This window comes from Exiguobacterium sp. SH3S3, from assembly GCF_004337115.1.
Taxonomy (GTDB): domain Bacteria; phylum Bacillota; class Bacilli; order Exiguobacteriales; family Exiguobacteriaceae; genus Exiguobacterium; species Exiguobacterium aurantiacum_A.
The window spans coordinates 170460-227131 of sequence record NZ_SJUU01000001.1 but is presented as its reverse complement, the minus strand read 5'-3'; the positions used below and the strand labels follow the sequence as shown (position 1 = coordinate 227131).

Genomic DNA, 56672 nt, shown 5'->3' with positions numbered 1-56672 from the left:
AGGACGTTCTCCCCTTTCAACCCTTCGGTGTAACCGACCCGAAGCGCCACGTGAGGTGTCGGATAACGCTCTCTGAGCTCATCGATCGTCACTTCACTGACGACCGGGGTCGTGATTTCTACTTTTTGTTGCAGTAACGTCGACAGCGCCGTCGCGGAATTTCCGAACGAGATATTTCCAATCTCTCCAAGGGCGTCGCTTTCCATCGAGTCGAGATGTTCTTCGCTCTCGTCTACCGGTTTTGGCGAACTGTCGCTCGTTCCTCGTAATAACGCGTCAATTTCATCTTGTGACAACATCTCACTCATTGCTCTTCCTCCTTCACCCGGTGAAGCACTTGGACCGCCATCCGCTTCCCACTCACACCGACTTGCCCTCTGAACACTTTATTTTCCCCTACTAGGACGGATAGCGGGTCTTTCACTAGTTGATCGAGCGTCAAACAGTCACCGATTTCTAAATGCAACAAGTCACCGAACGTGATTGTCGTCTCCCCGAGTAGGGACACGACCTCTACCGTCGAATTCATCAATTGGGCTTTGAGCGGTTCTTGACTGTTCCCGCTCGCATTGCGGCGGTTCGCCTCCTGCATCCAATAATGACTCGATAGTTTCGATAGCACCGGCTCGATCGTCACGAACGGCAAGCAGACGTTAATCGTCCCGCTCACTTCTCCGATCGTGACCCCGATCGAAATGAGCACGACCGTCTCGTTTGGTGACACGAGTTGAAGGAACTGTGGGTTCACTTCAACGGCCGTCATTTCGGACTTGATCTCGGCAATCGACTCCCACGCTTCCCCGTAACCGGCAAAAGCTCGTTTATATAGCTGGGTCAAGATTCGCATCTCGATTTCAGTGAAGCTTTCGACTTTTTCAATCTCGACGCCAGGTCCCCCGAGCAGTCGATCCAACATCGCGTAAGAGATGTTCGGATTGACTTCGATGATGAACCGACCGTTAAGCGGGGGCGCCTCGATCAAGTTGATCATCGTCATACTCGGAATCGAATGAATGAACTCATCGTATGGAAGCTGTTCGACTGAATTGACCGTAAACTGGACATACGTCCGAAGTTGGGCCGAGAAAAATGTCGTCAGCATCCGTGTGAAATGTTCATGGATCCGGGTCAAGCTACGAATTTGATCTTTAGAGAAACGGACGGCCCGTTTAAAGTCATACTGCCGTACTTTTCGTTCTTCTTCTTGATTCAAAAAGGAATCGGCTTCGACATCTCCACTGCTTAGCGCTGATAACAGGGCATCAATTTCTTGTTGAGACAGTACTTCTCCCATGATGCCACCTCACTGTATAATTTTCTTCGTCATATAGACGCGCTGGACCTCACCTTTTTCCAGCAGTCCGTTTAATTGCGCTCGAAGGGATTGCTCGAACTTCTGCATATCTTCCTTCGTCGTGAGCTGTGCCTTCGTCATCCCGGCCAAATCGCCGAGAATGACGTTATGGACTTGGAACTTACGAAGTTCAAGATCTTCTTTCGTCTCAGGCGCATCGGTCACAATCGTGAATTGGACGTTGATGAACCGTTCGTCTTGAATATTCGTCGTCATATCCTCGGTCGTGAAGCTGCGCTCGGCGAGTTCTTCTGCCGTCACAGGTTTCGTTTTAGCCGTCACGTTGTCGCCGAATACATATTTATAAGTCATAAACCCAGCGCCCCCCATGACGAGCAGGACGACGAGCAGGATGAGCACCATTTTCATGGCGCCTCCTTTTGGTTTTTCTTCACTCATCTTCTTCACCTCTTGTGACTGTCGTTCCCATCAAACCGATCGAGCCGTAAAACGCCGTCGTCCGATCGATGATTTGATCTTTCGTCTCTGTGACGATATACGTCTTGCCGTTATACAAATGAATGATCGTGTCAGGTTCGGCCTTGACCGTCTCGATGAACAAGGCGTTCAAGACAAATTCCTCACCCCGCAATGTCGTGACGCGTATCATCAGCGTTTCAAGTTGACGAGTTCTTGTAAAATCTCGTCTGACGTTGTGATGATCCGTGTGTTCGCTTGGAATCCACGTTGCGCGATAATCATTTCGGTGAACTCTTCAGACAAGTCGACGTTCGACATCTCGAGGGCGCCTGAGACGAGTTCACCACGTCCGTTGTCACCTGAAGCACCAATCGTCGGATCTCCTGAGTTTTGCGATTGTAGGTAGTTATTTGCCCCAACTTTTGACAGCCCGGCGTTGTTCGGGAAGTTGGCGGTGACAATATATCCAGCAGTTTGTAAAGCGCCTGCCGCGTCGACGTAGCTGACTTGGCCGTCTTTTCCGATTGAAAGTGACCGAGCATCAGTCGGAACTTTGATTTTCCCGTAAGTTGCTGCACCTGGTGTGACATCAGGGATATTTCCAACAAGGTTAGGGGCTGCTAGATTCCCATTTGCTTTATCACCTGTCCCAAGCAAGTAAGTTCCGTCACCCGTTACCAAGTTTCCTTGGTTATCCGTGTAAAAGTTACCGGCGCGCGTATACTGCGCTTGTCCGTTGACCATCGTCACGAAGAATCCTTCACCGGAGATCCCGACGTCGAGCGCTCTCCCTGAGTTTTGCATCGCGCCTTGGTTATAGACGTTGTCGACGGTCGCCATCGTGCCCCCGAGTCCGATTTCTTTCGGGTTGATCCCGCCGGCCGTGTTGCCGTTCCCGCCTGCAGCACTACCGACTTGTTGGCTGACGAGGTCTTTGAACGTGACGCGGCCTTTTTTATACCCGAACGTGTTGACGTTGGCGATGTTGTTACCGACGACATCAAGCTTTGACTGGAAGTTCTTTAATCCACTGATTCCTGAGTACATTGCTCTTAACATGATGAATCCCCCTTATGCTTGTTTGATGGACGTAATATTGTAGACGCTTACCGAGCTACCGTCTTCGAGATCGGCCATGTACCCTGACTCATCCGTTCTTGAAATCGAGACGACACGTCCCGATCCTTTGATCGTCTCCGTTTCAGTCTCCGTTTTATGGTCGACCGTCTTGCCGATCATATTGCTGAACTCGGAAATTGAAGACATGTGGCGATCGACGAGTACTGAATCAAGTTGCTTTGAAATCGTCTGCATTTGTTCGAGTGATGAAAATTGAGCCATTTGTGAGATGAACTCACGATCTTCCATCGGTGACATCGGATCTTGGTTCGCGAGCTGGGCCATCAATAGCTTTAAGAACATGTCCTTATCGTATTGGTTCTTCGCTTTAGGCAGCGATTGATCGGGTAACGTATAATCATTCGTCTTCGGTTGGATGGTCGTCATCGTCGGGTTCCCCTTTCGGTTGTTCCTGTTGTTCTGGTTCAGGTTGGTCTGACTCGCTAAACGTCGATGATTTCGCTTCGAGCGCTTGTTGCGTCAAACTCACTTCGACCCGGATATGCTGCGACAACGGTTGGAGCGTCTGTTGCAGTTGTTGCATTTGTGACTGGAGCAACTGTTTCGCTTCTTGGTTGCTCGCGAACAGCTTGACGACGAGTTCACCGTTATGGCGCTCGAGTTTGACGACGAGTTCGCCTAGCTGTTCCGGGTATAGTCGAACGGTGAACACTTTCGATCCGTCGGCCCCGCTTCGGAACGGTGCTCTTTGAAGAGCAGCCTCGATCCGGGCTTGGAGGTTCTCCGGAAGCGACCCTTTAGACGCGTACATGACCGTTTCTGAGTCGATCTGTGGTCGTGACCACGTCATGCCTTTCGGCAACCAGTCGACGTTTTCTTTTCCAGCTTGTGGTAATACATTCGCCGGCGTTTCAGTTTGATAAGGGAGGGGAATATGTTTTGAAGTCTGGGTTAAACTCCCTTTAAATTGCGAAACGATTTGCTGGATAACTTGGACGTTCTCGTTTACGGTTGGCTGGTTTTGTTTTCCGGCCAACGCCTCGCGTTCCGTCTTTCCTAACATCATCGCGCCCGGTAAAATCGTTTGGGCGGCAGCTAACGTGGTTACGACGTCTGACGAGACCGTTTCCTCGATTGTTCCTGTGCCTGCACCTGCTTGGGCGATGATGCCGATATAGGCGTCCATGAACTTACGATAGGCGTCTTGTGGCAAAGACTTTAACCACTCTAAGCTATCGGGTTGTTGTAACCATTGTTCAAGCTGGCTCGACAAGTTCTCGAGCGGAAGGGCGCTATCTGTCAGAATTGCCGCGCTCGGTGCGAGTGTCGTCGGCGCAGCTTCCAACTCAGCCAACGCTTCCGTTGAGGCGCCAAGCATCGATGAAAGCAGGTCTAAAAACTGTCCGGTCGGGGTAGATCCTGTCTCCCCGCCTTTCGCTGTCGTTCCTTGGACCGCTTGAGCAAATAAGGCGATATTCATCATCTCTTCCTCCTTTCACGTTTCATTGGAGCAATTGCGTGACGACGGCAGCCTGTTGTGCATCCATCCGTCCCAATATGTCGGCCTGTTGTTTCGGCGACAGTTCTTTTAAGATCGTCGCCACTTGCGGGCTATCGAGTTCGTTCATGATCGCGGCCGCTTGTTTGGCGGACATTTCTTCATAGACGCGAGACACGTTCGACGTGTCTTCCTCCACTTCTGCTTCCGCAGTGGCTCCGAGTTCAGACACGAGTCGGTCCCGCTCTTTGATCAAGTCCGAGACTTCTTTTTGTCTCGCTTTCACTTCATTCGTCAATTCGACGTTTTCCGTGCGCAGTTTTTCAATCTCAGCGTTCGCGACTTTTAATCGATTCGTCGTGTCCGCGTCAATGCCGGTGACATTGACTTTTGTTTCAACTGTCTCATCTTTGTCTGCCTGTTCGCGCGTTTCTATGAACGGCACCGATAATAGCGGCCGGTCCATCGCATAGTTCATGACGACGATTCCGCCGACGAGTAAAAAGATTGCCGGGACGAGGACAAGAGCGACCAAGAGCTGTCTACCTCGCTTATTGTTCTCTTTTTCCATCAGCTTACTTCCCTTTCCCGTGATGAATCACTGCCAACTCATCGATAAAATGTTGTTCGGTGAGTTTCGAGACGGCCACTTCATTTTGGCTGACCTTCTCATGCAACGTTACATATTTTTTTTCTTCGACAACTTTTCCGAGCAAACGCTCTTGAGCCAAGTTGTAACGGTTCCGTGACTGTTGCACGACGAGTTGTTGCGTCTCAATTTGACGTTTCAACTGTTCCCTCGCCTTTTCACGATATTGGAACATGAGCAGATCAATCACACCAGATTGTTCATCTTGACTCTTCATGAGCGTCTCATACGTCACGACTAATCGATACAGCGTCTCCATCTCGGCTTCGAATCGCGCCTTATGACCTCTCATCTCTGTCGCCGATTCTTCTTTTGCATGCTCGGCAATCGGCATGATGCGTTCTAACAACAGCTTGTTCATGATTCACCTCTCGCAATTCCGACAAGACGATCGAGCGTCTGCTCGAGCGATGCCTCTTCTTCAATCGACTGTTTTAAAAATGTGAGCAGTCCCGGATATTCATCGATTGCTGTATCGATCGCAGGATTCGTGCCCTTTTTATAGGCTCCGATGTTAATCAAGTCTTCCGCGTCTAGATAAGTGGCGAGCCAACTCCGAAACGTCTGCGCGGCATCGCGATGTACAGGTGAAGCAATCTGGTTCATGACACGACTGATTGATTTTAGGACATGGACCGCCGGAAACTGCCCTCGGTTGGCGAGCGAACGGTCCATCACGAAGTGACCATCTAAAATCCCACGGACGGCATCTGCGATCGGTTCGTTCATATCGTCCCCGTCAACGAGGACGGTATAAAACGCCGTGATCGAACCGGTGACGGACGTCCCGCTCCGCTCTAGCAGTTGCGGCAGCATCGCGAACACGGAAGGCGTGTATCCTTTTGATGTCGGTGGTTCTCCGGTCGCTAGCCCGATCTCTCGTTGGGCCATCGCGAATCGGGTCACTGAGTCCATCATAAGGACGACCTCTTTGCCTTGGTCCCGGAAGTACTCGGCGATCGCCGTCGCCGTGTAAGCGCCTTTCAAACGCACGAGCGGGGGTTGATCGCTTGTCGCTACGATGACGACGGATCGAGCCATGCCTTCAGGGCCAAGTTCGTTTTCGATGAACTCTTTCACTTCTCGTCCCCGTTCGCCAATCAACGCGATCACGTTTATGTCTGCCGATGAGCGTTTAGCGATCATGCCAAGCAATGTCGACTTCCCGACGCCTGATCCCGCAAACAAACCGACACGTTGGCCTTTCCCGACCGTCAATAACCCGTCGATGATCCGGACCCCGGTCGACAAAACGTCTAAAATGCGTGGACGTTCTAACGGGTTCGGCGGTTTTCGAAGAACATCGTAGCGTTTGCCCGTCGGCATCGCTGCGCCCGATAAAGGGCGCCCGAGCCCGTCAAGGACTTGACCGATCAGTTCGAAGCCGACCGGTACTTGGAGCATGTGCCCCGTCCCTTTGACGATACAACCTGGGGCGATCTGTGTCGTTTCTCCGTAAGGCATGAGCAAGACGCGCTCTTCATTGAAGCCGACGACCTCGGTTTCAACCGTTTGGCCGGACGGTAACTCGATCAGGCAGCGCTCACCGATAAACGCACTCGGTCCGTTCGATTCGATCATCAGCCCGACGACGCGACAGACACGACCGACTTTACGCACATACTCATCTTCTGGAGAAGCGGTGATTGTGGCGACTACGCGGTCAATAAGCGCCATCGGATAGAACCTCCTCAATCTTGGAACGGATTCGTTCAAAACTGTACGATACGTCGAGCTCGTTGCCATGATGTGGCGTCTCGATCCGTACGCTCGTCTCTGTCAACGAGACATCAGCCCGATATTTCAACGGTGGCATCTGTTCGGATTGCCACGTCGACTCGAAACGTTGGATTGACGCAAGCCGCGTCGGGTGGACGAAGACGGTCAACGCTTCGGCATCGATTTGGCGAAGCAGTTGTTCGCGGATCATGTCGGCGAACAACGCCTCCTCGTTTCGGACGAGATCGGTCGTGACACGTGCACTGATCTCGACGGCCAAATCAACTAACTTCATTTCGGCATCTCGCCATTTCTGTTCGAACAAGTTCTCAAGTTCGGCGCTGACCATGTTCAGCCGGGCCGTCAGCTCATCGAACTCTGACTTCCCTTCTTGACGTCCTAGGTCAAAACCTGACCCGTACCCTTCCTGATAAGCGGCTTCAAGCGTTTGTTCTCGTAACAGTTCAAGCTCATGTTCGACTGTTTCACGGTGTAACTTGATCGCTTCTTCCTCCTGGCGGAGGGAGGCGTACCTCACTTCTAACTCTTGTTCATGATTACGTTCGACCACAACCTCTGAAACCGGTTCAAGGAATGGCCGCGAATCGATTCGTTGTGGTTCGAGCGGCATCGCTCGTTGACGTTTGATTACGTTAGACAACGATGTCATCTCCTCCACCACGGCTAATCACGATCTCTCCGACATCTTCTAGCCGGCGGATGATTCCGACGATGCGGCTTTGTGCTTCTTCGACGTCACGCAGTCTGACCGGTCCCATGAACTCCATATCTTCCTTGAACGTATCGACCATTCGTTGCGACATGTTTTTGAAGATGATCTGTTTGACCTCTTCGGAAGATACTTTGAGCGCGAGCAGAAGATCGTCGTTGGCGACTTCGCGAATAATCCGTTGAATCGCTCGTGAGTCGAGTGTGACGATATCTTCGAAGACGAACATCCGTTTTTTGATTTCTTCCGCGAGTTCCGGGTCTTCGATCTCGAGCGCGTCAAGAATCGTCCGCTCCGTCGTCCGATCGACACCGTTAAGCACTTCGACGACTGCCTCGATCCCGCCGGATTGCGCGTAATCTTGCATATCGGTTTGAGACAAGTTCTTTTCAAGAATCTGTTCGATTTCGTGAATGACGTCCGGATTGAGGCGATCCATCGTCGCGATTCGTTTCGCGACCTCCGACTGAATCTCTGGCGGAAGTTCCGACAAGATTTGCCCGGACTTGACCGGTTCAAGATGAGCCAAGATTAAGGCGATCGTCTGCGGATGCTCGTTTTGTATAAAGTTGAGCAACTGCTTCGGATCGGCTTTTCGGGCAAATTCAAACGGCCGGACTTGTAGCGTCGAAGTGAGACGATGAATCAACGCCATCGCCTTCTCTTCTCCAACTGCTTTCTCTAAAACCGTTTTCGCAAACCCGATGCCACCTTGGGTAATATAACTCTGTGCCATCGCCAGGTCATGAAATTCTCCTAAAATGGCTTCTTTTTGTTCAGACGACACTTTTCGGAGTGCCGATATTTGTAGCGTCAACTGCTCCATCTCTTCTTCAGACAGGTGTTTATATACACTCGCCGCCACTTCAGGTCCAAGCGAGATCATGAGCATGGCCGCTTTTTCTCGATTCGGTTGTTTTGCGTAGTTCACAGTACTCACTCCTCAGACATCCAAGTACGAAGAAGCTTGGCGAACTCTTCTGGATTACTCTCTGCCAATTTCTCCAACTGTTTCTTCTTGACGGCACCTTCGCCTCGCTCTTCCAAATCGAGATCGGGTACTTCGTCTTCATACGGTACTTCCCATTCATTCGTTCCCGAAACCGGTTGCTGATTCCGTCTTCGCATGGCGAAGAACAGAAGTGCGAGTAAGAGAACGGCACCAGCTGCGGCTGCATACATCCACCACGCTGTCGGCTGTTCTGCCACTACCATTTCTTCCGTTTCAGCGAACGGTCGTGACACGACGACGACTTTCTGTTCGAGTTCCGCTTCCGTCAACGCCTCGCCCGTTTTAGCGAGCGACGTCCGGATGATTGAATACATCATCGTCTCAAGGTCGCCCTCAAGTTGCGGGTCGATCGCTTGAGCGCCGTCTGGCGGCTCGACGATCAGTTGAACACCGAGGTCACGGATTGTGTAGGGGGCGTTCTGAATTTGTTTCGTGATGCGATTGACCTCATAGTTGATGATTTCATGGTTCTTTTCGCTTTCTTCTTCACCAGTTCCCATTGCGGCCGGGAAGTTGACGGTATCGTTTTCACCAGCTCCTGCCGCTGCTGCCGCACCGGCACCACCTGTATACGCTTCGGCGATCCGTTCAGCAGACGTCACAATCCCTTCCATCGTATCCTCGTTGACCGGGGTTACCAGGTTTTGTTCTTCTGCCGATTGGGTCGTGTCGATATCAGCCGTGACCGAGACGAGCACGCTGCGTTCTCCGAGTAAGACCGAGAGCATTTGTTGAATCTGTTGACGTACGTCTTTCTCGACTTGACGCTTCAGCGCTAACGGATCGGTCGAAGTCCCACCGGCCATCGTCGATTGATCCAAATCGTAATACGTGAAATATTGGTCCATGATCGAGATGTTCTCCGGTTTTAAGTTCGGGACACTCTTACTGATCAAATGATATAGTCCTTTGACCGTCGCCGGCTCAAGATTCGTACCTGCTCCTAAATTTAGGACGATCGAAGCTGTCGGCTCCCCTTGATCTTCGGCCAAGAACACCGATTTCTCCGGAAGCGAGATAATGACTTTTGCTTGGTTGATTCCTTCGATTTGTGTAATCAAACGTTCGAGTTCGGTTTGCATCGCGCTTCGTTCGATGACTGCCATTTCTCGGTCCGTCGTTCCAAATCCGGCGTTCTCACTGAAAAAGCTGTAATCGATCGCACCTGACTTTGGAATCCCGGCGGCTGCCAAGTTAACTTTCAATTGGTCGACTTGCTCACTCGGCACGTAGACGCTGACACCGTTCGATGTCGCTTTGATTTCTGACTTCACCCCATCAGCCGTCAGCTTTTCCGTCACTTCTCCAGCCTCTTGGGCCGAGAGGTTCGTGTAGAGAGGAGCCATGTTCGGGCGCGAGAGCCAAACCGTCAAGAGCACCGCGACGACAAGTACGCCGACGATGACGATGCCCCAAATGATTTTACGGTTTGTTTGCATCGCCTTCAGTGAGCCGGCCAGTGAGCTGAATTGTTCTTTTAACTTATCATTCATCGCAACTCGTCATCCTCTTCATTAAACTTGCATTCGCATCATTTCTTGATAGGCCTCAACCGCTTTATTTCGCACCTCAATGGCGAGTTGCATCGCAATCGACGACTCTTCGCTTTGGATCATGACTTGGTGAAGATCGGCTTTCCCGACGGCGAGGTCTTGACGCGCCGTACTCGTTGCCTGTTGAACTTTATTAAGCGACTGCATCGCTTCATTCAAATATGATCCAAACTGAGACGGTGTCTCTTTCACTGTCGGCAGAGCCGCGGTCTGGTTACCGATTAATTGAATTGGGTTAATTTGCATAGTCTGTCACTCCTTATCCTTTACCGATTTCGAGCGCTTTGACGAGCATTGCTTTTGACGCATTCATCGCGGCAATGTTCGCTTCATATGATCTTGTCGCACCTGTCAAATCAACCATTTCTTTTAACAGGTCAACGTTTGGCATCTGAACGTATCCCCGTTCATCCGCATCCGGGTGACTCGGGTCATATGTGAGTTTGTAAGGACTTTCGTCTTCGACGATGCCTGAAACTTCGACGCCTCCGCTCACTGCCGACAGTTGTTGACGAAACGGCGCTTCTTGGAGCACCGTCAGTTTCCGTGTATACGGCTGCCATTCTCCATCGACAAGTTTGCCACGAGTCGTCTGGGCGTTCGCGATGTTCGCCGATACTGTATCCATCCGAAGACGTTGAGACATGAGTGCCGAAGCGGATATATGAAAACTATCGAACATACCCATAATTAACGTCCTCCTCTAATAACGGTTTTAAGTCCACCGAGTCGACGGTTCAATTGTTCCATCATCGCCTCATACTGCAGTTGGTTACGGGCCAGTTCACTCATCTCATAATCGAGATCGACACTGTTCCCGTCACTTCGCATCGCCCCTCCGGCCCGGTCAACGATTTTCGTTGCACTACCGCGGTCACTCGGACGGCCACCAGCTAACTTTAGGCGCATTTCGTTGCTTAACGTCTGTTCGAACACAGCCTGTTTCGCTTTAAAGTTCGGCGTGTCGATGTTCGACAAGTTATGACTGATCACTTTTTGGTTAATGACCGAATGATTGATCGCTTGCTTCATTAATTGATAATCTGTGCCGATCCAATTCATGCGTCTCACTCACTTTCACTTAAAAGAATGCATGTATATACCTTATTTGGAAATTCCACTACTTCATTGAAACAAATCTGTAACAGTTCTGAAAGATATTTTTGTTAAAACAGGTAAATGGTATCGTCTGTTTTTGTCGAATTCACGACATATTCTGAAAATAATTACTTTTGTACTAAAAAAAGACGTTCCTTTTAACAAAGGAACGCCTTTTTGCAACTAAAGTCCTAATTGATAGGACTTTTAGCTATAATCTAACGGATATTCGCTCGATTTTAATTTGATTTCAGTTTCTGCAATTCAAACAAGAAGTTATCATTTAATATCTTGATATACGTTCCTTTCATTCCGAGCGAACGTGATTCGATGACGCCAGCGCTTTCAAGCTTGCGCAACGCGTTGACAATCACAGAGCGAGTAATTCCCACTCTATCGGCAATTTTGGAAGCAACTAACAGACCTTCGTTCCCCCCAAGTTCTTCAAATATATGCTCAATCGCTTCAAGCTCTGAATAAGACAACGAATTGATCGCCATTTGGACAACTGCTTTCTTGCGCGCCGACGCCTCTGCTTCCGCCGCCTTCTCACGGAGGATCTCCATCCCGACGACTGTCGCGCTATATTCTGCGAGAACGAGGTCGTCTTCAGTGAACTCGTTGTTCAGTCTGCCGAGAACGAGTGTGCCGAGTCGCTCCCCGCCACCGATGATCGGGACGATCGTCGTCATCGAATCAAGGAACAGCTCACGGTTCTCGACCGGGAACGCCGTATACTCGCTATCGATGCCGATATTTTCCGTCGTCTCTTTCACGTTGAACAAGTTCGATGCGTACGGTTCAGGGAACTGACGATCAACTAGGAACGCCTTCATCCGCTCGTTCTCAATCTGTTGTTTAATGGCGAAACCGAGCAAGCGACCGCGACGGCTCACGATGAACGTGTTCGCTTCGAGTACTTCACGCATCTTATCTGCCATCTCTTTAAAGTCGACGTGCGCGCTCGCCTCTTGTTGAAGCATCGTGTTCAATTGACGTGTTTTATCTAGTAAGTTCATAATTCTAATTTTCCTCCCTGTATGTGCATACAGAATTCTTATAATATAAATTGACTAAGGTCTCGATCTTCCGCGATCGATCCGACTTTTTCTTTCACATACGCTGGTGTGATCTCGACGTGTGTTTGTGGCATGTCGGCCGCCTCAAACGATAAGTCCTCGAGCACGCGCTCCATGATCGTATAGAGACGGCGCGCTCCGATATCATCAGTTTCTCGGTTGACGTGCGTTGCGATCTTCGCAATCTCTTCGATGGCCGAGTGGGTAAATTCGACGGTGATCTCCTCTGACTCGAGAAGGGCCTTATACTGCTTGATGAGCGCCTGTGACGGCTCCGTCAGAATTTTGACGAAATCTTCCTCGGTCAGGCTACTCAACTCGACACGGATCGGGAAACGACCTTGCAGTTCAGGAATCAGATCCGACGGCTTCGCCATATGGAAAGCACCTGCCGCGATGAATAACACGTGATCCGTTTTGACGGGTCCATATTTTGTGACGACGGTCGAACCCTCAACAATCGGTAAGATGTCTCGCTGCACACCTTCACGAGAGACGCCAGCATGGTCTTGTGACTTCGTCGCGATTTTATCGATTTCATCGACGAAGATGATGCCCATCTGTTCGCTGCGTCGTACCGCCTCGTCATGCACTTCATTCATGTCGAGCAAACTTTCCGCCTCTTCGGCAACGATGAGCGGGCGAGCCTCTCGAACCGGGAGCTTCCGCTTCTTCCGCTTTTTCGGGACGATTTGGCCGAGCATGTCCTGAAGATTCGATAAGCCTTCCATCCCTTGTCCTTGAAACAAATCAACTGTCTGTTTCTCTTCAAGGTTGACCTCGATCAATCGCTCTTCGAGTTCGCCAAGTTCAAGCAACTTCCGTAATTGAGACCGATCAGTCGATTGATCGTCCGTCGGTTCTTGCGTCTTCTGTCCTTGACCGCCAAACAGCGCTTCGAACGGGTTTGCGGCTGTCGGCTCAACTTTAGCCTTACCCTGAAGTGCATCGAGAATACGTTCGGTCGCAGCGGCTTCCGCTGGTTCCTTCACGTCTTCTTTCTTTTCTTCCTTCACGAGGCGAACCGAGTCTTCAACAAGGTCTCGGACCATCGATTCGACGTCCCGTCCGACGTATCCGACTTCGGTGAATTTTGTCGCTTCGACTTTCACGAACGGGGCACCGACGAGCTTGGCAAGACGTCTCGCGATTTCCGTCTTCCCGACACCGGTCGGACCGATCATCAAAATATTCTTCGGTGTGACCTCGTCGCGTAAGTCAGCGCTCAGCTTCTGACGACGGTAACGGTTGCGTAGTGCAATCGCGACCGCACGTTTGGCATCTTTTTGCCCGATGACGAACCGGTCTAACTCAGCTACGATTTGACGTGGTGTCAATTCACGTTTCATTCTGTATCGCCTCCGATCGTTTCTACGATAACTTGGTCGTTCGTATAGACGCATAATTCACCGGCAATCTCTAGGGCGGCGCGAGCAATCTCTTCTGCTGTTTTCTCCGGTGAGTGACGTACGAGAGCGCGTCCCGCTGCTAGCGCGTAATTCCCACCTGAACCGATCGCAAGGATGCCATCGTCCGGTTCGATCACTTCGCCGCTCCCGGACACGAGTAAGAGATGTTCCGCGTCCATGACGATAAGAAGCGCCTCGAGCTGACGAAGCATCTTGTCGCCGCGCCACTCTTTGGCGAGTTCGACTGCCGCTCGCGGTAAGTTCCCGTTATACATCTCGAGTTTTGATTCAAACTTTTCAAATAACGTGAACGCATCGGCCACGCTACCGGCAAAACCGGCCACGACTTTTCCGCCGTATAACCGCCTCACTTTTTTAGCCTTGTTTTTCATGATGACGGCGTTGCCAAACGTGACTTGCCCATCTCCGCTCATCGCACATTTTCCGTCGTGCCGGACTGCGAAAATAGTTGTTGCATGAAACATAGAATGACCCCCTACTTTCTCGGATGTGTGGCTTGATAGACCGCTCGCAAGCGTTCCGTCGATACGTGGGTGTAACGACCGGTCGTCGATAGTGACTCATGCCCGAGCAACTCTTGGACGGCACGTAAATCGGCCCCGCGTTCGAGCAGGTCGGTCGCAAAACTATGACGTAACGAATGCGGTGTTAACGGTTTTTGAAGTCCGCCGAGTTTCCGGAGCCGCTTCATCACGTAACGAATTTGGTCTGTTGTCACTCGATTCCCTTTTTGACTAACGAATAATGCCGTTTCGTGTGCCGCGGCGCAGTTTTGCCTTAACTCAAGGTAATGCTCCAACGCTTCGACGGCAAATTGCCCGAGCGGGATGTAACGTTCTTTCTTGCCTTTCCCGATGACATGAACGAATGAGAGCGCCGCATCATATGACGATATGTCCATGCCACAAAGTTCGGCGACACGCATCCCGGTCCCGTACAACACTTCGACAAGCGCGACATCACGTGCCCGCAGGAACGGGTCGTCTTGGCCGTTTGCCGTCATGAGCAAGTGTTCGACCTCGCTCGGTACGGCAAACGTCGGCAGTGTCTTGCGACGTTTCGGCGACGTCAAGTCATGAAACAGCGGTTCACTCCCGGTTTCTCGAGCCACAAATTTCCCGAACTGTTTGAGGCAGGAGATTTTTTGGGAAACGGTCGTCGTCGCCGCTTCATTCTCGTAAAGGACATATAAATAACGCCGCGCCGACTGCACATCAAATGGCTCTTGATGTGTCGATTGGCAATAAGCGGCGTACTGTTCGAGTGTTTGTTCGTAAGAGCGTTTCGTATGAGGCGACAGTCTTCGTTCGACTTGGCAATAGCGTAAAAATGATTGTTGATCCTCAGCGAATCCCATCCTCTCGCCCCCTTGCTTTCAGCTTAAAAACGCATGTTCCCGTCAAATCGAAATTAGCATAGCATACAGAATCAGAGGTGACAATAGAAACCCCTTCAATAATCTGAAAATTTTCAAAGTATTGTACAAATTACACAATTGAAATTTAAATTCACAAAAAAAGGAACCAAAAATTGGCTCCTTTCCCTTAAATCTCTTTATATTGCTGAATCGTCTCAAGGGCACGATTCGCATAGCGCTCATAGCGTTCTTGCTTTTTCATCTTCTTCGGCGCATCTTCGAGCGACGGCACGAGACCGAAGTTTGCATTCATCGGTTGGAAGTGCTTCCCGTCTGTCGTCGTGATGTAATGCGCCATCGAACCGAGCATCGTCTCGCGCGGGAGGACAAGCAGCTCTTCACCGGCAACCATCTTCGCCGCATTGATTCCGGCGAGTAGTCCTGACGCGGCTGACTCGACGTAGCCTTCGACACCGGTCATCTGACCGGCGAAAAATAGCGTATCGCGAGTACGGGCCTGATACGTCGGTTTCAACAGGCTCGGTGAATTGATGAACGTGTTCCGGTGCATGACACCGTAACGGACGATCTCCGCATTCTCGAGACCTGGGATCAATTGAATGATCCGTTTTTGCTCGCCCCACTTGAGGTGGGTTTGGAACCCGACCAAGTTATAGAGCGTTCCGGCCGAATTATCTTGGCGAAGTTGAACGACCGCAAACGGACGTTTACCCGTTTTCGGGTCTTCGAGTCCGACCGGTTTCATCGGTCCGAACAAGAGCGTCTTCTTCCCGCGTTGAGCGATCACTTCAAACGGCATGCAGCCTTCGAAGTAAATCTCTTTCTCAAACTCTTTGAGCGGTACGACTTCGGCTTTGACGAGTTCTTCGTAAAACAGATTAAATTCTTCTTCCGTCATCGGACAGTTGAGATAAGCCGCCTCGCCTTTGTCATAACGCGACTTCAAGTAGACCTTCTCTCGGTCGATCGTCTCTCCGTCTAATATCGGAGCGGCCGCATCGTAGAAGTATAAATAATCTTCACCGGTGAAAGCTTTCAATGAAGCAGACAAGTCAGGAGACGTGAGCGGTCCCGTCGCCATGATGACGACCCCGTCCGGAATCTGTTTAATCTCTTCGTTGTGTACCGTCACGAGCGGATGATTCTTGAGCGTGTCGGTGACGAAGCCGGCGAAGTCGTGACGGTCGACGGCGAGGGCGCCACCGGCCGGAACGCTTGCCGTATCCGCCGCTTTCAAGATGAGCGAGTCGAGTGTGCGCATCTCTTCTTTTAACACACCGACCGCATTTTGAAGTCCGTTCGCCCGAAGCGAGTTCGAGCAGACCAGTTCAGCAAACTGATCCGTATGGTGCGCCGGCGTCTGTCGGACTGGTCTCATTTCATACAAATCGACTTGAATCCCGCGTTTTGCGAGTTGCCAAGCCGCCTCGGAGCCGGCGAGGCCCGCTCCGATCACAGTTACACGTTGCTGCAAGGTTAATCCTCCTCTAACTGATGTACCTCGGTATGGGTACAGTTCGTGCATTGATATTTGACGCCATCTTTAATCTTTTTCTCAACCATCAACTTACCGCATTCAGGACACGGTTTCGCGACCGGTTTGTCCCATGAGACGAACTCACAGTCTGGATAGTTCGAGCAGCCATAGAACAGGCGACCTTTCTTACTGCGGCGCTCGACGACTTGTCCGTCTTTACAGTTCGGGCACGGGACGCCGATTTCGACTTGAACCGGCTTCGTGTTCGTACAGTTCGGGAATCCAGAACAAGCCATGAACTTGCCGTACCGTCCCATCTTGATGACCATCGGCGAACCGCAGATCTCACAATCGATACCGGCTGGCTCGTCTTTCACTTCAATCTTCTCAATTTCCGATTCGGCCCGTTTCAAACGTTTCTCGAATGACCGGTAAATCGGGGCAACGACTTCCGTCCACTCGACTTCTTCATTGGCAATCGAATCAAGAAGCGTCTCCATGTCGGCTGTGAACTGTACCGTGATGAAGTCGTTAAAGTACTCATCGATCATCTCGATGACAAGTTCTCCGAGCTCGGTCGGAATGAATTTTTTCTCTTCAAGCACGACGTAACCGCGCTTTTGGATCGTATCGAGTGTCGGCGCGTAAGTCGACGGACGACCGATGCCGAGCTCTTCCATCGCTCGGACGAGTCTCGCTTCACTGTAACGCGGTGGTGGCTGTGTGAAGTGTTGCTTCGGCTCGACCGTCTCGAATGCGACGAGGTCGTCGACTTCAAGCGGCGGAAGCAATCCTTCCCGCTCTAAGTTCGTGTCTTCGATATCATCGTCTTTTGACTCGATATACACTTTCATGAAACCTGGGAATTTGACGGTCGATCCGTTGGCACGGAAAATCATGCCGTTCGATTCGACGTCGATTTTCACCGTATCAAGAATCGCTGGCGCCATTTGACTCGCGACCAACCGTTCCCAGATGAGTTTATACAACCGGAGCTGATCCCGTGACAAGTACGCCTTCATCGAAGCCGGGTCACGTAACGCCGACGTCGGCCGGATCGCCTCGTGGGCATCCTGTGCGTTCGCCGCTTTTTTCTCTTTCTGCTTTTGAGAGGCGACGTACTCTGCACCAAACGTCGATTCGATATACGATTTCGCTTCGTCTTTCGCCAAGTCAGAAATTCGTGTCGAGTCGGTACGCATATACGTGATCAACCCGACAGTCCCTTCCTTCTTACCAAGGTCGATTCCTTCGTAAAGCTGTTGGGCGAGCATCATCGTCTTCTTGGCGCGGAAGTTCAGTTTCCGGGCCGCATCTTGTTGGAGTGAACTTGTCGTGAACGGTAGCGATGCGTTACGCTTCCGCTCTTTCTTCGTGACATCGATGACTTTGAACGACTCATCGATCGTCTTGAGGACGGCGTCGGCATCCGCTTCCGTCTTCAACTCCATCTTTTTCCCGTCTTTTCCGTAGAACGATGTCTCAAACGTCTCACCCTCATGGTTGAGCATCAGTTTAATCGTCCAGTACTCTTCCGGGTCAAAGGCGTTGATTTCACGTTCGCGGTCGATGATCATTTTGACAGCGACGGATTGAACACGACCGGCTGACAAACCTTTTTTGACTTTCTTCCATAACAACGGGCTCATCCCGTATCCGACAAGACGGTCGAGAATCCGTCGCGCCTGTTGGGCGTCGACGAGATCGTGATTGATCTTGCGCGGATGTTTAAATGATTCTTTAATCGCATCTTTTGTGATCTCGTTGAAGACGACACGACATTCTGTCGTTTCATCGACGCCGAGGGCACGGGCTAAGTGCCAGGCGATTGCTTCCCCTTCGCGATCCGGGTCAGCCGCGAGAAAAATTTTCGTCGCTTTTTTAGCGGCCGTCTTCAGTTCTTTTAACACTGGGCCTTTTCCACGGATCGTGATGTACTTCGGTTCAAAGTCATGTTCAACGTCGACACCGAGTTGACTTTTCGGTAAATCGATGACGTGACCCATGGACGCTTTGACCGTGTAGTTTGATCCTAAATAACGTTTAATTGTCTTTGCTTTCGCAGGTGATTCGACGATCACCAAATATTTTGCCATACATCTGCTCCCCTTTTGGAGGTCATTTAAATCCCTACCATAATATTCATGTTACCGACCGTTTGTCAACGTGCAATCATCGCACCATTCAAAATTTGGTCGGGATTCGTCAAAGGAATCGCTCCTTCTTCAATCAATTTATTCGGTCCTTCCGCTAACGGATCGAGCGGACTTCCCGGCACCGCAAACACCGTCTTGCCTTGCTCGAGCGCATGACTCACCGTATTCATCGTCCCGCTCTTTCGTCTCGCTTGGACGACGACGAGCCGGTCGCCTAATCCACTGACAATTCGATTCCGTTCTAAAAATTGAAATTTTTTGACAGGTGTTTCCGGAGTGTATTCACTGAGAAGCAATCCTTGTCTCGAGATCTGGTCGAACAGTTGATGATGAGCATGTGGATACATGTGCGAAAAGCCGGAACCGAGGACCGCAATCGTCGGTCGGTTCCGCCTGACTGCCAACTCGTGAACGAGTCCGTCAATACCGAGCGCGCCGCCTGAAATCGATACAGTTTCTTCTATTAAAGGATGTAAATATTCAACGAGCGGTCGACTGATCCGATTCAATTCACGACTCCCGACCAAAGCGGTCGTTTGTTCTTGTAGTACCTCTAAATCGCCCTGATAAAACAAACAGTACGGAGGGTTGGGGATATGTAAGAGCATTCGTGGGAACAATTCGTCCTCCCACGTCAAAAAACGGTCATACGTGACCGTTGAACGGAACGCCCGATTCGCTTTTTTCCATACGTTCGGATGGAACGAATTCCGTTCCGTCAGACCCGGATTTGATAAGTAATGATGGACGAACTCGACTGGCAAACGTTCTGCCGCAAAACGAGCTATTGTTTGATTCATCACAATCTCCTTTAAAAAAATGAGGGATGCGCGCACCCCTCATTCCGATTGGTCTTACGTCGTCGGTTGTCCCGTGACACAAGCATCATACAGACCTTCATTTTTAAGCACACGGATGAGTGTCTCACCGATGACAGCAGGTGTCTCGGCGACTTCGATCCCGTTTGCGTTTAACGTCTTGATTTTTTCAGCGGCCGTTCCTTTTCCACCCGAGATGATCGCTCCAGCGTGGCCCATCCGTTTGCCTTCAGGAGCCGTCTGACCACCGATGAAACCGATGACCGGTTTCGTCATGTTCGCCTTGACCCATTCAGCGGCTTCTTCTTCAGCCGTCCCACCGATCTCGCCGATCATGATGACCGCAAGCGTGTCTTCATCTTCGTTGAACGCTTGGAGCGTGTCGATGAAGTTCGTCCCGTTGACCGGGTCCCCACCGATCCCGACCGCAGTCGATTGGCCGATTCCGGCCGTCGTCAACTGATGGACCGCTTCATAAGTGAGCGTCCCTGAACGTGAGACGATGCCGACATGGCCTTTCGTGTGGATATAGCCTGGCATGATGCCAAGTTTCGCCTCACCCGGCGTGATGATCCCTGGGCAGTTCGGTCCGATCAAACGGGCCGGTTTGTCCTCGAGATAGCGGCTCACTTGGATCATGTCGATGACAGGAATCCCTTCCGTGATACAGATGATGAGTTCGATGCCGCTATCAGCCGCTTCCATGATCGAGTCGGCCGCGAAAGCTGGTGGCACGTAGATGATCGATGCGTTCGCACCTGTCGCCTCGACCGCGTCAGAGACAGTGTTAAACACAGGTACGTTGTCGAGTACGGTCGTACCACCTTTACCAGGTGTGACGCCGCCGACCAGTTTCGTATTATACGCTAACATCTGTTCGCCGTGGAACATACCTTGTTTCCCCGTGATCCCTTGAATGATCACTTTTGTATCTTGATTCACCCAAATACTCATGTCGTTTCCCCCTTATCGAACGAGTGCCGCGATTTTTTCTGCCCCATCATCCATCGAGGTCGCAGAAGTGATCGCAAGTCCAGATTCATCGAGAATGCGTCTTCCCGCATCCACGTTTGTTCCTTCTAAGCGGACGACGAGTGGTAAGTCGAGTCCGATTTCTTTTGTCGCCGCGACAATTCCTTCGGCGATGATGTCACACTTCATGATGCCACCGAAGATGTTGACGAAGATTCCTTTGACTTGGTCATCCGACAAAATCAATTTGAACGCTTCTGTGACTTTTTCTTTTGTCGCACCGCCGCCTACATCAAGGAAGTTAGCGGGTTCGGCGCCATAGTGCTTGATGATATCCATCGTCGCCATGGCGAGGCCGGCACCGTTTACGAGACAGCCGATATTGCCGTCAAGGGCGATATAGCTAAGGTCGTGTTTCGACGCCTCGACTTCACGCGGATCTTCTTCCGTCGTGTCACGAAGATCGACGATGTCGGTATGACGATAAAGCGCGTTGCTGTCAAAGTTCAATTTCGCATCGAGCGCGACGACGTTACCGTCTTTCGTCGTGACGAGCGGGTTGATCTCCGCAATCGTGCAGTCCGTCTCGACGTACACTTTATAAAGCTTCATGACCATGTCGCTGAACTTGTTGACGAGTTTAGTCGGCACTTCCATCTTGAAAGCAAGACGGCGCGCCTGGAACGGACGGAGTCCGACGACCGGGTCGACGATTTCTTTATGAATCTTTTCAGGAGTATGTTCAGCGACTTCTTCGATGTCCATACCGCCTTCAGATGAACCCATGATGACAATTCGGCCGATCGAACGGTCAAGCACAAGTCCTAAGTAAAATTCTTGATCGATGGCAGAACCTTCTTCGATATAGAGGCGCTGCACGACTTTTCCTTCAGGTCCAGTCTGGTGCGTGACGAGCGTCTTACCAAGAATCTCTGTCGCATACTGTTTTACTTCCTCATCCGTTCTGGCAAGTTTGACGCCGCCGGCTTTCCCGCGACCACCTGCGTGGATCTGTGCTTTGACTACTTTCAATTCACCGTCTAGCTTGGCGGCTGCTGCAACTGCTTCTTCTACCGTGAAAGCCGGATAGCCCGTAGGTACGGCCACTCCAAACGTTCTAAGCAATTCTTTCGCCTGATACTCATGGATATTCATTTAGTTTCCCCCTTAGTCCCCTTTGATATCGGCATATCTATTGTAACGAAAAACTGAAAGCGCTGTCTATCGTTCTTGCTTTAAGTTTTCATCTTTTTTTCACATCTACCCCTAGACATTTTCGATTTTACCTTGTTCCATCTGATAGAGAAACACAAAAAGTTCAGCGATCACTTGATACAAGTCGTCCGGAATATGCTCTTCGATCTGTAACGCCGACAGGAGTGACAACAGCGCCGGGTCTTCATGGATCGGGATACCGTTCTCTTGTGCGAGGGCGAGCATCCGTTCGGCGACGAGGCCGCCGCCCTTCGCGACGACGCGCGGAGATTCCATCGATTGTTCGTAAGACAAGGCGATTGCTTTTTTACGGTCCATCATACATGAAAATCCACCTTTCCTAACGGGGCGAACGTCTCGGGGAGCGATTCTTGTCTCACTTCGAACGAGAATCGGGACAGTTCATAGCCGTTCGCTTTGAGCGCACTGCCGAGCAGCGGCTCGTACGCTTTGATGAACGGGGACAAGTCATGTTGTTCGTTGAATACTTTTACGGTGACGTGCCGCTTTTGAACGAGCAGGTCGATGCCCGTCTCGCCGAAGCGAGGCGTTTCTAGAAATAAGACGATACGGGCATGGTCTGCGTCGATCATCTCGCTTTTCGGGGCCTCAAGCCGAAACCTGACTTGTTCGAACGGTCCTAATTGCGGTATGTGAAATGCTTGGACGACGAACGGCGGCGTCTGGACCGCGTTGAACGTCTCTTGGGCCCGCACGAACTGTTCAAACTTCGGGTCGCCTTTCGCCTTGAAAAGTTCCCCGACGAGCTGTTTGACGTCAGTTCCCGCCCCGCTCTCGAGCAGTTGCCGTCCCATCGCTTTGACGGATTCCGGTGTCTGGATGGCCTCTTTTGAGAAGCGGCCGAGTTGTTCAAGGAGTAACGTCACCGGTGTCTTCCCGGCCTGGGCCGGTTCCGCCGTAGGCGGCATCACTTTCAGGACGAGTTTCGGCTCGAGCTCGGTGACGACCATCTTATACGTGACGTTCTCTTTAACGTCTGCGTTCACCCCGACCCGGAACAGTCCTTGCGGCAGTTGCATGACCGCTTCGTTCCCGGGCAAGAGCTGGAGCACCCTGCCGACGACCGTGTTGCCGACGAGCAGCTGACGCGACGTCTGTTCGGTGACTTTGAACGGCAGGACGCCTTGGTGATCGATCCGCATCGGGCTCCCCCTTTCATATCATATGTTTAATCGGTGCGAACGACTTGCGATGAATCGGTGTGATGCCGCGCTCGTTCAACGCGTTCAAATGAAGTTCCGTCCCGTAGCCGGCGTTGCGTTCGAAACCGTATCCCGGATACGTCGCGGCGAACTCTTCCATCATCTTGTCGCGGACGACTTTGGCGACGACGCTCGCCGCCGCGATCGAGACGCTCAACTCGTCCCCTTTAATGAGCGACGTCTGCGGCAAATCGAGCTCGAGTGTCATCGCGTCAATCAAGAGCGCGTCGGCCCCGTCAAGCTGTCGGACCGCCTCGGTCATCGCGAGCTTCGTCGCTTCATAAATATTGATTTGATCGATCACTTCCGCGTCGACGATTCCGACCCCGACGAATGCCTCGTCGAGGATCGTTGCGTACGCTCGTTCCCGCGCCGCTTTCGTCATCTTCTTTGAATCGTTCAGTCCCGGGCTGTAAAAATCGTCCGGCAAGACGACGGCCGCCGCGACGACAGGACCCGCGAGCGGTCCCCGCCCGACCTCGTCGATGCCAGCGACCAACTTGAAGCCTTGCTGTTTCAGCTCGGCCTCATACTGCAGGCGACGTGTATAGTCGTCCCGCTCGTCCCGTTCCGCGTCAAACCGTCTCTGACGTTGCTGCAGGAGCGCCTGGACGCCCGCGCGCGGGTCATCCTTCAGTTCGGCCCGGACATCGTCCCACTCTTCATATCGGACGGTTTTTAGCCGTTGTTTAATCTCTTGAATCGTCACGATCTGCCTCCTATCCAAAAAAGCCCTGTTTTCACAGGACTTCACGCCATATTATGATCTGCCGGCGTCTCAAGCGAGACACGTCCGATCTTCTCATGACGAAGCTCGTTCAATAATAGTTCGCTCGCTTTTTCGAAATCGACGTAGCCGCCGCTGAGAAGGCCACGTTTTTTTCCGATCAACTCGAGCAGTTCGACCGCGTCTTCCGGCAAGTCGTCGAGTTTAAACCGCTCTTTCAACTGTTCCGGGTAACGACTGCGTAGTTCACGCGCTGCATACATCGCGATGTCATCGAGGTTTAAAATGTCGTCTTTGATCGCACCCGTAGCAGCTAAGCGATATCCGACCATCTGATCCTCGAACTTCGGCCACAGAATACCAGGCGTGTCGAGCAGTTCCATCTCGCCGCCTTTCATCTTGATCCATTGCTGCCGTTTCGTCACACCAGGACGGTCCCCGGTGATGGCGATGTTGCGTCCGGCGAGCCGGTTGATCAGTGTCGACTTCCCGACGTTCGGGATGCCGATGATGAGGGCACGGATCGGGCCAGGATTACGGCCTTTCTCACGCATGCGGTCGTGCTTGTCTTTCATGAGCTTCTCTGCGCCCGTCATGAGCTGCTTTAAGCCTTTGCTATGCTTCGCATCGACGGCGACGACTTCGATGTCGTCACGCTTCAGGGCGCGCATCCAGGCGTCGGTGACGGCTTGATCGGCCATGTCAGCCTTGTTCAACACGATCAGCCGCGGTTTACCCGCCGTGATCTCATCGACCATCGGATTTCGGCTCGATTGCGGAACACGTGCATCGACGAGTTCGATGACGACGTCAATCAGTTTTAACTTTTCTGTTACTTGTCTTCGCGCCTTGGCCATGTGGCCAGGGAACCATTGAATTGCCAAAAAAACACCACCCTATTCTTCTACCGTCCCAAAGTCACCCATCGGCCAGAACACAAAGTTCGTTTTGCCGACGACGCTTTCTTTCGAGACAAAGCCAATTTCACGGCTGTCTTTCGAGTTTTGTCGGTTATCTCCCATAACGAAGTATGAGCCTTCCGGTACGACCGCTTCGCCTGTCACTTGTTCGAGCGTAAAGTTCTCGGTTAGAGGAAAGCCGTTCATTTGGGCTTGAAAATCCTCTAAATACGGTTCTTCGACTGCTTCTCCGTTCAAGTAGAGCGTATCGTCCCGATATTCGAGCGTATCGCCAGGAATGGCGATGACGCGTTTAATATAGTCCTTTGATTCAGTCGCATGAAAGACGATAATATCGCCCCGGTCGAGTTCACCGACGTAGTTAGAGATTTTGCTGACGATCATTCGATCGGCGTTTTGGAGCGTCGGCATCATCGACTCACCTTCGACGATGACAGGTACAAAGATGAACGTCCGGATCACGAACGCGATGACGAGCGCCACTACGATTGCTTTAAGCCAACTGAACACTTCTTTCAACTTGCCTCACTCCTCTGTCCGTTTGAACTTATTGTACTAGAAAAAAAGAAGCTTGTCGCAAGCGACAAGCTTTCCCCATCTTAACGACGGATTTCTTTAATACGTGCTGCTTTACCGCGAAGGTTGCGGAGGTAGTAAAGTTTCGCACGGCGAACTTTACCGTAACGAACGACTTCGATTTGCGCGACACGCGGTGAGTGAAGCGGGAATGCACGCTCAACACCTACGCCGTAAGAAATCTTACGGACTGTGAATGTTTCGCTGATGCCGCCACCTTTACGCTTGATGACTACGCCTTCGAAGATCTGGATACGCTCACGCGTTCCCTCTACGACTTTAACGTGGACACGTACTGTGTCACCAGGACGGAAAGCAGGGACGTCCGATTTGAATTGTTCTTCTGTGATTTCACGGAACAGTTTTTGTGCGTTCATGAATTGATCTCCTTTTTCTTCAATGTTCATATCTTCGTTTGCCTCGGCATCCAATAGCGGAACATCGGTAATCGGTGGGGCTAACCCACATGCTCAAACATAGCATAATTTTATGAATCGCGCAACGATTCGATGAAGTTTTTATCGGCCGGCGACAGATCGATTTGGTCTAACAGTTCCGGTCGACGCCTGAACGTTCGTTCGAGCGAACGCTCGCGGCGCCACGACTCGATTTTGGCGTGATTGCCCGACAACAGGACGTCCGGAACTTTGAGGCCGCGGAAGTCAGCCGGTCTCGTATAATGCGGATACTCGAGGAGCCCGGTCGAAAACGAGTCGTCCTCGTGGCTCGCTTGATCGCCGAGCACTTCCGGGATGAGGCGGACCGTCGCGTCGATCATGACCATCGCCGCGAGTTCCCCACCCGTCATCACGAAGTCTCCGATCGACACTTCGTCTGTCGCGAGTTCGTCGTGGATCCGTTGGTCGAATCCTTCGTAATGGCCGCATAAGAAAATCAAGTGCTCTTCGTTCGCCCACTCTTCGGCGACACGTTGAGTGAACGGTCGCCCCGTCGGCGTCGTCACGATGACGCGCGGCTTCGACTTCGCGAGCGAATCGAACGCATCAAACATCGGCTGCGGCGTGAGTAGCATCCCGGCGCCGCCTCCATACGGAGCATCATCGACTTTATGATGTTTGTTCGTCGAGAAGTCACGGAAGTTCGTGAACGTTACTTCGACTTGGCCGAGTGTCCGGGCACGCCCGACGATCGAATGATCGAGCGGGGCGAACATTTCCGGGAACAAGGTCAAGACATCAATTTTCATCGTCGATCATTCCAGGGATCGGCGTGATGATGACACGTTTCGCTTCGACGTCGATGTCTTTGACGACCGACTCGATGTACGGGATGAGCGCATCCGTCTTGCCGGGGCGCTTGATGACCCAGACGTCGTTCGCGCCATTGGTCTCAAAGATGTCCTCGACGACACCGATCACTTCTCCGTCGACGACGGCCTCGCATCCGATGATCTCGTGGTAGTAAAATTCATGCTCCGGAAGCTCGTGGACGTTTCCGGCATGGACGTAGAGCGACATCCCTTTGTACTTCTCGACGAGATTGATGTTGTCTAGCCCTTTGAACGTGACGAGATGGAACTGTTTGTGCGGACGATACGTCGTCACTTCGAGCGGCATCTTCTTACCGTCGACGTCAAGGTAGAGCGTCTCACCAATTTTAAAGCGTTCTTCTGGAAAATCAGTCGCGGCGAGCAACTTCAATTCCCCTTTTAAACCGTGCGTGTTGGCGATTTTGCCTACGTTTAACCAATCCATCATAAAACCTCCTCAAAAAAATAGGCCGACCTCATAAAAGGTCGGCCACAGGGTTACTTCGCGTTTTTCGCGTTGTGGAATTTCTCCATGATCCCTGCTTTAGAGAACAAGTTGCGGACTGTGTCAGATGGCTTCGCGCCGTCTGCCAACCATTTGAGCGCGAGTTCTTCGTTGATGCGAACTTCTGCTTCTGGTTTTGCAACCGGGTTGTAGTGACCGAGTTGTTCGATGAAACGGCCATCACGTGGTGAACGTGAATCTGCTACAACGATCCGGTAAAAAGGTGATTTATTTGCGCCCATGCGCTTGAGACGAATTTTAACTGCCATGGTAATATACCTCCATTATGTGTTTAAGAATTGACAACTTTAATAGTATACTGCTTTTTTGCCTGACTGACAAAAGTTTTCTTAGAAGAACGGAAGGCCGAGACCTTTTTTCTTCCCTTTCATTTGTCCTGACATCTGCTTCATGAGCTTCTTCATGTCATCGAACTGTTTGATGAGACGGTTCACTTCCTGGATGGAACGACCGCTCCCTTTTGCGATCCGCTTGCGACGACTGGCGTTGAGCACTTCAGGATTCGTGCGCTCATGCTTCGTCATCGACCGGATGATTGCCTCGACATGATCGAGTTGCTTCTCGTCGATTTGGACGTTCTTCAACCCTTTCATCTTACCTGCACCAGGTAACATCGAGAGTAATTCATCAATCGGGCCCATGTTTTTCACTTGACCCAATTGCTCGATAAAATCATCGAACGTGAACGATGCATCACGAATTTTGCTTTCAAGCTCTTTCGCGGCATCTTGGTCCATTTGTGACTCCGCTTTTTCGATGAGCGTGAGCACGTCACCCATTCCAAGGATCCGTGACGCCATGCGCTCCGGATAGAAAGGTTCGAGGGCATCCAACTTTTCACCGAGACCGACGAACTTAATCGGCGCTCCCGTGACTGCCTTGATTGAAAGGGCTGCCCCACCACGTGTATCACCGTCGAGTTTTGTCAACACGACGCCGGTAATTCCGAGCAAATCATTAAAGCGATCGGCCACGTTGACCGCATCTTGACCCGTCATCGCATCGACGACGAGGAAGATTTCATTCGGTTTGGCGATCGTTTTCACATTTTCGAGTTCGCCCATGAGCGTCTCGTCGATATGAAGACGACCGGCCGTATCTATCAACACGAAATCGTGATGATTAACTTTGGCGTGCTCGAGCGCTTTTGTGACGATTTCTTCCGGCGTCACTTGATCGCCAAGTGAGAACACCGGTAAATCGAGTTGCTTGCCGAGAGTCTCGAGCTGTTTGATGGCCGCCGGCCGATAAATATCAGCAGCGACGAGAAGCGGACTCCGATTATGCTTTTTGCGAATCAAGTTCGCGAGCTTTCCGGTCGTCGTCGTCTTACCCGCACCTTGTAATCCGACCATCATGACGACTGTCGGTGGTTTTGAACTAAAGGTGATCGGGACGACATCACTCCCCATCAAGGTTGTTAATTCTTCATGAACGATCTTGACGACTTGTTGTCCAGGTGTCAACGATTTCATGACGTCTTGGCCGATTGACCGTTCTTTCACGTCGTTGACGAACTGTTTGACCACTTTGAAGTTAACGTCGGCCTCAAGGAGCGCGAGACGAACTTCTCTCATCATCTCTTTGACGTCTGCTTCGGAAATCTTACCTTTCCCCCGCATTTTCGCCAATGTCGATTGCAACCGTTCTGATAATCCTTCAAATGCCATGCTTCAGCCCCCTACTCTAAATTCTCAAGCGCCGAAACCGTCTCCGTCACGTCGGGCATTTGCTCGACTTGACGTCTGAGCGTTTGGAGAAGCAGTTGCCGTTGCTCGAATTTCTCGAACAGCTCCAGCTTTTCTTCATACTGCTCAAGCATTGCTTCGGTACGCTTTATGTTATCGTAGACCGCTTGACGGCTGACTTCAAACTCTTCCGCAATCTCTCCGAGCGAGTAGTCATCTAGGTAATAAAGAGACATGTAGTTGCGCTGTTTCGGCGTGAGAAGCGCTTGATAAAAATCGAATAAGTAGTTCATTCGATTCGTCTTTTCGAGCGACATACCTCTCACCTCCACATGTTAAGTGAAATCCCTTTACAACTAACAATAGTACAGCCGTCCTAACGTCTTGTCAAGTTTTTTTCTTAACAGTGAAAGTTAGGCGAGGTCATCGTTTGTCTGGTTTTTTTCTTCAAATACGTCACCGAATAGTCCGAGGACGAACTGCTCTGGGTCGAACGCCTGTAAATCATCAATTTTTTCACCGAGACCGACGTATTTGACCGGAATATCGAGCTCGTTTCTGATCGCGAGGACGATGCCGCCTTTGGCCGTCCCGTCTAACTTCGTGAGCACGATCCCGCTCACGTTCGTCGCTTCCTGAAACGCCTTCGCTTGAAGCATCGCGTTCTGTCCCGTCGTCGCGTCTAACGCGAGCAAGACTTCGTGCGGACCGTTTGGCACTTCGCGTTCGATGACCCGTTTCACTTTCTCGAGCTCTTTCATCAAGTTGACCTTGTTTTGGAGTCGTCCTGCCGTATCGCAAATCAAGACGTCGACCCCGCGTGACTTCGCGGCTTGGACAGCATCAAACACGACCGCGGCCGGATCTGACCCTTCCGCTTGGCGAATGACGGGGACACCGGCACGTTCACCCCATACTTGCAGCTGGTCGATCGCGCCGGCCCGGAACGTATCGCCCGCCGCAAGCATGACCGAACGACCTTCTGCTTTCAACTGATGGGCGAGTTTTCCGATTGTCGTCGTCTTGCCGACACCGTTCACACCGACGAACAAGATGACCGTCAACCCGTCCTGCATGTTCAACTCGCGGTCTGACTCGTCTTCTTGTAGACGTTTCGCCACGACTTCGACGAGGGCGTCGCGGACGGCGACCGGGTCTTTCAAATTGCGACGCTTCACTTCTTCTTTTAAATCTTCGACGAGGTCCATCGTCGTCGTGACGCCGACGTCCGCCTGGATGAGCAAATCTTCAAGTTCATCGAAGAAGTCCTCATCGACTTCACGGAACCGATAGACGAGGTCGTTGACGGCGCTCGCGAACCCGTCACGTGTTTTCGTCAATCCGTCTGTAAATTTTTGCGACACCTCTTGGGTCGAGGTCGTCAATTTATCTTTTAATTTTTTGAAAAAACTCAAGTCAATTCCTCCATCTCTTCTTCTGTCTCGACGACACGTTTCGCTTCTGATAATTCGACCGAAAGTACCTCCGAGACACCGTTTTGTTGCATCGTCACGCCATAGAGCGTGTCGGCCGCCTCCATCGTCCCTTTACGGTGGGTGATGATGACGAACTGTGTATCGATTGACAACGTGCGGACGTATTCACCGAACCGGTGGACGTTCGCCTCGTCGAGCGCTGCTTCGACCTCGTCGAGCACGCAGAACGGGACAGGGCGCGTCTTTAAAATCGCAAATAAGAGCGCGATGGCGGTCAGTGCCCGTTCGCCACCAGACAACAGACTTAACGTCTGTAACTTTTTGCCGGGCGGTTTGGCGACGATATCGATCCCTGTGTTTAATAAATCGGTCGCATCGACGAGTTTAAGGTCGGCCTCGCCGCCTCCGAACAGTTCTTTGAACGTCTGTTTGAAATGCGCGCGGACGGTCGCATACGTCTCGTTGAACAACCGTGTCACTTCTCGGTCCATTTCGGAGATGACGTCGTACAGGTCCTGTTTCGCATTGACGAGATCGTCTCGCTGTTCAGACAAGAACGTGAACCGTTCATTGACGAGTTCAAACTCTTCGATCGCACTCAAGTTGACCGGTCCGATCTCCTCGATTTGACGGACGAGCAACTTGAACTCTTCTTTCGCCTCGTCGAGCGGGATCGATAATACCGGGAGCAGGTCGTAGACGAGTCCACGTTCTTCGAGGGCGTCTAGTTTCCACTGCTGTTTCAACTCGAGTTCATTCGCCTCAGTTTCAAGCTTACGGACGTCGGCCTCGAATTGGCGGCGAACGTCCGTCGCCTGCTGCTCACGCTGCCTGAGGATACGGTGTGACTCTTCCTCTGTTTTCAGCGTTTGCAACTGCGCTTCAATTCGCCCTGTCAACACTTTCATCCGCTCCGTCGCCTCGTCATGCTCGATTCGAAGTTCCGCGGATGAGACGATCCGTCCGCTTTCGAGCCGCTCGAGTTCGTGTTTGATTTGATCGAGTCGGGTCGTCTGTTTGTCGACTTCGGCAACGAGCCGTTCGACTTCCGTATTCACCCGATCCAGGTCAAGCGTATGACGTTGCAGGTCGAGCTCGTTTAGACGGATTGCCTCTTGCAATTGCCCCGTCGTCTCCGCGCCTTTCGCCTGCTCCGCACGCAACTGCTCGAGCTCTGTCCGCAGCGACGTCTGCAACACTTCCGTCGCCTCGAGTTCACTTGCGAGGCGCGTCAATTCTGCCGAAGATGTTTCAATCGTATGCGTATAGCGATTCATCTCGTGATCGAACAGTTCGAGTTGTGCTTTCGCGTCCTGGGTCGTCCGCTCTAATTCCCGGAACGAGGTCTCTAACGCCCGAAGCGTCTCTTCCTCTTGCCGTTTCCGTGTTCTGAGCGCGTGGAGCGACTGTTTGAGACGACTCGTCTCCGCTTCATACTCGGTCACACGAAGCTGCTGTTCGTGCAGCATGGCCAACCCTTGCGTCAATCCTTGTTTCAAATCATCGAGCTCTCTTGACTGGGTGAACAGGGCGACGCCTTGTTTCCGGCTCCCCCCTGTCATCGAACCACCGACATTGACGATATCGCCGTCGAGCGTGACGATCCGGTAGCGATAGCCCGTCGTCTGAGCGATCCGGTTCGCGACCTCGAGCGTCTTGGCCACGATGACGGCCCCGAGCAAGGACCGTTTCAATTTGTCAAACAAAGGTTCCGTCGTCACGAGGTCCGATGCGATGCCGACGAAGCCATCCATCGCCTCGAGACGATGGGCGACCTCGCTCGGGATAAAGCGCTCTTTCACCGTCGTCATCGGGACGAACGTAGCCCGCCCGGCATTAGCCCGGCGCAACTTGTCGATCTCGCGGCGTCCGACCGCTTCATCTTCAACGACGACGTGTTGTTGCGTTTGACCGAGTGCCGTCTCGATGGCGGCCTCATATGATGGGAGCACTTGAATCAGCTCTGCAACCGCTCCGAGCACGCCGCTCGCACGGTCTTTCAATACGAATTTGACGGCATGGAAATACCCTTCATATGACTGCTTCATCCGCTCTAACATGTCGATTCGGTCTTCGGTCTTTTGACGGCGCCGGTCGAGGTCGTGATACGATTGTTCGGCTCGCGACAACTTTTCTCGAAGCGCGACTTCCTTAGCGACCAATGCCTCTTCTTCGGCCAACAGTTCCTGCCAAGCCGCACGTGCCGCTTCAAGACGATCTCGGTTTGCATCGAGCGAGGCGGTCTGTTCGGTTCGAACGTCAAGCCGGTCCTTGTTCTCACGCAGGAGACGTGCTTTCGCTTCCTTTGCCTGCTCGATGTCACGTCGTTCCCGTTTTTGTTGGTTGCTGAGCGTGGCTCGTGTCGTTGCCAGTTCGAACGCTTCACTTTGAAGCTGTTCGATCTCCGCGTTGAAATCGCGAGTCGCCGCCGTAAGCTTCCGCGCGAGCTCGTCACGTGTCGCCTCAACGGTCTGCAACGCTTCTGACTTCAAAGCTTTGTCCGTTTGAGCGACCGACAATCGCGACTGCAACTGCTCTGTCTCTTCGACCAACTCCGCACGTTGGCGCTCGAGTCGTTCTTTCGTCTCTGCCCCATGCTCTTCTCGCGCTTTGGCGAGTTTAATATCTCCTGAGAGCCGTTCGAGCTCAGTCGCTTGAAGACGCTCATCCTGATGGAGCGTCTCGAGGACGGCACGATGCTCAGTCAATGTTCCCTCGAGCGCAGCCCGTTCGGTGACGAGCGCGTTCAGCGCCGCTTCTTGGTTGCGTAACTGTTCTTCTGCTGCCGTCTGTTGTGTTGTGGCGAAAGTGATCTTCGCCTTGAGCTCAGTGATCTCGGCACCGAGAATCCCGGTCTCGAGGTCGTCATGCCGTGCCTTGGCGACTTGGAACTCTCGAGCGAGTGCCGCTTGTTCACGAAGCGGTTCGACCCGGTCGGCAAGTTCGTATAAGATATCGTCGACGCGCGACAAGTTCAACTCGGTGTCTTGCAACTTTCGTTCCGCTTGTTTTTTGCGTTGGCGGTACTTCAGCACGCCGGCCGCTTCTTCAATGACGGCGCGACGATCTTCCGGTTTACCCGAGATGACTTGTTCGACCCGTCCTTGCCCGATGATCGCAAACGCGTCACGGGACAAACCCGTATCCATGAACAAGTCGATGACGTCTTTCAGGCGGCACGGCTTTTTATTCATGAAATAGTCGCTGTCGCCACTGCGCGTCACGCGTCTCGTCACGCTCACTTCTTCATATGGCAGGCGCAAGTGCGCATCGCTATTATCTAAAACGAGCGTCACTTCGGCGACGTTGCGGTGGTTCTCGCCTTCGCTACCGGCAAAGATGACATCTTCCATTTTCGCCCCACGGAGCGATTTGGCCGACTGTTCGCCGAGTACCCAGCGAACAGCGTCCGATATATTTGATTTCCCGCTCCCGTTCGGTCCAACCACGGCTGTCACGCCGGGACGGAAATCTAGTTCAATCCGCTTGGCAAACGATTTAAAGCCAGCGAGTTCGATTCGTTTTAAGTGCATCGTGACCATCCTATCCTAAGTAAGCATTCATTCGTTTATTTTACCACAGTTGCTAGTTCGTCAAAATGCTAGAATCATGCTATTCTAAAAAGAACTGTAGAAAGGGGTACTACACATGACGAATGAACAAATGATCGAGGAAATCCTCGATAAAATGAACATCATCAACCGCGGTGCGATCAAGGCGGAAGAATATAACAAAGCCGATGCATCGGCCGTGAAAGAGATTTACGACTACGTGATGAACCGGTCATCACTCTCGATCTCTGAAGTCGACGGTCTCGTCGAAGAACTTGGCCAATTGACGTAACCAAAAGGAGTGGACCCGCGCGGGTCCACTCCTTTTTTTATAGGCCGGCGTATCGCCGATTGAATTCGATCAACGCTTCTTTAGCCGCGATCTGCTCGGCTTCTTTCTTCGAACGACCGATCCCTTCGCCGACGATATCGTCACTGAGACGAGCGTGGGAGACGAATTCACGGCTATGGGCCGGACCGCGTTCTTCGATGATCGTATACGTGACCGGGCCGAGCCCTTCGCGCTGTACACTCTCTTGAAGTTGACTCTTATAATCGGTCTGCTCTTCAAACACACCGGCTAAGACTTTCGGAAAAACCGCTTCGGCGAGGAACTGTTCTACTGGTTCGATCCCTTGGTCAAGGTAGAGGGCGGCGATGTATGATTCGAACACATCGGCGAGTAACGCGGGACGTTTCCGTCCGCCCGTCAGCTCTTCCCCTTTTCCAAGCAAGATAAAATCAGAGAAAGCGTAGGCTTCGGCAAAGTTCACGAGCGACGGCTCACAAACGATGGCCGCCCGTAACTTCGTTAATTCCCCCTCGGAGCGCTCCGGATACGTCTCATATAAAAACCGGGACACTGTCAACTCGAGCACCGCGTCTCCTAAAAACTCTAACCGTTCATTGTCTTTTTTCAAGCCGCGTTGTTCATTGACATATGATGAATGGGTGAACGCCTGCATTAACAGTTCTTGGTTCGTAAACTTCACACCGAGCCGTTCCTCGAGTGCCGTGAACTTCTCCACGATGCGTGCTCGCTCCACTTCATTTCGTCGGCGTCTTTGCGCCGACCCTTGACGGTCGAACCGTCGCTTATCCTTTGTCATAAGTCCCTCCGTGTATAAGCACAAGCCCACCGCTCATTATGAGCGGTGGGAGGCTTGATTACAATTTTGTTTCGATGTAAGACACGACGTCGCCCACAGTTGCAAGCTTCTCGGCATCTTCGTCTTCGATAGTGATATCGAACTTGTCTTCAAGGTCCATGACCATTTCCATCACTTCGAGCGAGTCCGCACCGAGGTCGTCTTTAAATGATTTTTCGGCTGTGATTTCAGAAACGTCTTTCCCGAGTTTCTCTGCTACTGCTGCTTGTACGTCTACTAAGATTTGTTCTTTTGTCATGATAAAATCCCTCCAAAGTAAATTATATTAAATGTACTACAATTGGTAAAGTTCTGTTTTTACGCCATCGTCATGCCGCCGTCGACGGCGATCGTCTGCCCGGTCACATAAGCGGCCTCGCTTGACGCGAGAAACGAGACGATGCTCGCCACGTCTTCGACTTGGCCGAAGCGATTGAACGGAATTTGTCCGAGCGTCGCTTCGCGCTGCGCGTCTGTCAACGCACCCGTCATGTCGGTCTCGATAAAGCCCGGACAGACCGCGTTCACCGTCACGTGACGGGCCGCGAGCTCGCGCGCCACCGATTTCGTGAGTCCGATGAGTCCAGCTTTCGCTGCCGCATAGTTCGCTTGTCCGGCGTTCCCCGTGATTCCGACGACCGAGGCGATGTTGATGATGCGCCCTGATTTCGACTTGAGGAGCGGACGCGTCGCCGCTTGCGACGTCAAGAACGCGCCTTTCAAATTCGTTGCGAGCACATCGTCAAAGTCGGTCTCTTTCATGCGCATGAGCAGACCGTCTCGTGTGATCCCGGCGTTGTTGACGAGGCAATCCAAACGGCCGAACGTATCGACTGCCGTCTTGACGAGTGCTTTCACATCGTCAGCGTTCGAGACGTCCGCTTTGACGGCGATCGCCTCGCTGCCCGCTGCTTCAATGGCTGCAACGACTGCTTTTGCTTGCTCGACACTACCCGAGTAATTGACGACGACTCGAAAGCCGTCTTCCCCTAAACGCTTCGCGATGGCGGCCCCGATACCCCGGGACGCACCCGTCACGATTGCTACTTGGTCATGCACGCACTTCTCCCCCTAACGCTGCAACCTCTTCTAACGTCGTCACTTGTTTAAGTGTCACGTTTTTATCGATTCGTTTGATGAGCCCGGACAACGGTGACGTCGAACCGAACTCGATGAACGTATCGACCCCCTCAGCAATCGCTTTCCGGACACAGTCCTCAAACCGGACCGAGGCGTACAGTTGCTCGGTGAGAAGAGCTTTTAGTTTCTCGGCGTCAGTATGGACCGCCGCGTCGACGTTCGAAATGATCCCAATCGTCGCATCTTTGAACGGTGACGATGCGAGCACATCTTTAAACCGTGTCGCAGCAGGCATCATATACGAGCTATGAAACGCGCCTGACACGTCTAGCGGCAACACGCGTTTCGCCCCAGCCTGTTTTAAGTCTGTCTCTGCTTGTTTGACCGCGTCGACGTGACCCGAAATGACGAACTGGCCCGGACAGTTGTAATTGGCGATTTGTACAAGGTTTCCGCTGGCACTGATCTTCTCGGTCAAGTGGAACGCTTCTGCGACATCGGTCATGCCGATGACCGCTGCCATCGTTCCGTCCTTCACCTCGGACATGAGCTTACCGCGCTCACGTACGAGCACACACGCTTCTTCGAGATCGATGACGCCTGCGACGACGAGTGCCGCATACTCACCGACACTATGGCCAATCACGACGTCCGGTTTGGCACCGGTCTTCCCGTGTGCGAGCGCGAGCAGCGCCGCGTGCGCCACGATGGCAGGTTGTGCGACTTCCGTTTGTTGAAGCTCTTCTTTTGATCCGGCCGCCATGACGTCGAGCAAATCAAATCCGAGTCGACGATCGATCGCTTGCATCTGTTCAGGATCGTCTAAGAACGTTTGACCCATACCGACTGTTTGTGACCCTTGGCCGGGAAATATCCACGCTTCTCTCATGTACTCACCTTCTTTACGTTAGTCTGTTGCTTTCGCTTGTTTGATCTTCGCGACGACATCATGGTCAACCATGATTTTCGCCTGTTTGAGCGCACTCATGATGGCTAGTGCGTCACTCGACCCGTGCGCTTTGATGACGGGGGCGTTGATTCCGAACAAGCCCGCACCACCTTGCTCACGATAATCTAATGTTTGTTTCAAGTTTTTCAGTTTCGGTTTTAAGACGAGAGCGGCAAGCTTCGAGACAATATCGCTCGTGAACTGTTCTTTCAACATTTTCATGAGCATTGACGAAGCACCCTCCACACCTTTCAACAAAATGTTTCCGGCAAATCCTTCTGTCACGATGACATCGACGTCACCTGACATCGCCTCGCGGGCCTCGACGTTTCCGACGAAGTGGACCGGAGCCTGTTCGAGGAGGGGGAACGCTTCTTTCGTCAGCGCGTTTCCTTTCCCAGCCTCCGTCCCAATGTTTAGGAGCGCGACACGTGGGCGCTTGATGCCGCGGACGTGCTCGGCGTATAGCGAACCCATGATCGCGTAATCAACCAAATGTTCTGCCTTAGCGTCCGGATTGGCCCCGACATCTAAGACGACGACACCGCTACCCGTATATGTAGGGAACGTTGGCGACAGTGCCGGACGTTCGATTCCAGGAATCCGACCGATGACAAAAAGCGAAACCGCCATGAGCGCCCCGGTGTTCCCGGCCGATACGAGTCCATCTGCTTTCCCGTCTTTGACGAGCTGAGCCGCTACGACGAGCGAGCTGTCTTTCTTCCGGCGAACCGCCCGGACCGGTTCATCTTCGCCTGTGATGACTTCGCTCGCAGGAACGATTGTAATCCGCGGGTCGGTCAACCCGTAGGATGCAAGCAACACTCCATCACCGACTAGAAACAGTTCCATCTGCTCGTCCGGAAAACTTTCAGCAAATTGTTTTACGCCGTCCACGATTGCTTTTGGGGCATGATCCCCACCCATTGCATCAATTGCTAACTTCATACTTGTTCCTCCTCACCGCGACGATAAATCGTGAAGTCTCCGCTAAAGACACACTCTTCGCCGACATAACTATCCACTGAGACGTCCGTCCGTCCGTCTCGACGCAGTTTGACAACACGAGCCTTGGCAACGACTCGCTCTCCGAGATGAACTTGGCGACTAAACCGGATTTCCGCTTTAGTGGTCAACGCCAGTTCGTCGTCGATGAGCGCCACCGCTAACGAGTTGGCCTGAGCGAACAAAACGTGTCCACGGGCGATCTCGTTGCGGCTAAAGACGTGTTCTCTTTCCATGTCGAGAACCGAGATGGCCGATTCGTCGAGTTTCAAGTCAATCATATCACCGATGACCTCGCTCATTGCGAGCGACTTCACTTCATCGAGGTGCTCTGAAGCAACATGCTTGATCCGTTCCCGGACTTCAGGAATTTTAAGCTCCATCCGATCAAGACGGATCGTTTGAATGCTGACGGCGAACTGCTTCGACAGTTCGTCGTCTTTAATGAACGGGTTATGTTCAATCGTTTCTTGCAGTAAGCGTTGCCGCTCCTTCTTAGGTACCCGCATTCAGTTCCCTCCTAAACTCTTCCCTAAAGAACTTAATACCTGGTACTAATAGCAGTATATATTCTTTAGTTTTAATTTTCAAGTGTTATTCTAACCTTTCGCCGACAAGTAAGTCGAGTCGCTTCAAGTATTGACGCAGCGGTCTGTACGAGGACTCCTGCCAAAACGTCTCGCTGCCGAGCAAGCGGACGGCGTCTTGCATCGCCACTTCCATCACTTTGAGGTCGAGCACCGGGTCGGCGACACGGAAACTCGGCAACCCGCTTTGGGCTGTCCCAAAGAAGTCGCCGGCGCCGCGGAGTTCTAAATCTTTTTCCGCTAACACGAATCCGTCGTTCGTCTCCGTCATCGTCTTCAAGCGGAGCTTCCCGACATCAGACTTCGGGTCTCCTACTAATATACAATAAGATTGATGTGCGCCTCGACCGACGCGTCCCCGTAACTGATGGAGCTGGGCCAAACCGAACCGTTCCGCATCGTGGATCACGATGAGCGAGGCGTTCGGCACGTTCACCCCGACCTCGACGACCGTCGTCGACACGAGAATTTGCAGGGAGTTGTCAGCGAACGCCTTCATCACTTCATCTTTCTCGGCACTCGACAGTTTTCCGTGCATGAGTCCGACCGCATAGTTCGGGAATCGCTCATTGAGTAAATGATACAACTCGGTTGCGCTCTCGACTTCGAGCGTATCGGATTCCTCGATCAATGGCGCGATGACGTACGCTTGACGTCCGAGTGACAGTTCGCGCTCGACCATCACATGCACCCGGTCGATTTGATCCGTTTTCGCCCAATACGTCTCGATCGGCTTCCGGCCTGCCGGCATCTCATCGATTGTCGACACATCCATCTCCCCGAACGCGCTGATCGCGAGCGTCCGCGGAATCGGCGTCGCCGTCATATACAAGACGTCCGCAAGATCAGCCTTGTCTCGTAACATTTTCCGCTGCTCGACGCCGAACCGGTGTTGCTCATCCGTGATCGCCAAGTGCAGACGCGAAAACTCAACCGGCCCTTGAATCAAGGCGTGCGTGCCGACGATGATGTCGACGTCACCGGCTTTGATCGCTTCGAGCAACGTAGCGCGCGCCTTCCCTTTGACCGAACTCGTCAATAAGGCGACACGGATCCCGTACGGCTCGAACAGTTGTTCAAGCGAAGCGACATGCTGCTCGGCCAAAATTTCGGTCGGCACCATGAGCGCGCCTTGATAACCCGCGTTCACTGTCGCATACAAGGCGATCGCGGCAACGACTGTCTTCCCGCTCCCGACATCCCCTTGCAACAGGCGATTCATGCGTTCGGGCTTCTCGATATCACTCACGATCTCACGAATGACGCGCGTCTGTGCACCCGTCAACGGGAAAGCGAGCCGCTTGACGAACTCGTTGAGTTGCGTTTTTTCGAGCGTGAGCGCCCTCCCTTTCCCGGAACGTTCCATCTTTCGAAACGCCTGAAGCTTCAATTGATAAAGCAGGCATTCTTCGTACACATAACTGCGGCGCGCTTGTTTGTACATCTCGATCGAATCAGGGAAATGCATCCCTCTGAGCATCGACGCCCGGTTCTCCAAGCGGTAACGCAAGCGGATTGATTCCGGCAGCCGGTCCTCAAACGTCGTCGTCTGATCGAAGGCGAGTTTGACGATTCGACTGAAATTCTTTTGCGTCAATCCGGCACGAAGCGAATAGATCGGCTGTAATCCGTCCGCGAGCTCACCGAACTCGAGATCGGTCGCACTGATCGTCATCCGGTTCATATCCCATTTCCCTTTGACCGTCACCGTCGCACCAAGCGCCAGTTTGTCTTTATAGAAAGCGCGGTTGAACATCGTCACATGGACGACGTAGCGCTCTTCTAACAACAGCCGGAACTGAAGTCGATTTTTGCCTTTACTATAATAACGGACGAGCGGTTCCGCTTGAACGGTCCCACTCCATTTGACCAGGTCCCCGTGGACTGCCGTCGTCACGGTGCCGCTGTTATAATTTTCATAACGAAACGGGACGTGCTCTAGCACGTCCTCGATTCGTTCGAGACCCATCGTCTCTAGTTTTTTGGCCATCTCTGGCCCGACCCCTCGGAGCGTCGTCAACGCGTCACTGTTTGGCATTTTCTTTCTCTCCAAAAATATTGCGTTCGATCCGACGTGCTGTCGGTGTATTGGCGAGTCCGCCCCGTGCCGTCTCTTTCAAGGCGGTCGGCATCATTTGACCGATCTCGTACATCGCTGAGATGACTTCATCGCACGGGATGCGGGACGTGATGCCCGCGAGCGCCATATCAGCCGCGACGACCGCGTTCGCCCCACCCATGGCGTTCCGTTTGACGCAAGGTACTTCGACAAGACCCGCTACCGGATCGCAGACGAGCCCGAGCATGTTTTTCAAGGCGATCGCAAACGCCGTCGCCGACTGTTCCGGCGTCCCGCCGGCCGCTTCGACGATGGCTGCTGCAGCCATACCGGTCGCGGAACCGACTTCGGCCTGACAGCCTCCGGCCGCACCCGAAATCGAGGCGTTGTTCGCGACGACGAATCCGAACGCGCCCGAGGTGAACAAATACCGAATCATCGCATCGCGGTCCATCTCGAGACGGTCCTTGACCGCAAATAGCGTCCCCGGTACGACCCCGGCGCTCCCCGCCGTCGGTGTCGCGCAAATCCGTCCCATCGCCGCATTCACTTCGTTCGTGCCAATCGCTTTGGCGACGGCATCTAAAATCAAGTCACCGGCAAGTGATTTGCCCGATCGGACATAGTCTTGCATGAGCACGGCGTCATTCCCAGTCAGCCCCGTCACAGACGTCACGCCTTGCATCGCCCGCTCGACCGCTTCTTCCATCACTTCAAGGTTACGTTCCATCATCGCCATGACCTCTTCTCGTGTCGAGCGTCTGACGTGGACTTCTTGCTCGATCATCACTTCAGAGATCGGGATGTCTCGTTCCGTTGCCGTCCGTACTAATTCTTCTACTGATTTAAACATAGTCGTTTCTCCTTATTCCCCAAAGATGGCTACCCGTTCGATTTGAGGTAACCGTTCCAGTTCCGCTAATACATCTTTTGGCATCGGTTCATCCATTTCAATCGCCATCAAGGCTTGCTTGCCTTTTTCATGACGGCTCACTTCCATATGCCCGATGTTCAGTTCGTGCTTGGCGAGTATGCCCGTCACGGCCGCGATCGCCCCGAAGCGATCGTGATGCAAGACGACAAGTGCCGGTCCACCGCCGGAAAGCTTGAGCGGGAATCCGTTCAATTCGGTGATTTCAATCGTGCCACCGCCAATCGAGATCCCAACGATCTCAAACGTCCCCTCCGCGTCCTCGAGATGAACCCGGGCCGTGTTCGGATGATCCGTGAGCGCGTCGCTCGTCTCAAAGACGACTTCGATCCCCCGCTCTTTCGCGATGTCGAGCGCTTGCGGGATGCGCAGATCGAACGTATCGAACCCCATGATGCCTCCGACGATGGCGACGTCCGTCCCGTGACCTCGATACGTGTCGGCGAACGACCCGTAAAACGTGATCCGCGCGAGGTCCGGCGTTCGGCCGAACAGTTTGCCGGCCATAAGACCGATGCGTGCGGCTCCGGCCGTATGCGAACTCGATGGTCCGACCATGACCGGCCCGATAATATCAAACACACTGCGATATTTCATCGCATTTCCCCCTTTCAAAAAAACCCTACCTTCATTATACAGAAGGCAGGGCTGAGATACAGCTTATTCCACACTAAAAATGTAGGAGTAGAGCGGTTGTTTACCGTCGTGAACTTCGATTTCAATCTCATCGTTCTTCGATTCGATGTAAGCCGAGAGTGTTGCGACGTCTTCCGCCGACGAACCTTCGCCCGTCAAGATCGTGACAATCTCATCATCCGCGTCCACAAGTGCATCTACGAGCGCTTTTGCCGCTTCTAGACTCGATTTTGATGATGCGACGATTTTCTTCTCGGCAATCGCCATATGATCATCTTTACGAATCTCGACACCGTCGATACTCGTGTCACGGACAGCGTATGTCACTTGTCCTGACTTGACCGTAGTTGCGGCCGTCTTCATGACCGACTCGTTCGTCTCGACATCCGCTTCAGGATTGAACGCGATGGCAGCCGCTAGTCCTTGTGGTACCGTCTTCGTCGGAATGACCGAGACGCCGCAAGGTGCGACCGATGCCGCTTGCTCAGCGGCCATGATGATGTTCGAGTTGTTCGGGAAGATGAAGACGTGCTCGGCGTTCGCCGCTTCAATCGCTTTGACGATGTCTTCCGTCGACGGGTTCATCGTCTGCCCGCCTTCGATGACATGTGCGGCACCGAGCGAACGGAACAGTTCACTGACACCTTCACCCATGGCGACGGTGACGATCGCGTAAGGCACTTTCGCTTTGACGGCAGTCGCTTGAACGCCGTGCTGGTTGGCACCGTGCTCTTCTTCAAGAATCGTCGAATGCTGTTGACGCATGTTCTCGATCTTGACCGCGACAAGCTCACCAAAACGTTGTCCTTTCGTGATGACGTCGCCCGGCGTCTCGACGTGAACGTGGACTTTGAGCAACTCTTCGTCGGCGACGACAAGGAGCGAGTCTCCGAGTTCAGACAACTCGTTACGGAACACGTCCTCATCGAACGGAGTCTGTTTCAACTTTTCGTCTTGGAAACGGACCATGATCTCCGTGCAATATCCAAATTCGATATCTTCCGTCGACATGAAACCTTGCGCAGCATGGTGTTCTGCCTCAACGAGGGCATCCATGACCGGTGCGTGCGGCTTCTCGAGCTCTTTCCCTTCAAGGCTCGCGAGGAACCCTTCATAGATGACGAGGAGACCTTGACCGCCTGAGTCGACGACACCGACTTCTTTTAAGACCGGTAACAAATCAGGTGTCCGCTCGAGCGACGCTTTCGCTTCCGTGATCACTTGCTCCATGAACTCATTGAAGTCGCTCGTCGACTCAGAGGCACGGAGCGCTTCGTCGGCCGCTTCACGAGCAACCGTCAAAATCGTTCCTTCAACCGGTTTCATAACCGCCTTGTATGCCGTGTCGACGCCACGTTTGAGTGCCTCGGCAAAGTCGAGTGTCGATAATTCTGTCTTTCCTTCGATTGATTTACCGAAACCACGGAATAATTGGCTTAAAATAACACCCGAATTCCCACGGGCCCCCATAAGTAGACCGCGGGCAAACTTTGATGACACGTCAGCGATATTCGCCGTGTCGAGTGCGGCCACTTCCTTCGCACCTGAAGTCATCGTCAAATTCATGTTCGTTCCCGTGTCGCCGTCTGGGACCGGGAAGACGTTAAGCGAATCCACGTAATCTGCATTTTGGCTCAAGTTGGCTGCACCGTTTGCGACCATTTGCGCAAACACCAATCCATCTAAACGTTTTAACCCCACACCAAATCCTCCTTCGTTCTCGTCAGTCATTCGTCAGACGAACGCCTTGTACGAATATATTTACCGACGAAACGTTTAATCCTAAAGTTTCACCGAGCGTGTATTTTACACGACTTTGCACGTTGTACGCGACTTCCGACACTTTCGTCCCGTAGCTCACGATGATGTGCATATCGATATGTACGTCTTCTCCATCTTGACGTACGACAACGCCACGCGCATAGTTCTCACGTTTGAGCAGTTCTGCGATCCCGTCTTTCAGTTGAGCTTGTGACGCCATTCCTACGACGCCGAAACATTCCATCGCCGCACCGCCCGCGAGTGTCGCGACCACGTCGTTCGTGATATCAATATTGCCATATGTTGTCTTCATTTCAATTGCCATATGGAGTAGCCTCCTTTATTCGGAATGATTCCTACAGTATATTCTACAATAAGTACCTAGTTATTAAAAGGACATGCCCCTAAACTCGGTCAATTGTAACCGCAACCCTCATTCATTATTAAAATCCTCATCCGTAATGTCAAGTTTTTTTCTTGTCATCCGGTTATTTTCTAGTTGCATCGTGAAAAAACCCATGCTAATATAAACGAGTGTCTATTAGGACGAACCCACATAAAAAAGGAGGGGAAACGCATGGCACGTAAATGCTACGTAACAGGTAAGTCACCTAAGTCAGGTAACAACCGTTCGCACGCACTCAACAAGACAAAACGTACTTGGGGTGTAAACGTACAAAAAGTTCGCATTCTCGTTGACGGTAAACCTAAACGAGTTTGGGTTTCAGCTCGCGCTCTTAAATCAGGTCTCGTTGAACGCGTATAATTACCATACACGAACGAAATAAATCCCAGCGGCATGCGCCGATGGGATTTTTTTTGTTTATTTCTTTATATACATAATCAAGACGTTGCCGCTATGAACGAGCAAGTCCGCCTCTTCCGCCGACCACTCGTTTGAGATCGTCAGCGCCTCATGGCTGACGACGTCATGGTTCTCGAGCGGGTACTTGACGCCACGAATCGAGACCGAGGCCCGTTTCCAAGGTACGAGCGACAAGTAATGGTCAGGACGACGCGGGAGACGATAGTCCCCTTTTCCGACGAGGCGGACTTCTTGCCCGTCTGCGAACAACCGCATCTCGGGGTACGCCTCGAGCAGACCGACGTTGCTGAGCGTCATATCGAGTCTGCCTCCGAGTGCACCGTACACGTCGATCACGTCCGCCCCTTTCCCTCGTGCCGCCTCGAGAGCGATCTCAAGGTCGGTCACGTCTTTTTCAGACGGATAACGGACAGCTTCCTCCGGCACGGTGCCTGTGAACGAATCAAAGTCACCGACGAGCAGGTCCGGCTTCATCCCACGGTCGAGCAGCGTATGATAGCCGCCGTCGACGCCGATGACGTAATCGGCGTTCCGAGGAAGCTCAGGGACCGCTTCCGGGCTCGCAGCCACAATCAAGACGCGCATTATCTGATGTCCCGTGTCGCGAGCGTCGCGAAGCGCGGCGCCGACGTGAACAAGATCACGATCACGACCGCCGAGACGAGGAACGACGGCAACATATACGTCAAGTTATAGCCGAGCGAGTACAAGACGACCGGTCCTTCCGCATACTCGGCGAAGAAGACGATGCCGGAGACGACGTGCGCAACATATCGGAGCGCCGAGCCGATCAACGCCCCGAGAATCAAATAGAACGTGAGCGTTTTCTTGGCGCCGTCTTTTGCCGACTGTTTGACTTGACCGGCGAAGATACCGGCGACTCCGACGAGGCCGTAGGCGACCGTGTAGTCGAGTAAAAACTGGACCGGTGTGAAGATATAGGCCCCAAATAACAGTTGTAGCGTCCCGACGAGCGCGCCTGTCGCGAGTCCGCCTCTCAATCCATGCCGATACGCCATCACGAGAATCGGCAGCATCGCCAGGCTGACTGCTCCGCCTTGCGGCAACCGATATGGGATGAGCATGTCAAAGATCAGTCCGAGCGAGGCGAACAGCGAGATTTCAATGAGCGCCTGTAGTTTTAAACGTTGTTTCATCTTATTCCCTCCTTGATATGAGTGAACGACAAAAAGCAGCATGACGTAAACGCCATGCTGCTATCGTGTAGCAACGTGCATTTTCGCCACATCCCTACGTCCGTGTGAACGGAACAGGTTCAAAGGGTTAGCTCATGCCTCTCAGCCACAGATGTGACACCCCTTGCGACAATATTTGTTGTTCTACAGACGATTATACACGAGACGCGTTGCGAATGCTATCGATTGCGTCTTTATAGCTCGGTTCGTTATAGATGGCCGAACCGGCAACGAGGACGTCAGCACCTGCGTCGATACAAAGTTTTGCCGTCGCAGGATTTACCCCGCCATCGATCTCGATTTCGAAGTCGAGACGACGCGCTTGGCGCATCTCGCTGAGCGCCGCGATCTTCGGGACGACCGCTTCGATGAACGCTTGGCCGCCAAAGCCAGGGTTCACGGTCATGAGCAACACCATATCGACATCACCGAGCACGTGCTCGATTGACGACAACGGTGTATGTGGGTTCAAGACGACACCACACTTAGCGCCGGCTCCTTTGATTTGTTGCAATACGCGATGCAAATGGTTTGTCGCCTCGACATGGACCGTGACGATATCGGCGCCTGCTTGAACGAAGTCCTCGACGAACCGTTCCGGCTGGTCGATCATCAAATGGACGTCTAATACCATGTCCGACTTGTCACGCAAACTTTTGAGTACCGGCAGTCCAATCGAGATGTTCGGCACGAACTGACCGTCCATGACGTCAAAATGGATGTAATCGGCCCCTGCTTCTTGGACCGCTTTGACCTCTGCCTCAAGGTTGGCAAAATCGGCCGACAGGATCGATGGTGCGATTTTAATCATGTTAGTACCTCCGTTGTCTATCTTTTAATTCCTCCATAAACGTAACATAGTTCGCATAGCGGGTGGAAGCGATTTCTCCGGCCTCGACCGCCGCTTTGACGGCACAACCTGGCTCGTTCAAATGGGCGCAACCACGGAATTTACAGTCATCGTGCCGCAAGACGAATTCAGGGAAACACCAACGCATCTCCTCGACTTCAAGTTCTTCCGGGAACTCAAGACTCGAGAATCCAGGTGTATCGGCGACGAACCCGTCCGCGAGTGTGATGAGCGTGACGTGACGCGTCGTATGCTTCCCGCGGCCAAGCGCTTTCGAAATCTTACCAGTCGCGAGTTCAAGCTCCGGTGCGACCGCGTTCAGCAACGAACTCTTCCCGACGCCGGTCTGTCCGGCGAATACGCTCGTCTTGTCTTTGAACGCACTGCGGATGAGCTCGATCCCAGCTCCGTCTTCGGTCGACGTCTCAATGACTTGATAGCCGATCGAACGGTATAGCGCTGCCGCCGCACTAATTTTTTCCTTTTCAGCTTCTAGCAACAAGTCCATCTTCGTCAACACGATGATCGGGTGAACTTGCTTCGATTCGATCAAAATGAGAAAGCGGTCAAGCAAATGAAACGAGAACGCCGGCTCTTTCACGGAAAAGAGCAGAAACGCCTGATCGATGTTGGCGATCGGCGGACGGACGAGATGGTTCGACCGCTCATCGACAGCCATGATGTAGCCGGTCCCGTCCCCTTGGTCTTGAATATCGACGTCGTCCCCGACGACGGGCGAAATGTTTCGGTTCCGGAAGTTTCCCCGGGCGCGACATCTGATTTCAACTTTCGTTTCGGTCATGACATCATAAAATCCACCTTGCAAGCGAATAATCGTTCCTTTCATCCTGTTTCCTCCTTAGAAAAGAGGTGACGCGCACGCCACCTCTTCATTGTGAATCTTTTGCTTGGGCGTATGTCACCGTATCGGTCCGAACGACTTCTCCCTCGACTTCAATCGTCGCGGTACCGACTTCGTCCGGAGCAATGACGAGCGTATAGGAATACGTCGTCGTTTCTGTGATCATATCACGCAACACTTCGATCTCACCACGGGCATCGACGGTACGGATGACGACTTCGACCGGCTCCGCCTCTTCACCTTCTGCCGGCGGTTCGATTTCGACGTCCACTTCTCGCTCGATCGAGATGTCGGTCGGCTCGACCCCTTGTGAGACGATGACCGTCAGTTCCGTTCCCGGATCGACCGCCGTCCCTGACGTCGGAAGTTGACGAATGATTTGATTCGCTGGGATGCTCGTCGAATACTCATCGCGTTTCACGATTTTCAAGTTGTTTTGCTCGGCATAAGTTGACGCCTCTTCGAACGTGTAGCCCGTCAAATTGGCGAGCTCGATTTTATTGCTGCCGGTCGAGACGACGAGCGTGACCGTCTCTTCCGACGCGATAACTTCTTCACCTGGCGTGATCGACTGCGAAATCACATCTCCGCTGTCGACCGTTTCGGACGCTTCGGATTGGATTTCAATATCTGTGAAATCAAGATCTTTCAACGTTCGTTCCGCTGCTGTTTGAGACAACCCTTCGACGTCAGGCATCTCGACCGTCTCTTTCCCAGCAGACACGACGATGGTGACGACCGTTCCACGCTTCGGCTTCCGTCCAGGTTGCGGGTTTTGCGAAATCACGTCGCCTTCAGACACGTTGTCACTCACTCGGTCTGTCGTCTCAACGACGAATCCGGATGCTTCCAGTTCAGTCGTCGCATCACCGACGCTCATACCGACGATATCAGGCACGACGGCACGTGACATTTCATCTGCAACCACATACGCGGCAACCCCGCCACCAATTAATAAAAGAACGAGCACTAGCCAGAGCCACCACTTCTTTTTCTTTTGTTTCTTCGGCGTCGCTGATTCCGGCTCGACTGCAGCTACCGGCTGCTTGACGACTTCTTTCGGTTCTTCCGGGACGACAGGCGCCATGACGAGCGTCTGATCAAACTCGTCTTGTTCTGTCGGCATCCGTTTCGGTTCGTCCGCGCGGTCTGGGCTGAGCGACGTCAAGCAGTCTTTTTTAAAAGCAGCGACCGAGGCATGTCGTGCCCCCGGCGATTTGGCGAGCGCCTGCATAATACAGTTCTCAAGCGCTTGCGGAATTTTAGGGTTCAAGTCGAGCGGTCGGATCGGATCATCTTGCAAATGTTGCAACGCGACCGCGACCGGGGTCTCACCGATGAACGGGACTCGTCCTGTCACAAGTTCGTACAGCACCGCACCGAGCGAATAAATGTCTGACTTCTCATCGGCAAACTTGCCACGCGCTTGTTCCGGAGAGAAGTAGTGGACCGACCCGAGGACTGACATCGTATGGGTCAGCGTCGCGTTCGACATGGCCACGGCAATCCCGAAATCGGTCACTTTGACGTTTCCGTTTTGGTCGATCATCATGTTTTGCGGTTTGATATCCCGATGAATGATGCGATGGGCATGGGCATGATCGATCGCATCACAGATTTGCCCCATGATCCGTAACGCTTCCTCGATTGATATGTACTCTTCCTGTAAATATTGTTTGAGCGTCATACCATCGACATGTTCCATGACGATGTAATAAATGTCTTGTTCATCTCCGACGTCATAAATGGCGACGATGTTTGGATGGTTCAGACTGGTTGCCGCATGGGCTTCTCGTTCGAACCGGCGTATAAATTGTTCGTTATGCGAGAATTCAGATCGTAACACCTTAATGGCGACGGTTCGGTTTAAAATCTCATCGTGAGCCCGGTAGACATTTGCCATGCCGCCGCTACCGATTTGTTGTTCGATCCGATAACGATCGTTGATTCGTTCTCCACTTCGCATCGGATTCATCCTCTCTTTCTATCTGTAAATTGGACGAGCGCCACAGTGATGTTGTCGCTCCCACCCAATCGGTTGGCTTGATCGATCAACATGTCCGCCTTAGCGTCCGCAGAGATGGGACGAGTTAAGGCGTGTTTGATGGCTTCATCTGTCAGGTGAGTCGTCAAGCCATCCGTACAGATTAAAATCGTGTCGAACTCGGGGTCGGCAAACACTTGCAGATCAGGTTCGACGTGCTCTTTTGAGCCGATCGCACGGGTGATAATATTTCGTTTCGGGTGGATCCGCATTTCTTCTTCCGTCAATTCCCCAAGTTGTTTTAGCACGTTGACGTAAGAATGGTCTTCCGTCAATTGTTGGAGTGTTCCGCCACGAAGGGCGTAGACGCGGCTATCGCCGATGTGCACGATGACAATCGTTTCGTCATGCCAACAGACGCCAGCGATGGTCGTCCCCATCATGACGAGATTAGACTGCTTCGCGAATTCAAGCACTTGCTCATTTGCCAGCTCCACGTTATCACGGAACCACGTCTCCATCGCTAACGGTGTGGCCGGAAGCGTCGGAAAGGCGCGACGAAACTGCTCGATGACGAGTCCGCTCGCGACCTCTCCTGCTTCATGCCCCCCCATGCCGTCGGCGACGAGGGCGATCCCGGCATGCTCGTCCCCTAAAATCAAGACGGCATCCTCGTTTTGAGCCCTCACCTGCCCACGGTCGGTTCGGTATGCTAATTCCATCTTCCTGATTACCTCGTTTCTTGTTCGCGCTCCTTCGCTCGAAGCTGCCCGCAAGCCGCATCGATGTCCGAACCTTGTTCGCGACGAATTGTCACGTTCACTTTTCGATCTTTGAGCACTTTTTCAAAGGCAAAAATTTGATTACGTGGCGTGCGCACATAGTCGCGCTCAAGCACATGGTTGACTGGAATCAAGTTGACGTGGCATTTGACGCCTTTCAACAAGTCGGCAAGCTTGTGGGCATCCTCTTCTGTATCGTTGACGCCACCGAACAAACCGTATTCAAACGTGATACGACGTCCACTCTTCTCCGTGTAATAGTTGACGGCTTCCATCAACTTGTCCAAGTTATAGGCACGGTTGATCGGCATGAGACGTGTCCGAACTTCCGTCGACGCCGCATGAAGCGAAATCGCAAAGTTAATGCGCATCCCTTCGTCGGCGAACTTGTAGATTTTCGGCACGATTCCGCTCGTTGAGACGGTGATGTGGCGTGAACCGATGTTCAAACCGTCATCGTGGTTGACCGTGCGCAAGAAACGCATCAATTCGTCATAGTTGTCAAACGGTTCGCCGATTCCCATGACGACGATCGAGTCGACACGTTCACCGCTCACGTCGAGCGCCCGTTGAACATCTAATACTTGAGCCGTGATTTCTCCGGCTTCAAGGTTACGTTTCAACCCGCCGAGCGTCGATGCACAGAACGTACAGCCGATGCGGCATCCGACTTGTGTCGTGACACAGACCGAGTTGCCGTATTCGTGGCGCATGAGTACCGTCTCGATCGAGTAATCGTCTTGGAGCTCGAACAAGAACTTGATCGTTCCGTCTTGTGATTCCTGGCGGACGAGTTCTTTTAACGTCGTCAACTGGAACGAAGCATCGAGTTTTTCACGAAGCGGTTTCGACAAGTTCGTCATATCATCGAATGACGTCACCCGTTTGACATACATCCAGTCATATAACTGTTTCGCGCGGAACGACTTTTCTCCTGCATCGATGAGCCATTGTTCGAGTTCAGGGTATGTGAGCGAATATAAAGACGGCTTGGCACCGACTAATGGGGTTTTTTCAACTGCTTTTGGATTCATGTTTATACCTCTTTCTTAAATGCGGCGATGTAGAAGCCGTCCGTTCCGAACGTCGTCGGAAGTAGTTTGAGTTCGGCGCGGTCCGATGACACCATCGGACGTAACACTTCAGGAAGACGATCTCGGAGTGTTTCATCCCACGTCAATCCGTTCGACAATATATAGTCGGCCTGCCGTTCATTTTCAGACGGGTCGATTGTACATGTCGAGTACACTAGCGTACCACCTTGCTTCAGTAGTGGCAAGACAGCGTCAATAATTTCACGTTGGATGATCGGCAGTCCAGAAAGGGATTCTTTGTCCTTCGTCCATTTAATATCTGGCTTGCGGCGAATGACACCTAGACCCGAGCACGGGACATCGAGCAAGATGCGGTCAAAGCTCTCGCGTTCGAACTCATCTCCGGCGTCTCGGGCATCGAGGGCTAGTGCGGTCACTCCATCGATTTGCAATCGCTTCACTTGTCGTTCGATCAGTTTTGCCTTATGAGGGTGAAGGTCGAGCGCCACGAGCGTCCCGCCGTCCATCCGTTCGGCGGTGTGCATCGCTTTTCCGCCTGGGGCGGCACACGCGTCGAGCACGCGTTCGGTCTTCTCGGCACTGAGCGCGTCGGCGACGATCATCGAGCTCTCATCTTGAATCGACAAAAGTCCTGCGTCGATAAACGGCGTCGTATGAACGTTTCCGGACTCGATAACGAGACCGTCTGACGATAGATCAGAACGTGACGCTTGTACGCCTGACTCGGCGAGGCGTTCGATCATCTCGTCGACCGTGATTTGTTTGCGGTTGACGCGAACTGTCACCGGGGCCGGCTCGTTGTTCAACTTGCACATCGCCTCTGTCGCCTCAATCCCGTACGTGTTGATCCAATCCGCGACGAGCCAGTCGGGATGACTGTGCTCGATCGCGATCCGTTCGGCGTCAGGAAGCCCGCTCAAATCTGGGAACCCGTCACGGGTGACGTTGCGCAACACGCCGTTGACGAACTTGCCGATGCCGGAGTGCCCACGTTTTTTGGCGATCTCGACCGCCTCGTGTAAGACGGCCCGGTCCGGCACTTTGTCCAAATAGAACAGTTGATACACGCTCATCCGAAGGAGCGGTAAGACGAAACTGTCCAGTTTTTTCGGGTTTTGGACACGCTTCTCCAATATATAATCAAGCGTCCGCTTCCGCCCGAGCGTTCCGTAGACGAGCTCTGTGTAAAGTCCCACGTCTTTTGAAGCTAGCTTTTTTTGGTTTAATAAATCGTTGACCGCGATCGTCGAATAGGCTCCGCCTTGTTCGATTTTGATCAGCGTATCAAGCGCTGCTTGTCTTACGTTCATGTCACCCTCCTAATTGGTCGCCCACTTGCAGCTTTTGTCCGGCACCGCGCATGAACGTGGCACCGTCCATCCGTTTTTTTCCGGCCGGCTGTAACTCTGTCACTTTGATGGCGACGTCATTTCCAGTCGCGACCACAAACCCATCCTCTTCAAGCCGGACGATTGTGCCCGCCTCACCGCTCCCGCTCGTCTTCTCGCTCGCGAACACTTTCACCCGCTCGCCCGCGATCAATGTATACGCCGTCGGGAACGGGTTCATGCCACGAATGTGGTTGAAGATCGATGCACCCGGCTGCGACCAGTCCAGCTGTTCGCGGTCCCGGCTAATGTTCGGTGCGAACGTGACGTCACGTTCGTCTTGCGGTACCGCTTCGATCCAGCCTTCTAAAAAGGCTGGCAACGTCTTGATCAACAGATCAGACCCTGCGACGGCAAGTTTGTCGAACAGCGTACCGACCGTGTCTGTCTCTTCGATCGGGACGATCGTGTTCGCGATCATGTCACCTGCATCCAATTTATCGACCATGTACATGATCGTGACGCCCGTTTCTGTCTCTCCGTCCAAAATCGCTTGATGGATCGGTGCGCCCCCCCGGTATTTTGGAAGGAGCGAGGCGTGCACGTTGATCGCGCCATATGTCGGCGCCTCTAACAGTTCACTCGGCACGATTTGCCCGTAAGCCGCCGTCACAATCAAATCGGGTTCAAGCGCCAAAATATCCTCGTAATCGGTGCGGACTTTGATCGGCTGCAATACCGGGATGTTATGACGGAGCGCACACTCTTTGACCGGTGTCGGTTTGAGCTCACGCTTGCGACCGACCGGTTTGTCCGGCTGCGAGACAACACCTACGACATTGTATCCTTCTTCGAGCAAGCGCTCAAGTACGGATACGGCGAACGCCGGTGTGCCCATGAAGACGATCCGCTTGTCGGTTCCGGGCTTAGGAACGGCGAGTTTATCGGTGAACAGGACGCCGTCTAAATGGTCGATCTCGTGTTGGATGGCGCGCGCGAAGAAGCCGCTTGCTTTCACTTCTTGAAAGCGCCCTTTCATGTCTTGCGTCTTGACGACGATCGACTCATGTCGTTCGACGAATCCGAACTCACCCGGGATGCTCAAGCAACCTTCTAATCCGACGGCTTTGCCTGCGGTCGAAATGATCTCTGGATTGATCAATACGAGCGGACCTGTTTCGTCGTCAGTATGGACGACGGCAAGGCGCTGGTTCAAATTGACTTGCGGCGCGGCCACACCGACGCCATCATACTCATACATCGTGTCAAACAGCCGGTCGACCGTCTGGCGCAACTTCTTGTCAAACTTTGTCACCGGGTCACAGTTGACCCGCAAAATCTCATTTGGAATTTCGACTACTTTATACATTTCGTTCCACCTCACATGAAGACGTATGGATTTACATCTATACTCAATTGATATTCTTTTTTGCTGATTGCTTTCGCCCGCGCTTGTTGCAGCATGGCGAGAACGGGATATAACGCTTCCGGTTGTTTCGTCTTGATGAACAGCTGGTAGCGATACAAGTTTTTTAGTTTCGATAACGGTGCCGGCATCGGTCCGTTCAGCCGGGACTGCTCGACGTGCGCTGCCGCAAAATCGGCGGCGAACAGGTCGGCCTCGGCTTGCGCGACGAGCGGATTCTCAGCCGCGAACGTGACGAGCGTCACGTACCAGTAAGGCGGATGGTTGCCGACTTGTCTGAGTTTCATCTCGCGCTCGAAAAACGACTCATAATCATGCCCACTCGCCGTCTCGATGACATAATGGTCCGGATTGTACGTCTGGACGTACGCCTCACCCGGTAAACTTCCACGTCCGGCTCGTCCGGCGACTTGGGTGACGAGTTGGAACGTGCGTTCGGTCGCCCGAAAGTCGGGCATACCGAGCGTCGCATCGGCCGCGAGCACGCCGACGAGCGTGACGTTCGGAAAATCGAGCCCTTTGGCAATCATCTGGGTACCGAGCAGGATGTCGGCCTCGCCGTCCTCAAACCGTTTCAACAGCTGTTCGTGCGACCCTTTACGCGACGTCGTATCCTGGTCCATGCGGATGATCCGTGCTTCCGGGATTCGGTTCAACAGCTCGGTCTCGATCTTTTGCGTGCCGGTGCCGAACTGTTTGATCTTTTTACTGTCGCACGTCGGGCATTTCGGCGGCATCCCGATCTCATAGCCACAATAGTGGCATTTGAGCCGGTCGCCGTGCTGATGATACGTCAAGTTGACGGCGCAATGTGGGCAGGTCAGCCCTTCCCCACAATCACGGCACATGACGAACGTCGTGAACCCGCGGCGATTGAGCAAGATGACACATTGTTCTTTCTTCGCAATCCGGTCATTGATGGCCAGAAATAAGTCTTCCGAGAACATCGTCGTGTTCCCTTTCGCGAGTTCGCGGCGCATATCGACAATATGGACGGGCGGCATCTTGCCGCCGTAGCGTTCACTCAAATGCAAATAGCGATAGACGCCTTTTTGGGCGCGGGCGTAAGACTCGAGCGACGGTGTCGCGCTTCCGAGCACGACCGGACAACCGTGATGACGGGCTCGCCAAATTGCGACGTCGCGCGCATGATAGCGTGGATTTTCTTCTTGTTTATACGTCGTCTCATGCTCTTCGTCTAGGATGAGCAGGCCGATGTGTTCGAGCGGAGCAAAAATGGCCGATCGGGCGCCGACGACGACGTCGACTTCCCGTCGCTTGATTTTCCGCCACTCATCATACTTCTCGCCTTGCGACAAGGCGCTATGGAGGACGGCGACGCGATCGCCAAAACGGCGTTTGAACCGTTTGACCATCATCGGTGTCAAGCTGATCTCCGGAACGAGCAGGACGGCTTGCTTCCCGTCATCGACGACTTGGCCGATCGACTCGAGATACACTTCGGTCTTTCCGCTTCCGGTCACGCCGTGGAGCAACAACGTCTCACCGGCTTCGGCCTCGCGAATCGCGCGCACCGCTTCCGTTTGACTGTCATTCAGTTGGACATCATCGATCACTTGTTCGATCGAAGCGTACGGGTCTCGATTCAATTCGACTTCGGTCACTTTGACGGCACCGAGCGTCTCGAGCTTTTGCAGCTGGGGGCGCGTCAATCCGATTTGACGGAGCGACGACCAGTACATACGAGGCACGTCTTCAAGCAGACGGACCGCCTCGAGCTGTTTTTTGGCACGCGCCGGGACGACGCTCGCATCCTTCAACTCGATCAACAAGTCGGTTTTGACCGTTCGTTTCTCTTTTAGCACCGGTGAAAGCGACAAGTCCCCTTTTTTGGCCATGGCCAAAATCAACGACTGGACTTCTTTTGGGTACTCCGACAAGTGTGTGCCGGCCCGAACACCCTCAGGAAGTGACTCCCCTTTGATCGCTTTATCGTAGCTGACTTTCAGCGCCGCCGGCAACATGGCGAGCAGTGCCGACGAGCGGAAGCAAAGCGTCGTCTGTTTCACGTGCGTCGACAGTTCGAGCAACTCTTCGGTCAAAGACGACTCTTCGTCAAGAAGCGCTTCGAGCGGTTTTAACCCTTCCCGTGTTCCGTCCGACACCCCTGTCACGATGCCGAGTAACCGTCTCGATCCGAACGGTACCGATACGCGCATACCTGGCTCGATCAACGACTCGAACTGGACCGGGACCTCATAGTCAAACGGTCGGTCGATCGTGATGACCGGAGCATCAACGTGGACGTGAGCAATCATCGTAAACCTTCCTTAAAGTAGGCGAGCAACTCGTGGGCGAGACGTTGTTTGCTCTGCCGCGGCAGACGGACAGATGAGCCATCCGCTCGGAATAAGACGACTTCGTTGTCGTCAGACCGGAAACCGATGTCTCGCTTCGACACGTCGTTCGCGACCAAGAAGTCGACGTTTTTACGCTCGAGTTTAGCCCGGGCATGGTCTTCAAGCTGCTCTGTCTCGGCAGCGAATCCGACGAGGAGCTGATGCGTCTTCTTCGTTCCGAGCTCCTTTAAAATATCGGTCGTCTCCTCGAGCTCGATCGTCAACGGGCCGTGGACTTTTTTATGTTTCTCGGTGTGGACCGTCTTCGGACGATAGTCAGCGACCGCCGCCG

General features: G+C 52.7%; 62 protein-coding genes, 1 pseudogene and 1 riboswitch (2 of these 64 cut by a window edge). Of the genes and pseudogenes, 2 read left to right on the top strand and 61 right to left on the bottom strand.

The genetic code is table 11. From position 1 onward, the window contains the following. The 38 genes from fliY to smc all read right to left on the bottom strand — a co-directional run. On the bottom strand, nt 1-308 hold the beginning of the coding sequence (gene fliY / locus EVJ28_RS01150) for a flagellar motor switch phosphatase FliY (RefSeq protein WP_131456189.1). It extends 802 nt beyond the left edge of the window; 308 of the gene's 1110 nt are visible here — the first part of the coding sequence; its start codon is at nt 306-308; its stop codon lies off the left edge, out of view. After that, a complete protein-coding gene (gene fliM / locus EVJ28_RS01145) occupies nt 305-1294 on the bottom strand; it encodes a flagellar motor switch protein FliM (protein WP_070327489.1) in 990 nt (329 codons plus the stop codon). The genes fliY and fliM overlap by 4 nt, the downstream gene beginning before the upstream one ends. A gap of 9 nt (nt 1295-1303) precedes the next feature. Beyond that, nucleotides 1304-1753, bottom strand: a complete 450-nt coding sequence (locus tag EVJ28_RS01140; protein ID WP_131456191.1) for a flagellar basal body-associated FliL family protein — start codon at nt 1751-1753, stop codon at nt 1304-1306. After that, nucleotides 1746-1964 carry a flagellar FlbD family protein gene (locus EVJ28_RS01135; RefSeq protein WP_016508262.1) on the bottom strand — a complete coding sequence of 73 codons (219 nt, stop codon included), beginning with the start codon at nt 1962-1964 and terminating at the stop codon, nt 1746-1748. The genes EVJ28_RS01140 and EVJ28_RS01135 overlap by 8 nt, the downstream gene beginning before the upstream one ends. Then, nucleotides 1964-2833: a flagellar basal body rod protein FlgG gene (gene flgG / locus EVJ28_RS01130; RefSeq protein WP_131456193.1), complete on the bottom strand. Its 870-nt coding sequence runs from the start codon at nt 2831-2833 to the stop codon at nt 1964-1966. Before flgG ends, EVJ28_RS01135 begins: the two co-directional genes overlap by 1 nt. 12 nt (nt 2834-2845) lie before the next feature. After that, nucleotides 2846-3280, bottom strand: coding sequence for a flagellar hook capping FlgD N-terminal domain-containing protein (locus tag EVJ28_RS01125; protein ID WP_070327492.1), 435 nt, complete (start codon nt 3278-3280; stop codon nt 2846-2848). After that, nucleotides 3252-4334: a flagellar hook-length control protein FliK gene (locus EVJ28_RS01120; RefSeq protein ID WP_236633999.1), complete on the bottom strand. Its 1083-nt coding sequence runs from the start codon at nt 4332-4334 to the stop codon at nt 3252-3254. Before EVJ28_RS01120 ends, EVJ28_RS01125 begins: the two co-directional genes overlap by 29 nt. Nucleotides 4335-4356: 22 nt before the next feature. After that, entirely contained in the window at nt 4357-4923 is a 567-nt protein-coding gene (locus EVJ28_RS01115; protein WP_131456197.1) for a MotE family protein, read from the bottom strand. 4 nt (nt 4924-4927) lie between these two features. After that, the gene (locus tag EVJ28_RS01110; RefSeq protein WP_016508248.1) at nt 4928-5362 is read right to left on the bottom strand and encodes a flagellar FliJ family protein; all 435 of its coding nucleotides are present in this window, start codon (nt 5360-5362) and stop codon (nt 4928-4930) included. Next, nucleotides 5359-6678, bottom strand: coding sequence for a flagellar protein export ATPase FliI (gene fliI, locus EVJ28_RS01105; protein WP_131456199.1), 1320 nt, complete (start codon nt 6676-6678; stop codon nt 5359-5361). The genes EVJ28_RS01110 and fliI overlap by 4 nt, the downstream gene beginning before the upstream one ends. Continuing rightward, on the bottom strand, nt 6665-7390 hold the full coding sequence (locus tag EVJ28_RS01100) for a FliH/SctL family protein (protein ID WP_236633998.1): 726 nt from the start codon (nt 7388-7390) through the stop codon (nt 6665-6667). Before EVJ28_RS01100 ends, fliI begins: the two co-directional genes overlap by 14 nt. Next, nucleotides 7374-8381, bottom strand: coding sequence for a flagellar motor switch protein FliG (fliG, locus tag EVJ28_RS01095; RefSeq protein WP_083273965.1), 1008 nt, complete (start codon nt 8379-8381; stop codon nt 7374-7376). The genes EVJ28_RS01100 and fliG overlap by 17 nt, the downstream gene beginning before the upstream one ends. A gap of 5 nt (nt 8382-8386) precedes the next feature. Then, a complete protein-coding gene (gene fliF / locus EVJ28_RS01090; RefSeq protein WP_131456201.1) occupies nt 8387-9955 on the bottom strand; it encodes a flagellar basal-body MS-ring/collar protein FliF in 1569 nt (522 codons plus the stop codon). 21 nt (nt 9956-9976) lie between these two features. Continuing rightward, a complete protein-coding gene (gene fliE / locus EVJ28_RS01085) occupies nt 9977-10261 on the bottom strand; it encodes a flagellar hook-basal body complex protein FliE (protein ID WP_070327497.1) in 285 nt (94 codons plus the stop codon). A 13-nt stretch (nt 10262-10274) separates the two neighbouring features. Beyond that, nucleotides 10275-10703 (bottom strand): flagellar basal body rod protein FlgC, encoded by a 429-nt coding sequence (gene flgC / locus EVJ28_RS01080; protein WP_131456202.1) that lies wholly within the window; start codon nt 10701-10703, stop codon nt 10275-10277. A 2-nt stretch (nt 10704-10705) separates the two neighbouring features. After that, nucleotides 10706-11077, bottom strand: a complete 372-nt coding sequence (gene flgB, locus EVJ28_RS01075; RefSeq protein WP_131456204.1) for a flagellar basal body rod protein FlgB — start codon at nt 11075-11077, stop codon at nt 10706-10708. 275 nt (nt 11078-11352) lie between these two features. After that, nucleotides 11353-12132, bottom strand: a complete 780-nt coding sequence (codY, locus tag EVJ28_RS01070) for a GTP-sensing pleiotropic transcriptional regulator CodY (protein WP_016508279.1) — start codon at nt 12130-12132, stop codon at nt 11353-11355. A gap of 38 nt (nt 12133-12170) precedes the next feature. Continuing rightward, entirely contained in the window at nt 12171-13541 is a 1371-nt protein-coding gene (gene hslU, locus EVJ28_RS01065; protein ID WP_131456206.1) for an ATP-dependent protease ATPase subunit HslU, read from the bottom strand. Continuing rightward, complete coding sequence (gene hslV / locus EVJ28_RS01060) at nt 13538-14086, bottom strand: ATP-dependent protease subunit HslV (protein WP_131456208.1); 549 nt, start codon at nt 14084-14086, stop codon at nt 13538-13540. Before hslV ends, hslU begins: the two co-directional genes overlap by 4 nt. Before the next feature lie 11 nt (nt 14087-14097). Further along, the gene (locus EVJ28_RS01055) at nt 14098-14979 is read right to left on the bottom strand and encodes a tyrosine-type recombinase/integrase (protein WP_070327502.1); all 882 of its coding nucleotides are present in this window, start codon (nt 14977-14979) and stop codon (nt 14098-14100) included. Nucleotides 14980-15166: 187 nt separating this feature from the next. Then, on the bottom strand, nt 15167-16525 hold the full coding sequence (gene trmFO, locus EVJ28_RS01050) for an FADH(2)-oxidizing methylenetetrahydrofolate--tRNA-(uracil(54)-C(5))-methyltransferase TrmFO (protein WP_131456210.1): 1359 nt from the start codon (nt 16523-16525) through the stop codon (nt 15167-15169). Then, a complete protein-coding gene (gene topA, locus EVJ28_RS01045) occupies nt 16477-18573 on the bottom strand; it encodes a type I DNA topoisomerase (RefSeq protein ID WP_131456211.1) in 2097 nt (698 codons plus the stop codon). Before topA ends, trmFO begins: the two co-directional genes overlap by 49 nt. A 65-nt stretch (nt 18574-18638) precedes the next feature. After that, on the bottom strand, nt 18639-19433 hold the full coding sequence (gene dprA, locus EVJ28_RS01040; protein WP_236633997.1) for a DNA-processing protein DprA: 795 nt from the start codon (nt 19431-19433) through the stop codon (nt 18639-18641). A 54-nt stretch (nt 19434-19487) separates the two neighbouring features. Continuing rightward, nucleotides 19488-20405, bottom strand: coding sequence for a succinate--CoA ligase subunit alpha (gene sucD, locus EVJ28_RS01035; RefSeq protein ID WP_070327506.1), 918 nt, complete (start codon nt 20403-20405; stop codon nt 19488-19490). A gap of 12 nt (nt 20406-20417) precedes the next feature. Next, entirely contained in the window at nt 20418-21578 is a 1161-nt protein-coding gene (sucC, locus tag EVJ28_RS01030; protein WP_070327507.1) for an ADP-forming succinate--CoA ligase subunit beta, read from the bottom strand. A gap of 111 nt (nt 21579-21689) precedes the next feature. Beyond that, nucleotides 21690-21956, bottom strand: coding sequence for an EscU/YscU/HrcU family type III secretion system export apparatus switch protein (locus tag EVJ28_RS01025; RefSeq protein WP_016508266.1), 267 nt, complete (start codon nt 21954-21956; stop codon nt 21690-21692). Further along, nucleotides 21956-22801, bottom strand: a complete 846-nt coding sequence (locus tag EVJ28_RS01020) for a hypothetical protein (RefSeq protein WP_131487830.1) — start codon at nt 22799-22801, stop codon at nt 21956-21958. Before EVJ28_RS01020 ends, EVJ28_RS01025 begins: the two co-directional genes overlap by 1 nt. Nucleotides 22802-22814: 13 nt before the next feature. Then, nucleotides 22815-23570 (bottom strand): ribonuclease HII, encoded by a 756-nt coding sequence (locus EVJ28_RS01015; protein WP_236633996.1) that lies wholly within the window; start codon nt 23568-23570, stop codon nt 22815-22817. 41 nt (nt 23571-23611) lie between these two features. After that, nucleotides 23612-24472 carry a ribosome biogenesis GTPase YlqF gene (ylqF, locus tag EVJ28_RS01010; RefSeq protein WP_131456217.1) on the bottom strand — a complete coding sequence of 287 codons (861 nt, stop codon included), beginning with the start codon at nt 24470-24472 and terminating at the stop codon, nt 23612-23614. A 12-nt stretch (nt 24473-24484) separates the two neighbouring features. Continuing rightward, nucleotides 24485-25027: a signal peptidase I gene (gene lepB, locus EVJ28_RS01005; RefSeq protein WP_016508241.1), complete on the bottom strand. Its 543-nt coding sequence runs from the start codon at nt 25025-25027 to the stop codon at nt 24485-24487. 80 nt (nt 25028-25107) lie between these two features. Continuing rightward, the gene (gene rplS / locus EVJ28_RS01000) at nt 25108-25461 is read right to left on the bottom strand and encodes a 50S ribosomal protein L19 (RefSeq protein ID WP_070327950.1); all 354 of its coding nucleotides are present in this window, start codon (nt 25459-25461) and stop codon (nt 25108-25110) included. Between the two features lie 110 nt (nt 25462-25571). Further along, nucleotides 25572-26291 carry a tRNA (guanosine(37)-N1)-methyltransferase TrmD gene (gene trmD, locus EVJ28_RS00995; RefSeq protein WP_131487828.1) on the bottom strand — a complete coding sequence of 240 codons (720 nt, stop codon included), beginning with the start codon at nt 26289-26291 and terminating at the stop codon, nt 25572-25574. Beyond that, nucleotides 26281-26799 (bottom strand): ribosome maturation factor RimM, encoded by a 519-nt coding sequence (gene rimM, locus EVJ28_RS00990; RefSeq protein WP_070327511.1) that lies wholly within the window; start codon nt 26797-26799, stop codon nt 26281-26283. Before rimM ends, trmD begins: the two co-directional genes overlap by 11 nt. Nucleotides 26800-26852: 53 nt before the next feature. Then, the gene (gene rpsP, locus EVJ28_RS00985) at nt 26853-27128 is read right to left on the bottom strand and encodes a 30S ribosomal protein S16 (protein WP_021067098.1); all 276 of its coding nucleotides are present in this window, start codon (nt 27126-27128) and stop codon (nt 26853-26855) included. Between the two features lie 81 nt (nt 27129-27209). After that, nucleotides 27210-28550, bottom strand: a complete 1341-nt coding sequence (gene ffh / locus EVJ28_RS00980; RefSeq protein WP_070327512.1) for a signal recognition particle protein — start codon at nt 28548-28550, stop codon at nt 27210-27212. An 11-nt stretch (nt 28551-28561) separates the two neighbouring features. Then, nucleotides 28562-28885 (bottom strand): putative DNA-binding protein, encoded by a 324-nt coding sequence (locus EVJ28_RS00975; protein ID WP_070327513.1) that lies wholly within the window; start codon nt 28883-28885, stop codon nt 28562-28564. A 96-nt stretch (nt 28886-28981) separates the two neighbouring features. After that, on the bottom strand, nt 28982-29983 hold the full coding sequence (gene ftsY, locus EVJ28_RS00970) for a signal recognition particle-docking protein FtsY (RefSeq protein ID WP_070327514.1): 1002 nt from the start codon (nt 29981-29983) through the stop codon (nt 28982-28984). Continuing rightward, nucleotides 29980-33537: a chromosome segregation protein SMC gene (smc, locus tag EVJ28_RS00965; protein ID WP_236633995.1), complete on the bottom strand. Its 3558-nt coding sequence runs from the start codon at nt 33535-33537 to the stop codon at nt 29980-29982. The genes ftsY and smc overlap by 4 nt, the downstream gene beginning before the upstream one ends. A gap of 115 nt (nt 33538-33652) precedes the next feature. On the opposite strand from smc, the gene EVJ28_RS00960 reads away from it, so the two are divergent. Next, complete coding sequence (locus EVJ28_RS00960; RefSeq protein WP_016509709.1) at nt 33653-33847, top strand: DUF1128 family protein; 195 nt, start codon at nt 33653-33655, stop codon at nt 33845-33847. 37 nt (nt 33848-33884) lie between these two features. On the opposite strand, the gene rnc is transcribed toward EVJ28_RS00960, so the two are convergent. From rnc to EVJ28_RS00905, 11 genes are all read right to left on the bottom strand, one after another. After that, a complete protein-coding gene (gene rnc / locus EVJ28_RS00955) occupies nt 33885-34601 on the bottom strand; it encodes a ribonuclease III (RefSeq protein ID WP_370250773.1) in 717 nt (238 codons plus the stop codon). A gap of 121 nt (nt 34602-34722) precedes the next feature. After that, a complete protein-coding gene (gene acpP / locus EVJ28_RS00950) occupies nt 34723-34962 on the bottom strand; it encodes an acyl carrier protein (RefSeq protein WP_016509693.1) in 240 nt (79 codons plus the stop codon). A 59-nt stretch (nt 34963-35021) separates the two neighbouring features. Continuing rightward, nucleotides 35022-35762, bottom strand: coding sequence for a 3-oxoacyl-[acyl-carrier-protein] reductase (gene fabG, locus EVJ28_RS00945; protein WP_070327516.1), 741 nt, complete (start codon nt 35760-35762; stop codon nt 35022-35024). Continuing rightward, the gene (fabD, locus tag EVJ28_RS00940; protein WP_070327517.1) at nt 35755-36672 is read right to left on the bottom strand and encodes an ACP S-malonyltransferase; all 918 of its coding nucleotides are present in this window, start codon (nt 36670-36672) and stop codon (nt 35755-35757) included. Before fabD ends, fabG begins: the two co-directional genes overlap by 8 nt. Before the next feature lie 18 nt (nt 36673-36690). Next, nucleotides 36691-37680, bottom strand: coding sequence for a phosphate acyltransferase PlsX (plsX, locus tag EVJ28_RS00935; RefSeq protein WP_131487824.1), 990 nt, complete (start codon nt 37678-37680; stop codon nt 36691-36693). Then, nucleotides 37677-38246 (bottom strand): transcription factor FapR, encoded by a 570-nt coding sequence (fapR, locus tag EVJ28_RS00930; protein WP_016509712.1) that lies wholly within the window; start codon nt 38244-38246, stop codon nt 37677-37679. The genes plsX and fapR overlap by 4 nt, the downstream gene beginning before the upstream one ends. Nucleotides 38247-38331: 85 nt before the next feature. Next, nucleotides 38332-40362, bottom strand: a complete 2031-nt coding sequence (gene recG / locus EVJ28_RS00925) for an ATP-dependent DNA helicase RecG (RefSeq protein WP_131456230.1) — start codon at nt 40360-40362, stop codon at nt 38332-38334. Next, nucleotides 40349-41236, bottom strand: coding sequence for an L-serine ammonia-lyase, iron-sulfur-dependent, subunit alpha (sdaAA, locus tag EVJ28_RS00920; RefSeq protein ID WP_131456232.1), 888 nt, complete (start codon nt 41234-41236; stop codon nt 40349-40351). The genes recG and sdaAA overlap by 14 nt, the downstream gene beginning before the upstream one ends. A 12-nt stretch (nt 41237-41248) precedes the next feature. After that, complete coding sequence (gene sdaAB, locus EVJ28_RS00915) at nt 41249-41911, bottom strand: L-serine ammonia-lyase, iron-sulfur-dependent subunit beta (RefSeq protein ID WP_035386362.1); 663 nt, start codon at nt 41909-41911, stop codon at nt 41249-41251. Between the two features lie 63 nt (nt 41912-41974). Next, a complete protein-coding gene (locus EVJ28_RS00910; protein WP_201738391.1) occupies nt 41975-43651 on the bottom strand; it encodes a DAK2 domain-containing protein in 1677 nt (558 codons plus the stop codon). Nucleotides 43652-43673: 22 nt separating this feature from the next. After that, on the bottom strand, nt 43674-44036 hold the full coding sequence (locus tag EVJ28_RS00905; protein ID WP_016509701.1) for an Asp23/Gls24 family envelope stress response protein: 363 nt from the start codon (nt 44034-44036) through the stop codon (nt 43674-43676). Between the two features lie 252 nt (nt 44037-44288). Between EVJ28_RS00905 and rpmB the strand changes: the two genes are divergently transcribed. Then, entirely contained in the window at nt 44289-44477 is a 189-nt protein-coding gene (rpmB, locus tag EVJ28_RS00900) for a 50S ribosomal protein L28 (protein WP_015881349.1), read from the top strand. A 57-nt stretch (nt 44478-44534) separates the two neighbouring features. Here the strand turns inward: rpmB and EVJ28_RS00895 are convergent, their stop codons facing one another. The 12 genes and pseudogenes from EVJ28_RS00895 to coaBC all read right to left on the bottom strand — a co-directional run. Continuing rightward, nucleotides 44535-45122, bottom strand: coding sequence for a thiamine diphosphokinase (locus EVJ28_RS00895; protein ID WP_070327523.1), 588 nt, complete (start codon nt 45120-45122; stop codon nt 44535-44537). After that, nucleotides 45122-45694, bottom strand: coding sequence for an energy-coupled thiamine transporter ThiT (thiT, locus tag EVJ28_RS00890; protein ID WP_236633994.1), 573 nt, complete (start codon nt 45692-45694; stop codon nt 45122-45124). The genes EVJ28_RS00895 and thiT overlap by 1 nt, the downstream gene beginning before the upstream one ends. Nucleotides 45695-45768: 74 nt before the next feature. Then, nucleotides 45769-45868: riboswitch (TPP riboswitch) on the bottom strand. A 19-nt stretch (nt 45869-45887) separates the two neighbouring features. After that, the gene (rpe, locus tag EVJ28_RS00885) at nt 45888-46544 is read right to left on the bottom strand and encodes a ribulose-phosphate 3-epimerase (protein WP_070327525.1); all 657 of its coding nucleotides are present in this window, start codon (nt 46542-46544) and stop codon (nt 45888-45890) included. A 1-nt stretch (nt 46545) separates the two neighbouring features. Continuing rightward, nucleotides 46546-47430, bottom strand: a complete 885-nt coding sequence (gene rsgA, locus EVJ28_RS00880) for a ribosome small subunit-dependent GTPase A (protein WP_070327526.1) — start codon at nt 47428-47430, stop codon at nt 46546-46548. Between the two features lie 43 nt (nt 47431-47473). Continuing rightward, complete coding sequence (gene pknB, locus EVJ28_RS00875; RefSeq protein WP_236633993.1) at nt 47474-49420, bottom strand: Stk1 family PASTA domain-containing Ser/Thr kinase; 1947 nt, start codon at nt 49418-49420, stop codon at nt 47474-47476. After that, nucleotides 49417-50151 carry a Stp1/IreP family PP2C-type Ser/Thr phosphatase gene (locus EVJ28_RS00870; RefSeq protein ID WP_070327528.1) on the bottom strand — a complete coding sequence of 245 codons (735 nt, stop codon included), beginning with the start codon at nt 50149-50151 and terminating at the stop codon, nt 49417-49419. Before EVJ28_RS00870 ends, pknB begins: the two co-directional genes overlap by 4 nt. 8 nt (nt 50152-50159) lie before the next feature. Next, nucleotides 50160-51245, bottom strand: coding sequence for a dual-specificity RNA methyltransferase RlmN (gene rlmN, locus EVJ28_RS00865; protein WP_131487820.1), 1086 nt, complete (start codon nt 51243-51245; stop codon nt 50160-50162). A gap of 2 nt (nt 51246-51247) precedes the next feature. Next, entirely contained in the window at nt 51248-52576 is a 1329-nt protein-coding gene (gene rsmB / locus EVJ28_RS00860) for a 16S rRNA (cytosine(967)-C(5))-methyltransferase RsmB (RefSeq protein ID WP_131456240.1), read from the bottom strand. A 1-nt stretch (nt 52577) separates the two neighbouring features. Next, nucleotides 52578-53549, bottom strand: a complete 972-nt coding sequence (fmt, locus tag EVJ28_RS00855) for a methionyl-tRNA formyltransferase (protein WP_255417542.1) — start codon at nt 53547-53549, stop codon at nt 52578-52580. Further along, nucleotides 53535-53963: pseudogene (def, locus tag EVJ28_RS14260) on the bottom strand (peptide deformylase); the annotation flags it as partial. The pseudogene def and the gene fmt, both read right to left, overlap by 15 nt. Nucleotides 53964-53974: 11 nt before the next feature. Then, nucleotides 53975-56299: a primosomal protein N' gene (priA, locus tag EVJ28_RS00850; RefSeq protein WP_070327531.1), complete on the bottom strand. Its 2325-nt coding sequence runs from the start codon at nt 56297-56299 to the stop codon at nt 53975-53977. After that, nucleotides 56296-56672, bottom strand: partial view of a bifunctional phosphopantothenoylcysteine decarboxylase/phosphopantothenate--cysteine ligase CoaBC gene (gene coaBC, locus EVJ28_RS00845; RefSeq protein WP_131487818.1) — the end only. 814 nt of this gene lie beyond the right edge of the window; only the last 377 of its 1191 coding nucleotides appear in the window; its start codon lies off the right edge, out of view — the gene reads right to left on this strand; its stop codon occupies nt 56296-56298. The genes priA and coaBC overlap by 4 nt, the downstream gene beginning before the upstream one ends.

Excerpts from the sequence above, each read along its gene's own strand:
- fliM (WP_070327489.1), bottom strand. The coding sequence starts at position 1,294 with ATGGGAGAAGTACTGTCTCAACAAGAAATTGATGCCCTGTTATCAGCG.
- EVJ28_RS01140 (WP_131456191.1), bottom strand. The coding sequence starts at position 1,753 with ATGAGTGAAGAAAAACCAAAAGGAGGCGCCATGAAAATGGTGCTCATC.
- EVJ28_RS01135 (WP_016508262.1), bottom strand. The coding sequence starts at position 1,964 with ATGATACGCGTCACGACATTGCGGGGTGAGGAATTTGTCTTGAACGCC.
- flgG (WP_131456193.1), bottom strand. The coding sequence starts at position 2,833 with ATGTTAAGAGCAATGTACTCAGGAATCAGTGGATTAAAGAACTTCCAG.
- EVJ28_RS01125 (WP_070327492.1), bottom strand. The coding sequence starts at position 3,280 with ATGACGACCATCCAACCGAAGACGAATGATTATACGTTACCCGATCAA.
- EVJ28_RS01120 (WP_236633999.1), bottom strand. The coding sequence starts at position 4,334 with ATGAATATCGCCTTATTTGCTCAAGCGGTCCAAGGAACGACAGCGAAA.
- EVJ28_RS01115 (WP_131456197.1), bottom strand. The coding sequence starts at position 4,923 with ATGGAAAAAGAGAACAATAAGCGAGGTAGACAGCTCTTGGTCGCTCTT.
- EVJ28_RS01110 (WP_016508248.1), bottom strand. The coding sequence starts at position 5,362 with ATGAACAAGCTGTTGTTAGAACGCATCATGCCGATTGCCGAGCATGCA.
- fliI (WP_131456199.1), bottom strand. The coding sequence starts at position 6,678 with ATGGCGCTTATTGACCGCGTAGTCGCCACAATCACCGCTTCTCCAGAA.
- EVJ28_RS01100 (WP_236633998.1), bottom strand. The coding sequence starts at position 7,390 with ATGACATCGTTGTCTAACGTAATCAAACGTCAACGAGCGATGCCGCTC.
- fliF (WP_131456201.1), bottom strand. The coding sequence starts at position 9,955 with ATGAATGATAAGTTAAAAGAACAATTCAGCTCACTGGCCGGCTCACTG.
- fliE (WP_070327497.1), bottom strand. The coding sequence starts at position 10,261 with ATGCAAATTAACCCAATTCAATTAATCGGTAACCAGACCGCGGCTCTG.
- flgC (WP_131456202.1), bottom strand. The coding sequence starts at position 10,703 with ATGGGTATGTTCGATAGTTTTCATATATCCGCTTCGGCACTCATGTCT.
- flgB (WP_131456204.1), bottom strand. The coding sequence starts at position 11,077 with ATGAATTGGATCGGCACAGATTATCAATTAATGAAGCAAGCGATCAAT.
- codY (WP_016508279.1), bottom strand. The coding sequence starts at position 12,132 with ATGAACTTACTAGATAAAACACGTCAATTGAACACGATGCTTCAACAA.
- hslU (WP_131456206.1), bottom strand. The coding sequence starts at position 13,541 with ATGAAACGTGAATTGACACCACGTCAAATCGTAGCTGAGTTAGACCGG.
- hslV (WP_131456208.1), bottom strand. The coding sequence starts at position 14,086 with ATGTTTCATGCAACAACTATTTTCGCAGTCCGGCACGACGGAAAATGT.
- EVJ28_RS01055 (WP_070327502.1), bottom strand. The coding sequence starts at position 14,979 with ATGGGATTCGCTGAGGATCAACAATCATTTTTACGCTATTGCCAAGTC.
- trmFO (WP_131456210.1), bottom strand. The coding sequence starts at position 16,525 with ATGCACGAACTGTACCCATACCGAGGTACATCAGTTAGAGGAGGATTA.
- topA (WP_131456211.1), bottom strand. The coding sequence starts at position 18,573 with ATGGCAAAATATTTGGTGATCGTCGAATCACCTGCGAAAGCAAAGACA.
- dprA (WP_236633997.1), bottom strand. The coding sequence starts at position 19,433 with ATGAATCAAACAATAGCTCGTTTTGCGGCAGAACGTTTGCCAGTCGAG.
- sucD (WP_070327506.1), bottom strand. The coding sequence starts at position 20,405 with ATGAGTATTTGGGTGAATCAAGATACAAAAGTGATCATTCAAGGGATC.
- sucC (WP_070327507.1), bottom strand. The coding sequence starts at position 21,578 with ATGAATATCCATGAGTATCAGGCGAAAGAATTGCTTAGAACGTTTGGA.
- EVJ28_RS01025 (WP_016508266.1), bottom strand. The coding sequence starts at position 21,956 with ATGGACCGTAAAAAAGCAATCGCCTTGTCTTACGAACAATCGATGGAA.
- EVJ28_RS01020 (WP_131487830.1), bottom strand. The coding sequence starts at position 22,801 with ATGCGGATCGATCACCAAGGCGTCCTGCCGTTCAAAGTCACCGAACAG.
- rplS (WP_070327950.1), bottom strand. The coding sequence starts at position 25,461 with ATGAACGCACAAAAACTGTTCCGTGAAATCACAGAAGAACAATTCAAA.
- trmD (WP_131487828.1), bottom strand. The coding sequence starts at position 26,291 with ATGAAAATTGATGTCTTGACCTTGTTCCCGGAAATGTTCGCCCCGCTC.
- rimM (WP_070327511.1), bottom strand. The coding sequence starts at position 26,799 with ATGGATTGGTTAAACGTAGGCAAAATCGCCAACACGCACGGTTTAAAA.
- rpsP (WP_021067098.1), bottom strand. The coding sequence starts at position 27,128 with ATGGCAGTTAAAATTCGTCTCAAGCGCATGGGCGCAAATAAATCACCT.
- ffh (WP_070327512.1), bottom strand. The coding sequence starts at position 28,550 with ATGGCATTTGAAGGATTATCAGAACGGTTGCAATCGACATTGGCGAAA.
- EVJ28_RS00975 (WP_070327513.1), bottom strand. The coding sequence starts at position 28,885 with ATGTCGCTCGAAAAGACGAATCGAATGAACTACTTATTCGATTTTTAT.
- smc (WP_236633995.1), bottom strand. The coding sequence starts at position 33,537 with ATGCACTTAAAACGAATCGAACTCGCTGGCTTTAAATCGTTTGCCAAG.
- EVJ28_RS00960 (WP_016509709.1), top strand. The coding sequence starts at position 33,653 with ATGACGAATGAACAAATGATCGAGGAAATCCTCGATAAAATGAACATC.
- acpP (WP_016509693.1), bottom strand. The coding sequence starts at position 34,962 with ATGACAAAAGAACAAATCTTAGTAGACGTACAAGCAGCAGTAGCAGAG.
- fabD (WP_070327517.1), bottom strand. The coding sequence starts at position 36,672 with ATGAGAGAAGCGTGGATATTTCCCGGCCAAGGGTCACAAACAGTCGGT.
- plsX (WP_131487824.1), bottom strand. The coding sequence starts at position 37,680 with ATGAAGTTAGCAATTGATGCAATGGGTGGGGATCATGCCCCAAAAGCA.
- fapR (WP_016509712.1), bottom strand. The coding sequence starts at position 38,246 with ATGCGGGTACCTAAGAAGGAGCGGCAACGCTTACTGCAAGAAACGATT.
- recG (WP_131456230.1), bottom strand. The coding sequence starts at position 40,362 with ATGCCAAACAGTGACGCGTTGACGACGCTCCGAGGGGTCGGGCCAGAG.
- sdaAA (WP_131456232.1), bottom strand. The coding sequence starts at position 41,236 with ATGTTTAAATCAGTAGAAGAATTAGTACGGACGGCAACGGAACGAGAC.
- sdaAB (WP_035386362.1), bottom strand. The coding sequence starts at position 41,911 with ATGAAATATCGCAGTGTGTTTGATATTATCGGGCCGGTCATGGTCGGA.
- EVJ28_RS00905 (WP_016509701.1), bottom strand. The coding sequence starts at position 44,036 with ATGGCAATTGAAATGAAGACAACATATGGCAATATTGATATCACGAAC.
- rpmB (WP_015881349.1), top strand. The coding sequence starts at position 44,289 with ATGGCACGTAAATGCTACGTAACAGGTAAGTCACCTAAGTCAGGTAAC.
- EVJ28_RS00895 (WP_070327523.1), bottom strand. The coding sequence starts at position 45,122 with ATGCGCGTCTTGATTGTGGCTGCGAGCCCGGAAGCGGTCCCTGAGCTT.
- thiT (WP_236633994.1), bottom strand. The coding sequence starts at position 45,694 with ATGAAACAACGTTTAAAACTACAGGCGCTCATTGAAATCTCGCTGTTC.
- rpe (WP_070327525.1), bottom strand. The coding sequence starts at position 46,544 with ATGATTAAAATCGCACCATCGATCCTGTCGGCCGATTTTGCCAACCTT.
- rsgA (WP_070327526.1), bottom strand. The coding sequence starts at position 47,430 with ATGAAAGGAACGATTATTCGCTTGCAAGGTGGATTTTATGATGTCATG.
- pknB (WP_236633993.1), bottom strand. The coding sequence starts at position 49,420 with ATGAATCCGATGCGAAGTGGAGAACGAATCAACGATCGTTATCGGATC.
- EVJ28_RS00870 (WP_070327528.1), bottom strand. The coding sequence starts at position 50,151 with ATGGAATTAGCATACCGAACCGACCGTGGGCAGGTGAGGGCTCAAAAC.
- rlmN (WP_131487820.1), bottom strand. The coding sequence starts at position 51,245 with ATGAATCCAAAAGCAGTTGAAAAAACCCCATTAGTCGGTGCCAAGCCG.
- rsmB (WP_131456240.1), bottom strand. The coding sequence starts at position 52,576 with ATGAACGTAAGACAAGCAGCGCTTGATACGCTGATCAAAATCGAACAA.
- priA (WP_070327531.1), bottom strand. The coding sequence starts at position 56,299 with ATGATTGCTCACGTCCACGTTGATGCTCCGGTCATCACGATCGACCGA.